48 protein-coding genes and 1 pseudogene (1 of these 49 cut by a window edge) are annotated in these 55,760 nt (G+C 74.0%); 26 read left to right on the plus strand and 23 right to left on the minus strand.

Annotated elements, in window-relative coordinates; genetic code table 11:
• Nucleotides 1–405 precede the first annotated feature (405 nt).
• Together ACFYYN_RS28320 and ACFYYN_RS28325 are read right to left on the minus strand one after the other, a co-directional pair.
• Nucleotides 406–648, minus strand: a complete 243-nt coding sequence (locus ACFYYN_RS28320; RefSeq protein ID WP_500548014.1) for a hypothetical protein — start codon at nt 646–648, stop codon at nt 406–408.
• Nucleotides 649–825: 177 nt separating this feature from the next.
• Nucleotides 826–1,596, minus strand: a complete 771-nt coding sequence (locus ACFYYN_RS28325; protein WP_500548015.1) for a DUF8842 C-terminal domain-containing protein — start codon at nt 1,594–1,596, stop codon at nt 826–828.
• Between the two features lie 537 nt (nt 1,597–2,133).
• Between ACFYYN_RS28325 and ACFYYN_RS28330 the strand changes: the two are divergent.
• The 3 genes and pseudogenes from ACFYYN_RS28330 (at nt 2,134) to ACFYYN_RS28340 (ending at nt 5,196) form a co-directional block, all read left to right on the plus strand.
• Nucleotides 2,134–2,758, plus strand: a pseudogene (locus ACFYYN_RS28330) (LysM peptidoglycan-binding domain-containing protein).
• Between the two features lie 114 nt (nt 2,759–2,872).
• Nucleotides 2,873–3,370 carry a transglycosylase family protein gene (locus ACFYYN_RS28335; RefSeq protein WP_500328533.1) on the plus strand — a complete coding sequence of 166 codons (498 nt, stop codon included), beginning with the start codon at nt 2,873–2,875 and terminating at the stop codon, nt 3,368–3,370.
• A 503-nt stretch (nt 3,371–3,873) separates the two neighbouring features.
• The gene (locus tag ACFYYN_RS28340; RefSeq protein WP_500548016.1) at nt 3,874–5,196 is read left to right on the plus strand and encodes a glycosyltransferase family 4 protein; all 1,323 of its coding nucleotides are present in this window, start codon (nt 3,874–3,876) and stop codon (nt 5,194–5,196) included.
• Nucleotides 5,197–5,243: 47 nt separating this feature from the next.
• Here the strand turns inward: ACFYYN_RS28340 and ctaD are convergent, their stop codons facing one another.
• Complete coding sequence (gene ctaD / locus ACFYYN_RS28345) at nt 5,244–6,950, minus strand: aa3-type cytochrome oxidase subunit I (protein ID WP_500548017.1); 1,707 nt, start codon at nt 6,948–6,950, stop codon at nt 5,244–5,246.
• Between the two features lie 203 nt (nt 6,951–7,153).
• On the opposite strand from ctaD, the gene ACFYYN_RS28350 reads away from it, so the two are divergent.
• From ACFYYN_RS28350 to ACFYYN_RS28360, 3 genes are all read left to right on the plus strand, one after another.
• Nucleotides 7,154–8,062: a bifunctional DNA primase/polymerase gene (locus ACFYYN_RS28350; protein WP_500548018.1), complete on the plus strand. Its 909-nt coding sequence runs from the start codon at nt 7,154–7,156 to the stop codon at nt 8,060–8,062.
• 4 nt (nt 8,063–8,066) lie between these two features.
• On the plus strand, nt 8,067–8,456 hold the full coding sequence (locus tag ACFYYN_RS28355; RefSeq protein WP_499511059.1) for a DUF779 domain-containing protein: 390 nt from the start codon (nt 8,067–8,069) through the stop codon (nt 8,454–8,456).
• A 219-nt stretch (nt 8,457–8,675) separates the two neighbouring features.
• Nucleotides 8,676–8,891: an I78 family peptidase inhibitor gene (locus tag ACFYYN_RS28360; protein ID WP_499511058.1), complete on the plus strand. Its 216-nt coding sequence runs from the start codon at nt 8,676–8,678 to the stop codon at nt 8,889–8,891.
• 120 nt (nt 8,892–9,011) lie between these two features.
• Here the strand turns inward: ACFYYN_RS28360 and ACFYYN_RS28365 are convergent, their stop codons facing one another.
• Complete coding sequence (locus tag ACFYYN_RS28365; RefSeq protein WP_500328524.1) at nt 9,012–10,016, minus strand: phosphatase PAP2 family protein; 1,005 nt, start codon at nt 10,014–10,016, stop codon at nt 9,012–9,014.
• 678 nt (nt 10,017–10,694) lie between these two features.
• On the opposite strand from ACFYYN_RS28365, the gene ACFYYN_RS28370 reads away from it, so the two are divergent.
• Together ACFYYN_RS28370 and ACFYYN_RS28375 are read left to right on the plus strand one after the other, a co-directional pair.
• Complete coding sequence (locus ACFYYN_RS28370; protein ID WP_500548019.1) at nt 10,695–12,326, plus strand: MFS transporter; 1,632 nt, start codon at nt 10,695–10,697, stop codon at nt 12,324–12,326.
• 82 nt (nt 12,327–12,408) lie between these two features.
• Entirely contained in the window at nt 12,409–13,593 is a 1,185-nt protein-coding gene (locus tag ACFYYN_RS28375) for an acyl-CoA dehydrogenase family protein (RefSeq protein WP_500328520.1), read from the plus strand.
• A 243-nt stretch (nt 13,594–13,836) separates the two neighbouring features.
• Here the strand turns inward: ACFYYN_RS28375 and ACFYYN_RS28380 are convergent, their stop codons facing one another.
• Nucleotides 13,837–14,286: a cell division protein SepF gene (locus tag ACFYYN_RS28380; protein WP_499511054.1), complete on the minus strand. Its 450-nt coding sequence runs from the start codon at nt 14,284–14,286 to the stop codon at nt 13,837–13,839.
• Between the two features lie 292 nt (nt 14,287–14,578).
• Between ACFYYN_RS28380 and ACFYYN_RS28385 the strand changes: the two genes are divergently transcribed.
• From ACFYYN_RS28385 to ACFYYN_RS28395, 3 genes are all read left to right on the plus strand, one after another.
• Nucleotides 14,579–15,721: a DUF5685 family protein gene (locus tag ACFYYN_RS28385; RefSeq protein WP_500548020.1), complete on the plus strand. Its 1,143-nt coding sequence runs from the start codon at nt 14,579–14,581 to the stop codon at nt 15,719–15,721.
• A gap of 390 nt (nt 15,722–16,111) precedes the next feature.
• Nucleotides 16,112–17,173: a S1 family peptidase gene (locus tag ACFYYN_RS28390; RefSeq protein WP_500548021.1), complete on the plus strand. Its 1,062-nt coding sequence runs from the start codon at nt 16,112–16,114 to the stop codon at nt 17,171–17,173.
• A gap of 149 nt (nt 17,174–17,322) precedes the next feature.
• Complete coding sequence (locus ACFYYN_RS28395) at nt 17,323–18,222, plus strand: S1 family peptidase (protein ID WP_500548022.1); 900 nt, start codon at nt 17,323–17,325, stop codon at nt 18,220–18,222.
• A 34-nt stretch (nt 18,223–18,256) separates the two neighbouring features.
• Here ACFYYN_RS28395 and ACFYYN_RS28400 read toward each other — a convergent pair whose 3' ends face one another.
• Nucleotides 18,257–19,378: a winged helix DNA-binding domain-containing protein gene (locus tag ACFYYN_RS28400; protein ID WP_500548023.1), complete on the minus strand. Its 1,122-nt coding sequence runs from the start codon at nt 19,376–19,378 to the stop codon at nt 18,257–18,259.
• A gap of 62 nt (nt 19,379–19,440) precedes the next feature.
• Here ACFYYN_RS28400 and ACFYYN_RS28405 point away from each other — a divergent pair, with 62 nt between their 5' ends.
• Nucleotides 19,441–20,397, plus strand: coding sequence for a helix-turn-helix transcriptional regulator (locus tag ACFYYN_RS28405; protein WP_500328509.1), 957 nt, complete (start codon nt 19,441–19,443; stop codon nt 20,395–20,397).
• Between the two features lie 101 nt (nt 20,398–20,498).
• Nucleotides 20,499–21,500, plus strand: a complete 1,002-nt coding sequence (locus ACFYYN_RS28410; RefSeq protein WP_500548024.1) for a slipin family protein — start codon at nt 20,499–20,501, stop codon at nt 21,498–21,500.
• On the opposite strand, the gene ACFYYN_RS28415 is transcribed toward ACFYYN_RS28410, so the two are convergent.
• On the minus strand, nt 21,493–22,335 hold the full coding sequence (locus ACFYYN_RS28415) for a GNAT family N-acetyltransferase (RefSeq protein ID WP_500548025.1): 843 nt from the start codon (nt 22,333–22,335) through the stop codon (nt 21,493–21,495). The two genes, ACFYYN_RS28410 and ACFYYN_RS28415, sit on opposite strands and share 8 nt — an antisense overlap.
• A gap of 149 nt (nt 22,336–22,484) precedes the next feature.
• On the opposite strand from ACFYYN_RS28415, the gene ACFYYN_RS28420 reads away from it, so the two are divergent.
• Nucleotides 22,485–23,600: a S1 family peptidase gene (locus ACFYYN_RS28420; protein ID WP_500548026.1), complete on the plus strand. Its 1,116-nt coding sequence runs from the start codon at nt 22,485–22,487 to the stop codon at nt 23,598–23,600.
• A 54-nt stretch (nt 23,601–23,654) separates the two neighbouring features.
• Here ACFYYN_RS28420 and ACFYYN_RS28425 read toward each other — a convergent pair whose 3' ends face one another.
• Nucleotides 23,655–23,945 (minus strand): hypothetical protein, encoded by a 291-nt coding sequence (locus ACFYYN_RS28425; RefSeq protein WP_500548027.1) that lies wholly within the window; start codon nt 23,943–23,945, stop codon nt 23,655–23,657.
• 173 nt (nt 23,946–24,118) lie between these two features.
• Entirely contained in the window at nt 24,119–24,943 is an 825-nt protein-coding gene (locus ACFYYN_RS28430) for a TIGR04222 domain-containing membrane protein (RefSeq protein WP_500548028.1), read from the minus strand.
• A 93-nt stretch (nt 24,944–25,036) separates the two neighbouring features.
• On the opposite strand from ACFYYN_RS28430, the gene ACFYYN_RS28435 reads away from it, so the two are divergent.
• Nucleotides 25,037–26,254, plus strand: a complete 1,218-nt coding sequence (locus ACFYYN_RS28435) for an amidase (RefSeq protein ID WP_500548029.1) — start codon at nt 25,037–25,039, stop codon at nt 26,252–26,254.
• On the opposite strand, the gene ACFYYN_RS28440 is transcribed toward ACFYYN_RS28435, so the two are convergent.
• Nucleotides 26,241–27,122 carry a nuclease gene (locus ACFYYN_RS28440; protein ID WP_500548030.1) on the minus strand — a complete coding sequence of 294 codons (882 nt, stop codon included), beginning with the start codon at nt 27,120–27,122 and terminating at the stop codon, nt 26,241–26,243. The genes ACFYYN_RS28435 and ACFYYN_RS28440 overlap by 14 nt on opposite strands.
• A 170-nt stretch (nt 27,123–27,292) precedes the next feature.
• Between ACFYYN_RS28440 and ACFYYN_RS28445 the strand changes: the two genes are divergently transcribed.
• The 3 genes from ACFYYN_RS28445 to ACFYYN_RS28455 all read left to right on the plus strand — a co-directional run bounded on the left by ACFYYN_RS28445 (nt 27,293) and on the right by ACFYYN_RS28455 (nt 32,854).
• Nucleotides 27,293–30,763, plus strand: coding sequence for a DNA polymerase III subunit alpha (locus ACFYYN_RS28445; RefSeq protein ID WP_500548031.1), 3,471 nt, complete (start codon nt 27,293–27,295; stop codon nt 30,761–30,763).
• Nucleotides 30,760–31,743, plus strand: a complete 984-nt coding sequence (locus tag ACFYYN_RS28450) for a DNA polymerase Y family protein (protein WP_500548032.1) — start codon at nt 30,760–30,762, stop codon at nt 31,741–31,743. Before ACFYYN_RS28445 ends, ACFYYN_RS28450 begins: the two co-directional genes overlap by 4 nt.
• Before the next feature lie 169 nt (nt 31,744–31,912).
• A complete protein-coding gene (locus tag ACFYYN_RS28455; protein WP_500548033.1) occupies nt 31,913–32,854 on the plus strand; it encodes an esterase/lipase family protein in 942 nt (313 codons plus the stop codon).
• Nucleotides 32,855–32,863: 9 nt separating this feature from the next.
• On the opposite strand, the gene ACFYYN_RS28460 is transcribed toward ACFYYN_RS28455, so the two are convergent.
• From ACFYYN_RS28460 to ACFYYN_RS28475, 4 genes are all read right to left on the minus strand, one after another.
• Entirely contained in the window at nt 32,864–33,868 is a 1,005-nt protein-coding gene (locus tag ACFYYN_RS28460) for a lytic polysaccharide monooxygenase auxiliary activity family 9 protein (protein ID WP_500548034.1), read from the minus strand.
• A 264-nt stretch (nt 33,869–34,132) separates the two neighbouring features.
• Entirely contained in the window at nt 34,133–34,357 is a 225-nt protein-coding gene (locus ACFYYN_RS28465) for a hypothetical protein (RefSeq protein ID WP_499511037.1), read from the minus strand.
• Between the two features lie 109 nt (nt 34,358–34,466).
• Entirely contained in the window at nt 34,467–35,228 is a 762-nt protein-coding gene (locus tag ACFYYN_RS28470; protein WP_500548035.1) for a DUF2637 domain-containing protein, read from the minus strand.
• A 54-nt stretch (nt 35,229–35,282) separates the two neighbouring features.
• Nucleotides 35,283–35,597, minus strand: coding sequence for a hypothetical protein (locus ACFYYN_RS28475; RefSeq protein ID WP_500328482.1), 315 nt, complete (start codon nt 35,595–35,597; stop codon nt 35,283–35,285).
• 118 nt (nt 35,598–35,715) lie between these two features.
• Between ACFYYN_RS28475 and ACFYYN_RS28480 the strand changes: the two genes are divergently transcribed.
• The 3 genes from ACFYYN_RS28480 to ACFYYN_RS28490 all read left to right on the plus strand — a co-directional run bounded on the left by ACFYYN_RS28480 (nt 35,716) and on the right by ACFYYN_RS28490 (nt 39,186).
• Nucleotides 35,716–37,245 carry a carboxyl transferase domain-containing protein gene (locus ACFYYN_RS28480; RefSeq protein WP_500548036.1) on the plus strand — a complete coding sequence of 510 codons (1,530 nt, stop codon included), beginning with the start codon at nt 35,716–35,718 and terminating at the stop codon, nt 37,243–37,245.
• A gap of 403 nt (nt 37,246–37,648) precedes the next feature.
• The gene (locus ACFYYN_RS28485) at nt 37,649–38,815 is read left to right on the plus strand and encodes a methyltransferase domain-containing protein (RefSeq protein WP_500548037.1); all 1,167 of its coding nucleotides are present in this window, start codon (nt 37,649–37,651) and stop codon (nt 38,813–38,815) included.
• Nucleotides 38,812–39,186: a GntR family transcriptional regulator gene (locus ACFYYN_RS28490; protein ID WP_500328477.1), complete on the plus strand. Its 375-nt coding sequence runs from the start codon at nt 38,812–38,814 to the stop codon at nt 39,184–39,186. Before ACFYYN_RS28485 ends, ACFYYN_RS28490 begins: the two co-directional genes overlap by 4 nt.
• A gap of 10 nt (nt 39,187–39,196) precedes the next feature.
• Here ACFYYN_RS28490 and ACFYYN_RS28495 read toward each other — a convergent pair whose 3' ends face one another.
• Complete coding sequence (locus ACFYYN_RS28495; protein WP_500548038.1) at nt 39,197–39,733, minus strand: TrmH family RNA methyltransferase; 537 nt, start codon at nt 39,731–39,733, stop codon at nt 39,197–39,199.
• On the minus strand, nt 39,733–40,848 hold the full coding sequence (locus tag ACFYYN_RS28500; protein WP_500548039.1) for a DUF5925 domain-containing protein: 1,116 nt from the start codon (nt 40,846–40,848) through the stop codon (nt 39,733–39,735). The genes ACFYYN_RS28495 and ACFYYN_RS28500 overlap by 1 nt, the downstream gene beginning before the upstream one ends.
• A 367-nt stretch (nt 40,849–41,215) precedes the next feature.
• Here ACFYYN_RS28500 and ACFYYN_RS28505 point away from each other — a divergent pair, with 367 nt between their 5' ends.
• Nucleotides 41,216–42,007 (plus strand): SGNH/GDSL hydrolase family protein, encoded by a 792-nt coding sequence (locus ACFYYN_RS28505; protein WP_500548040.1) that lies wholly within the window; start codon nt 41,216–41,218, stop codon nt 42,005–42,007.
• A 91-nt stretch (nt 42,008–42,098) separates the two neighbouring features.
• Here the strand turns inward: ACFYYN_RS28505 and ACFYYN_RS28510 are convergent, their stop codons facing one another.
• The 4 genes from ACFYYN_RS28510 to ACFYYN_RS28525 all read right to left on the minus strand — a co-directional run bounded on the left by ACFYYN_RS28510 (nt 42,099) and on the right by ACFYYN_RS28525 (nt 48,499).
• Complete coding sequence (locus tag ACFYYN_RS28510) at nt 42,099–43,742, minus strand: serine/threonine-protein kinase (protein WP_500548041.1); 1,644 nt, start codon at nt 43,740–43,742, stop codon at nt 42,099–42,101.
• 82 nt (nt 43,743–43,824) lie between these two features.
• Complete coding sequence (locus ACFYYN_RS28515; protein WP_500548042.1) at nt 43,825–45,462, minus strand: nickel transporter; 1,638 nt, start codon at nt 45,460–45,462, stop codon at nt 43,825–43,827.
• Complete coding sequence (locus tag ACFYYN_RS28520) at nt 45,459–46,814, minus strand: tetratricopeptide repeat protein (protein ID WP_500548043.1); 1,356 nt, start codon at nt 46,812–46,814, stop codon at nt 45,459–45,461. The genes ACFYYN_RS28515 and ACFYYN_RS28520 overlap by 4 nt, the downstream gene beginning before the upstream one ends.
• Nucleotides 46,815–46,930: 116 nt before the next feature.
• Nucleotides 46,931–48,499, minus strand: coding sequence for a DUF4331 domain-containing protein (locus ACFYYN_RS28525; protein WP_500548044.1), 1,569 nt, complete (start codon nt 48,497–48,499; stop codon nt 46,931–46,933).
• Between the two features lie 175 nt (nt 48,500–48,674).
• Here ACFYYN_RS28525 and ACFYYN_RS28530 point away from each other — a divergent pair, with 175 nt between their 5' ends.
• Both ACFYYN_RS28530 and ACFYYN_RS28535 read left to right on the plus strand, forming a co-directional pair.
• Nucleotides 48,675–49,487: an anti-sigma factor gene (locus tag ACFYYN_RS28530; protein WP_500548045.1), complete on the plus strand. Its 813-nt coding sequence runs from the start codon at nt 48,675–48,677 to the stop codon at nt 49,485–49,487.
• Nucleotides 49,488–49,603: 116 nt separating this feature from the next.
• Nucleotides 49,604–49,867 (plus strand): hypothetical protein, encoded by a 264-nt coding sequence (locus ACFYYN_RS28535; RefSeq protein ID WP_499511025.1) that lies wholly within the window; start codon nt 49,604–49,606, stop codon nt 49,865–49,867.
• A 127-nt stretch (nt 49,868–49,994) separates the two neighbouring features.
• Here ACFYYN_RS28535 and ACFYYN_RS28540 read toward each other — a convergent pair whose 3' ends face one another.
• From ACFYYN_RS28540 to hmgA, 3 genes are read right to left on the minus strand one after another with little or no spacing between them, the layout of a single operon-like run.
• The gene (locus ACFYYN_RS28540) at nt 49,995–51,236 is read right to left on the minus strand and encodes a type ISP restriction/modification enzyme (RefSeq protein WP_500548046.1); all 1,242 of its coding nucleotides are present in this window, start codon (nt 51,234–51,236) and stop codon (nt 49,995–49,997) included.
• A 14-nt stretch (nt 51,237–51,250) separates the two neighbouring features.
• Complete coding sequence (locus ACFYYN_RS28545; RefSeq protein ID WP_500548047.1) at nt 51,251–52,012, minus strand: GntR family transcriptional regulator; 762 nt, start codon at nt 52,010–52,012, stop codon at nt 51,251–51,253.
• Complete coding sequence (gene hmgA / locus ACFYYN_RS28550; RefSeq protein WP_500548048.1) at nt 52,009–53,337, minus strand: homogentisate 1,2-dioxygenase; 1,329 nt, start codon at nt 53,335–53,337, stop codon at nt 52,009–52,011. The genes ACFYYN_RS28545 and hmgA overlap by 4 nt, the downstream gene beginning before the upstream one ends.
• Nucleotides 53,338–53,403: 66 nt before the next feature.
• On the opposite strand from hmgA, the gene ACFYYN_RS28555 reads away from it, so the two are divergent.
• Nucleotides 53,404–54,099 carry a TetR/AcrR family transcriptional regulator gene (locus ACFYYN_RS28555; protein WP_500548049.1) on the plus strand — a complete coding sequence of 232 codons (696 nt, stop codon included), beginning with the start codon at nt 53,404–53,406 and terminating at the stop codon, nt 54,097–54,099.
• Between the two features lie 81 nt (nt 54,100–54,180).
• Nucleotides 54,181–55,760, plus strand: partial view of a molybdopterin oxidoreductase family protein gene (locus ACFYYN_RS28560; protein ID WP_500548050.1) — the 5' portion only. Its footprint extends 655 nt past the window's final position; only the first 1,580 of its 2,235 coding nucleotides appear in the window; it begins with the start codon at nt 54,181–54,183; the stop codon falls past the right edge of the window.

Here is a 55,760-nt window from a genome sequence, read left to right on the forward strand (position 1 = left end):
GCGGTCGCAAGAAGTAGCCCCTGTGGGGGTGGGCGTGGTGCCGCCTGTCTGGTCGTTCCTGTGGGGGTGATCGGGCGGGCGGTTCTTCGTGGGGGTCCGGGGGGGTCGCTCCCCGGGATGTCGCAGTATCGAGCGGCGGCTGCGTGAGGAGTTCGGGTTCGTGGGGACGCCGATCCAGGTGTCGGTGCGGGTGCGGGAGAAGCGCGGTCGCAAGAAGTAGCCCCTGTGGGGGTGGGCGTGGTGCCGCCTGTCTGGTCGTTCCTGTGGGGGTGATCGGGCGGGCGGTTCTTCGTGGGGGTCTGCAGCCGCAAGAAGTAGCCCTGCCGGGGCCGGACATGGTGCCGCCCGCCGGGTCGCCTCCCCAGGGGGGGGCGATCGGGCGGGCGGTTCGCCGTGCGGGGTGGGTCAGAGGCCGCCGTGCATGCGGTTCTCCGCGAGGCCCGGGGGGAGGGCCGGAAGGTCGCCGCGGTGGCGGCCGGAGCGGTAGGGGGAGCCGGCGCCACCGCGGTCGGCGAAGCCGTTGAACTGCAGGTCCTCCTCGCCGGTGCGGTCGCCGGGGAGGGTGCGGAAGAGCCTGCGGTACTCGGAGTAGAGCGCGTCGTAGATCGGCGTGCCCTCGCTCACGGACGCCTCCTGCGCGGTGCGCATGGGGGGGATGGGGCTGCGGAACTGGGCTCGTGAGGAAGCGTCAAAGGTGTGCACGTCGTGGCAACGAGCGGCTCATCTGCGGGGATGCGGGTCGTACGGATGAATCACGCATATGCACTGCCATAGGCCAAAGGCGCGTACGGGCAGCCGTACGCGCCTTTGGCGGAGCCGGGGGGATCAGGTGCCGGAGAGCGGCATCGTCGCCGCGACGAGGAGTCCGCGCCCGCAGGCGCGTTCCAGGGCGTCGCGCAGCAGGTCCTCGCGGGGCTGCTGGCCGATGGTGCCGTGCGGGGCGGCGTACACGTACACCTCGTTGGACCGGTTGACCGCCTGGCGCCAGCCCTCGCTCACCGCGAGCGGCTGGTGCGCCTGCCACCACGCGCCGGCGGAGCCGGGTTGCAGGATGGCGTGCAGCTGCCCCATGGCCAGGAGCACGGACCAGCCGGGCAGCGGGGAGGGCGGTGTGGACAGGTCGTTCACGGGGAGGAAGCCCTGCTCGATGAGGATCGGCAGGAAGTCGTCACCGGGGCCGCTGTCGCCGGGGCGGGCGATCGGGCCGGTGGGCTCGATGACCAGGGCCGGGCACACCTCCTCCTTGATGAGGACGAGGCCGCAGGTGATGCCGAGCACCGCCTGGCGCGGAGCGGCCGCCGCCGCGGCGCCGGACGGCTCCTCACCGGCGATGCTCTGCACCGCTCCCTGCAGTTGCTCCTCCGAGACGGGCACGACCTGGGAGGGGATGCAGGTCGCGTGGGCGAAGGCGAGCACGGCGGTCTCCTCGCCGACGAAGAGCACCGTGCTGGTGCGCTCCGTGGCGGTGTCCCCCGGGGTACGGCAGGAGGTGCAGTCGTACGTGCCGGGCGCGCTGTCGCCCGCCAGCAGGCGTGCCGCCTCCTCATCGCCGATCTCGGCTCGTACCTCGTCGCTGACGTCGAGCATGGGCGGCACTGAAGCCTCCTTGAAATGTACGGCTACGGGCTCCTTTGCCGGGCCTCGCCCGGCACATAGTGACAACGGCCGATCTGTGGCGGGAGTCACGGCCTTCTTGGCGCGTGCTCGTGCGTCCGCGTGCGGAGGGTGAGCGGCGGTGCGGAGCCGGTCACTCCAAGTCCCACCTTTCACCCCGGGAAGCCTCCGTGCCTATGAGTCGGGTCACACGGCGCATATGCGCTGTGCGGATATGCCGCAAAAAACACCATCAATCCGGTGTCCTCAATAGGTCGTTACTACCAGTAACCCTCAAGTGGCCTGCGACGTAAGGGGTTTGTTTGGCGACGGAACGCGACCCTGCCTAGATTTGCCCGCCGTGTGCAGAGAGCACCACCCGGGAGGGCTCGCACGGAGGGTGACCGTGGATCCGAAATCCATCGGTCGGCGAGCGAAGGGGACGGGGGCCGCGCCGGATGCGTGGGGACCCCGTCCGTCGGGTGCCGTACCGGAGGTACGGCGCCATGGGGGAACCCCGGGTCCGTGGAGAGGGATTCCATGGCCGTATCAGCCAAGTACCGTCAGTCCGCAGTCGTAGCCGGCGTCACCGTGCTGACCCCGCTGGCCCTCATGGCCGTCGCGGGGCCCGCGAAGGCCGCCGACGGCGGGGTCTGGGACCGCATCGCGAGCTGCGAGAGCGGCGGGAACTGGCACATCAACACCGGCAACGGGTACTACGGAGGACTCCAGTTCTCGGCCGACCTGGCGCGCCTACGGCGGCACCGCGTACGCGGCGACCGCCGACCGGGCGAGCCGTGAGCAGCAGATCGCCGTCGCCGCCAAGGTGCAGCGGGCGCAGGGCTGGGGCGCCTGGCCCACCTGCTCCGCCCGCGCCGGCGCCTACGGGAGCGCACCCGCCCGCGGGACCGCCCCGGCCGCGCCGAAGGCGAAGCGGCACACCGCCCCGGCGCCCGCGCAGCAGTCGCGCGGCAGCGGCGGTCACGCCGACCGCGGCCAGAGCCGGGCGAAGGGGCACGGCAACTACAGCGTCCGCGGCGGCGACACCCTGAGCGGCATCGCGGCCGCCCACGGGACGACCTGGAAGAAGCTGTACGCCGTCAACCGGTCCGTGATCGGCACCGACCCCAACCTGATCTACCCGGGACAGCGGCTGTCGGTCTGACCTCCCGCGCACTCCCGGCCCACCCGGCGGGGCGTGCTCCGACCGGGTGGGCCGGGGGGCGCGCACGGCGCGGCGGGCGACGGCGCCCGCCGCACCGTGCCTAGCCTGGCCCGCATGTCCCGTCCCCGCCGTCTCGCGGTGACCGCTTTCGCTCTGCTCGCCACGTGGGCGGCCCTGGCTCCCGGAGCGCGGGCCGACGGGCACGCCCCCGTCTGGCTGGAACTGGCGACCTGCGAGAGCAGCAACCGCTGGAAGACCAACACCGGCAACGGCTTCTACGGTGGGCTGCAGATCTTCCAGCCCACCTGGGTCGAGCACGGCGGTCTCGACCTGGCCGCCAGGCCCGACCGCGCGACCCCCGACCAGCAGATGACCGTCGCCGAGGAGATCCTCCGCGACCAGGGCTGGGAGGCCTGGCCGACCTGCGCGCAGCGCCTGCGGCTGGCCGGCCGGGCGCACGCGGTCCAGCCCGGCGAGACCCTGGAGGGAGTCGCCCGGCGCTTCAACGTCAGCGGCGGCGCGGCCGAGCTGTACCGGCTCAACCAGGACGTCATCGGCTCCGACCCGACCCGGCAGCTCACGCCCGGGACACTGCTGCGCCTGCCGCGCTGAGCCCGCTGGACCCTGGCCGGGTGCGGCGGGTCCTGGCGGGTCCTGGTCATGACGTGCCTGAATTCGTGTCATCTTATGGCCATGTCAACCGATTAGTGGAAATACGTCGTGTGCGGCAATACCCTGAACGGTCCGTCCGCCCAAAGCCGCGATGTGTGCGGCCCGCCGCTCCCGCCGCGCTCTCAGGTGCTCGCCGAACCGTCCGTCACCTCTCGGGCCCGCCCGTCCGTAGCCCGGTGGAGTGACGCGGCGAGCGGCCGCCGGGGCGGCTGGGTGACGGAGGGGGGCGGCATCGAGCGCAATTGCTTCGACGTGCCGCAGCTGGGCCACCGTGCCTGACGGGCGCGATCCGGAAGGATACCGACCGGTCACGGGGACATCACAGTGCGTATACGGCGAGGGGCAGGGAAGGTGAAGGAACGCAACCTAAGGGCCGGGGCGATCGTCTTGCCTGCACGAAGTGCGGGCGGGAGTCCGCGGGGAGCGGGAGAGCACGGGGACGCATGCGCATTTCCATACTGATTCACAACGCCTACGGGGTCGGTGGCACCATCCGCACGACCTACAACCTGGCCGGCGCCCTGGCCGAGCGCCACGAGGTCGAGATCGTCTCCGTGTACCGCCACCGCGACGAACCTTCCTTCGCCCTCGACCCGCAGGTCCGGCTGCGGCACCTGGTGGACCTGCGCAGGAGCAGCGACACGTGCGACCTCGACGACCCGCTGTACCACCGGCCGGCGAAGGTCTTCCCCTCCGGTGAGAACCGCTACGAGCAGTACAGCGCCCTCACCGACCAGCGGATCGCCGCCCACCTCGCGGCGCTCGACGCCGACGTCGTCATCGGCACCCGCCCCGGGCTGAACGTCCACATCGCCCTGCAGGCGCCGCGTCACGTGGTCCGGATCGCACAGGAGCACCTGACGCTCGACACCCACTCGCTGGCGCTGGTCCTCAGGCTGCGCCGGCTCTACCCCCGGCTGGACGCGGTCACCACCACGACCGAGGCCGACGCCGTCTGCTACCGCCGCAGACTGTGGCTGCCCGGCGTACGGGTGCTCGCCCTGCCGAACAGCGTCCCCGACCCGGGTGTCGTGCCCAGCGCCCTGGACGCCAAGTACGTGGTCGCGGCGGGCCGGCTGGCCCCCGTGAAGCGTTACGGCGACCTCATCAGGGCCTTCGCCAAGGTCTCGGTCGAACACCCGGACTGGGGCCTGCGGTTATACGGCACCGGTGGGCAGAAGGAGAAGCTGGAACAGCTCATCGAGCGCCTGGAACTCGGCGACCGGGTGACGATGATGGGGACGGTGACGCCGATCGAGCCGGAGATGGCCAAGGGCTCCATGCTGGCGGTCTCCTCCAGCATGGAGTCGTTCGGCATGACGATCGTCGAGGCGATGCGCGTGGGGCTGCCGGTGGTCAGCACCGACTGCCCGCTCGGTCCCGGCGAGATCATCAGCGACGGGGTCGACGGCCTGCTGGTGCCCCCGCGTGACGTCGACGCCCTTGCCGCCGCGATGCTCCGGCTGATCAACGACGACGAGCTGCGCCGCCGCATGGGCCGGGCGGCCCTGGACAAGGGCGCCAGCTACGACCCCGCGGAGATCGCCAGGAGCTGCGAACGCCTGCTGGAGGAGCTGCTGGCCCGCCGGACGGGCCCCTCGGGGCGGCTGCGCGCGGCCTGGCGCCACGTCGGCGGCCTGGGGATGGGCGTGCTGTATGCGTGCAAGGACCTCGCCCGTGCGGCGAAGCGGCGGGCCCGCAGGCTGCGCAAGAAGCTGCGGGCCGCGGCGCGCAGGCGGCTCGGCGGGCGGACGCGGAGGGGCTGAACCCCGGGCGGGTGACGGCGCTGCCGGTGCCGCGACCGGCCGCGCCGTCACTCCTGGCCGCCGGCACCGGGCTCGACGGCGTCGCGGCGGCCGGTGGAGCGTGCCTGGTCGAGGGCGGCGACCTCCGGGTGGTGCAGGTCGAAGGCGGGGGACTCGGAACGGATCTGCGGCAGCGTCGAGAAGTTGTGCCGTGGTGGCGGGCAGGAGGTCGCCCATTCCAGCGAACGGCCGAAGCCCCAGGGGTCGTCGACCTCCACGCGCCGGCCGTACTTGGCGGTCCGCCACACGTTGTAGAGGAACGGCAGGGTGGACAGGCCCAGCAGGAACGCCCCGATCGTCGAGATCGTGTTGAGCACGGTGAAGCCGTCCGCCGCCAGGTAGTCGGCGTACCGCCGGGGCATGCCCTCCACGCCCAGCCAGTGCTGGACGAGGAAGGTGGTGTGGAAGCCGACGAACAGCGTCCAGAACTGGATCCTCCCCAGCCGCTCGTCGAGCATCTTCCCGGTGAACTTCGGCCACCAGAAGAAGAAGCCGGCGAACATCGCGAAGACCACCGTCCCGAAGACCACGTAGTGGAAGTGGGCCACGACGAAGTACGAGTCGCTGACCTGGAAGTCCAGCGGGGGCGAGGCGAGGATGACCCCGGTGAGGCCGCCGAACAGGAAACTCACCAGGAAGCCGACGGCCCACAGCATCGGTGTCTCGAAGGACAGCGAGCCGTGCAGCATCGTGCCGATCCAGTTGAAGAACTTCACCCCGGTCGGCACGGCGATCAGGAACGACAGCAGCGAGAAGAACGGCAGCAGCACGGCGCCGGTGACGAACATGTGGTGCGCCCACACCACCATCGACAGCCCGGTGATGGCCGTCGTCGCGCCCACCAGCGTCGCGTAGCCGAACACCGGCTTGCGCGAGAACACCGGGATGACCTCGGTGATGATGCCGAAGAACGGCAGCGCGATGATGTACACCTCCGGGTGGCCGAAGAACCAGAACAGGTGCTGCCACAGCAGCGCCCCGCCGTTGCCCGGCTCGAAGACCAGCGAGCCGAAGCGCCGGTCCGCCTCCAGCACCAGCAGCGTCGCCGCCAGCACGGGGAAGGCCATCAGCACCAGCACGGAGGTGAAGAGCACGTTCCAGGTGAAGATCGGCATCCGGAACATGGTCATGCCCGGCGCGCGCATCCCCACGATCGTCGCGACGAAGTTGACCGCGCCCAGGATGGTGCCGAAGCCCGACAGCGCCAGCCCCATGATCCACATGTCGGCGCCGATCCCGGGCGAGCGGGTGAGGCTGTTCAGCGGCGCGTAGGCGAACCAGCCGAAGGAGGCGCTCCCGGTGGGCGTCAGGAAGCTCCCGAGCACGATCAGGCCGCCGAAGAGGAACAGCCAGTACGACAGCATGTTCAGCCGGGGGAAGGCGACGTCGGGCGAGCCGATCTGCAGCGGCATGATCTCGTTGGCGAAGCCCGCGAAGGTCGGGGTGGCGAAGAGCAGCAGCATGACCGTGCCGTGGATCGTGAACAGCTGGTTGTAGCCGTCGTTCGACATCAGCTGCAGGCCGGGGCGGGCGAGCTCGGCGCGCATCAGCAGCGCCATGAGTCCCGCGGCGAGGAAGAAGCCGAACGACGTGATCAGGTAGAGGTGCCCGATCTTCTTGTGGTCGGTGGTGGTCAGCCAGTCCACCATCAGCCGTCCCGGCCGCCGGGGCGCCGCCGCCCGGTCGGTCGCGGTCTGCGTTGCGTTCGTCCCCATCGGCGCGTTCCCTCGCGGTAGGAGATCCTGCCGGCACTCGGTCTTCCGTACTCGCATCTTCCGTACAGTCTCGGGCAGACGACCCGTCATGTGACGGACCGGGACGGACGGCCGTGCCGCGCGCCGTCGGTGCGCCATTGAGTGGAGGGTCGAACGAAAGTACGATAAAGGGGCCATGCCGTAGCGCACCGAGGGGGCACCCCGTGACGCATCCGGACCACGACCGCGCGCTGCAGTGCGCGCTCGCCGCCGCGCGGCGCGGCTTCCCCGTCATCCCGCTGTCGCGGACCAAGCTCCCCGCGGTCCGTTCGCCGCACCGGGGGGAGACCGGGCGCGGGATGTGCCGCGGCCAGTGCGGACGGCTCGGCCACGGCGTGCACGACGCCGCCACCGAGCCCGCCCGGATAACCGAGATGTTCGCGGCGGCCCCCTGGGCCAGCGGGTACGGGATCGCGTGCGGACGCTCACCGCACTACCTGATCGGCCTCGACCTGGACCGCAAGGACGGCGTCGACGGCGTGACCGACCTGGTGGACCTGGCCGCCCGGTGGGGCTTCGCCGTGCCGTGGACGCGCACGGTCATCACCCCGAGCGGCGGCCGGCACCTGTGGCTGCGCGGCCCGGCCGAGGCGATCGTGCCCAACTCCGTGCGCCGGCTCGGCAACGGGATCGACGTGCGCGGCAGCGGCGGCTACCTCGTGGGACCCGGCTCGGTGACCACCGCCGGGCTCTACCGCTGGGACCCGCCGACGGCCTCGATGCCGCCGGCCGCCGTGCCCAAGCGGCTGCTGCGGCTGCTGCTGACGACCCCCCAGCGCCGTGCCGCGCGTGCCGCGGCGGGCGCGACGGCGGGTGCCGGGTCGGGCGGGGGCACGGCCGAGCCGCTGATCCGCTTCGTGCTGGGCTCGTCGGTGGGGGAGCGCAACGAGCGGCTGTTCTGGGCCGCCTGCCGCGCGTTCGAGAACGGCCACGGCGACCGGGTCGCCGCGGAGATGGTCGGGGCGGCCGTCAGCACCGGCCTGTCGGAGCGCGAGGCGGAGTCGACGGTGGGTTCCGCCCGCCGGCATGTCCTGCGGGGGTCTGGCGGGCGGCGCTCGGCGGGAGCACTCTGACCCCATGACCTCTATCGCACCGAGGGCCGGCCGGGTCGCCGTCACCGAGGAGGCCGCGGGGCTGCTGCGGCGTCTCGCCGACCAGCACGGCCCGTTGATGTTCCACCAGTCCGGCGGCTGCTGCGACGGCAGCTCGCCCATGTGCTATCCGCGGGGGGAGTTCCTCACCGGGGACTCCGACGTGCACCTCGGCGACCTCGACGTCCTGGGCATCGACCCGGTGGCGGTGTGGATGTCGCGCGACCAGTTCGCCTACTGGAGCCACACGCATCTGACGATCGACGTGGTGCCGGGGCGCGGCAGCGGCTTCTCGCTGGAGGCGCCGACGGGCAACCGGTTCCTCATTCGGTCCCGGTTGCTGACGGATGAAGAGCTGTCGACGCTGGGGATGTGATGTGAGGGAAGTGTGTGGACCGTTTCCCGGAATTCCGTGGCGGCCGGCCCGGACGCTTTTCGGCGGCCGGGTCCGCGAATTCGGCGGGTGATTGGAAAAGTCGCCCCCAAAGAGTGAACGGTGCACGCCAAACGCTGCCCTGGATTCTGTGACAGAAGTGTGACGATCAAGTCGGCCGCCGCCTTCCGTCACGGCTCGTGTGCGCCTACGGTTGCTCTCATGGCAACCGATCCGAGTGCCGCACGGCAACCGCAGGACGAACCGGACACCTACGTCGGCCTCGGCGCCGACGAGGCCGAGCGCCGGGCCACCGAGCGTGGCTGGAGCATGGTGCGTGCCCTGCCGCCGGGCGCCGTCATCACCATGGAGTACCGGGTGGGCCGGCTCAACTTCACCGTCGAGGGCGGCCGGGTGACCCGCTGCTGGAGCGGCTGAAGGCCCCTCTTCCCGCGTCCCCGCACGACGAAGGCCCCGGCCGCCCCTCTTCGGGGGCGGCCGGGGCCTTCGTACGGGCGCGGGCGGGGCGGGAGGTGTGCGTACCTGCCCCGCGGGCCGTCAGCCGGTGGCGCCGCGGCCGCGGGCCACGCCGGCCTGGCCGACCGGTGCCGGGCGGCCGGGCCGGTCCGCGGGCGGGCGGCGGCTGCCGGCCGGGGTGACCGGGGTGCGTTCGTGGCGGGTGGTGTGCGGACGTGCCGGGTGGTGCGGTACGCCGGACGCGGGTGTCGTCGCGCGGCCGCTGAGAACGACGGGCTCGAGTACGCCGTCCGGGTTGTCGGAGAGCTGCACGGAGGCCGGCGCCGTGTTCGCGGCCGGAGCCGTGGCGGGCGCCGTGCGGGTGCCGCGACGGCGCGCCCAGGCGGCCGTGATCCGCTGCTCGGCCGAGGCCATCAGCGGCTCGAACCAGGGCAGTGCCAGCAGGATCAGCAGGCCGGCCGCCCAGCCGAGCAGGACGTCGCTGACCCAGTGGGTGCCGAGGTAGATGGTGGTCATGCCGACGCCCAGCGCCAGCAGCGCCGCGATCACGGAGGTGACCCGGCGGACCCACGGGGTGGTGGCCAGATAGGCCAGGACCCCCCAGGTCACCACGGCGTTCGCGGTGTGACCGGAGGGAAATATATCGCCGCCGGCGAAGAGCTCGGCCGATCCGGCGCTGGTCGCGTAGTGCGGGCCGAGCCTGCCGAGGCCGTACTTCACCGAACCCACGGTGACGTTCAGCAGGAGCAGCGACGTGCCCAGCACCAGCAGTGGGTGCAGGGTGCGGTGGCGCCAGGCGCGCCAGCCCAGCCAGGAGGCGACGATCACGGCCGTCGGGCCGCGCTGGCCCAGGACCACGAAGTAGTCCAGGAACGCGTGGATCTGCGGCCACTGCTTGTAGGGCCGCCACATCATGACCTGCCAGTCCAGGGTCACGAGCTTGGACGTGGTCAGGACGGCTACGACGATGGCCACATAGGCCACGAGCGTCGATCCGAACAGCAGCACGCGTGTCCGGCTCATGCCCGGTGGCGCCTGGGCTGTCTCGGGCTCCTCCATGAGGCGAAGCTTGTCATCGGTACGCACTCAATCGACGTTACAGCGTGTGATGGCGGAGTTCGGCCGGAAGGCCGGGTTCGTAATGACGATGTGATGTGGACTGCGTCTCACTCCACCCATTGGCCGTAGTGCGGACGTGCACATTGAGCCGAATGCGGGAACTCCTTGATTTTATGTTTCGAAGTGCATGCGGAGGATCTTGGGAAATCGCGCGTTCGATTTCCGCATGCCCTGTTTATCTTTGATTACCCGTCACTTCTCCTGGAGTTCGCCTGCCATTCCGGTGGGGCGGTCGGGTTCCCTGCGCGCCGTCCGTCGCGGCCCCGGATCGCAGCCGTGACCTGGGAGATTCCCGATCGGCGGGCGCGTGAACGCGCGCGGCGGGCGTACGCGTTGAACCGCGCGCCCCGCGCTCGGGGTGCATACGACCGGAACGGGCGGGTACACGCCACCGAGTCGGCGGGCGGGGCGGTTCCGTCCCGGCGGGAGGCCCGGTGCCGCGCGGTACCGGAAATGTCCGGCAGGTCTCCGGCGGATGGCCGTCACGTGACGACGGCCACGTCGGAACGTGACCCGCGCCACCCACCATCGGCGCGGACTCGCGTAGTCTGACGACTTCACTCGCCCTCGTCGCTGGGTTCCCCCGGGACCGTCCCCCTCGTCCTGCCCAGGGACACCGCGAGCGCACCGCTGGGAGGTACGTACATGACAGGGACGTCCTCGGCCGGCATTCCCGGGCCGGCCGCCGTCCCACGGCACACTCGGCCGGTCAACCGCTGGACCGTGCTGATCGTCCTCTGCGTCAGCCTGCTGCTCGTCGCCCTCGACGCGACCGTGCTGCACGTCGCCGTTCCCGCGGTGAGCGAGGACCTGCGCCCCGGCGCGATAGAGCTGCTGTGGATCGTCGACGCCTATCCGCTCGTCGCCGCGTCCCTGCTCATCCTCTTCGGCACCCTCGGCGACCGCGTCGGAAGACGCCGGATCCTGCTGCTCGGCTGCACGATCTTCGCGGCGGCCTCGGCGGTGGCCGCCTTCGCGCCCGACCCGCGCGTCCTCATCGCGGCCCGGGCCCTGCTCGGCGTCGGCGGCGCGATGATCATGCCGGCCACGCTGTCGATCCTCCGGCAGGTCTTCCCCGACCGCCGTGAGCGGGCCGTGGCCATCGGCGTGTGGAGCGCCGTCGCGGCCGTCGGCGCCGCCGTCGGGCCGGTCCTCGGCGGTTTCCTCGTCGAGAACTTCTGGTGGGGCTCGGTCTTCCTGGTCAACATCCCCCTGATGGCCGTCATCCTTCCGGTGGCCCGCTGGCTGCTGCCGGAGTCCCGCGGCGAGCTGGACGGCCCCTGGGACGTGCTGGGCGCGGTCATGGCCGCGCTGGGCATCCTCGGCGCCATCCTCGGCGTCAAGAGGGTCGGCGGCGGCGCGGCCCCGTACGAGCCCTCCGCGCTCGTCCCGCTGCTCGTGGGCCTGACCCTGCTGGTGCTGTTCGTGCGCCGGCAGCGCAGGCGCGAGCACCCGCTCATCGACATACGCATGTTCGTCAGGCCCGCCTTCGGCACCTCCGTGGGCTGCATCGTGCTGGCGCTGCTCGCCCTCGTCGGCCTGGAACTGATCGCCGTCCAGTACCTGCAGCTGGTCCTCGGCCTGAGCCCCCTGCAGACGGGGCTGCGGCTGCTGCCGCTGACCCTCGCGGCCATGGGCGCCGGCCTCCTGGGCTCCCGGATGCTCGGCCGCTTCGGGCCGCGCGTCATGGTGAGCTCCGGTTTCGTCCTCACCGCCTGCGCGGTGCTCGTGCTGACCCTCATGGGCCAGCACGACCGGCCGGGCGTGCTGACCACGGGCTTCGTCCTGCTCGGCTTCGGGCTGGAGACCACGCTCTTCGGCGCGTACGAGTCCATGCTCAGCGACGCCCCCGCCGAGCAGGCGGGCGGCGCCGCCGCGATCGGCGAGACCTCCTACCAACTGGGCGCCGGCATCGGCATCGCGCTGCTGGGCAGCGTCATGAACGCCGCCTACGCCCCCGGCGTCGCCCGGGTCCCCGGAGTGCCGGCGGACGCCCGCGTCTCGGCCGGGAAGTCGCTCGGCGAGGCCTACGAGGTCTCCGACCACCTCGGCGGTACCGCCGGAGCCTCCCTGCGGCACGCCGCACGGCACGCCTTCGTCCACGGGATGCACATCACCCTGGTGGTCAGCGCCGGTCTGCTGCTGCTCGGCGCGGTCGCCGCGCTGCGGCTGCCCCGCCGCATGGAGTGCGGCACGGAGGCGTCCGAGCGGTCCGCCGCCCCCGGGATCCCGGCACCGCGCGAGCACGCCCTGGCCGGGGCCGACGTGTCGCGCTGAGCACACCGTCGGGGGCTTTACCCGCCCCCGCCACGGAAGTAGCTTCGTCCGCGAAGCGCAGTGATCACCGGAGAGGACGACGATGTCCGCTGGAAAGCCGCAGTTCGACCCGTACGACCCGCTCGGCATCGACGACCTGCTCGACGACGAGGACCGCGCCGTGCGGGACACCGTGCGCGGCTGGGCCGCCGACCGCGTGCTGCCGCACGTGGCGGACTGGTACGAGCGCGGCGAGCTGCCCGGGATCCGCGAGCTGGCCCGCGAGCTCGGCTCGATCGGCGCGCTGGGCATGTCGCTGACCGGCTACGGCTGCGCGGGCGCCACCGCCGTCCAGTACGGCCTCGCCTGCCTGGAGCTGGAGGCCGCCGACTCCGGCATCCGCTCGCTCGTCTCCGTGCAGGGTTCGCTGGCGATGTACGCCGTCCACCGGTACGGCTCCGAGGAGCACAAGCAGCGCTGGCTGCCCCGGATGGCCGCCGGCGAGGTCATCGGCTGCTTCGGGCTCACCGAGCCCGACCACGGCTCCGACCCGGCGGGCATGCGCACCCACGCCAAGCGGGACGGTTCCGACTGGGTCCTGAACGGCCGCAAGATGTGGATCACCAACGGCTCGGTCGCCGGCGTCGCCGTGGTGTGGGCCCGCACCGACGAGGGCATCCGCGGATTCGTCGTGCCCACCGACACCCCCGGGTTCTCCGCACCCGAGATCAAGCACAAGTGGTCGCTGCGCGCCTCCGTCACCAGCGAGCTGGTCATGGACGACGTGCGCCTGCCCGCCGACGCCGTGCTCCCCGAGGTCACCGGCCTGCGCGGCCCGCTCAGCTGCCTGAACCACGCGCGCTACGGCATCGTCTGGGGTGCCATGGGCGCCGCACGCAGCAGTTTCGAGGCCGCCCTGGAGTACTCCCGCACCCGTGAGCAGTTCGGCCGGCCCATCGGCGGCTTCCAGCTGACCCAGGCCAAGCTCGCCGACATGGCGCTCGAACTGCACAAGGGCGTCCTCCTCGCCCACCACCTCGGGCGGCGCATGGACGCGGGCACGCTCCGTCCCGAGCAGGTCAGCTTCGGCAAGCTCAACAACGTGCGCGAGGCGATCGAGATCTGCCGCAACTCCCGGACGATCCTGGGCGCGAACGGCATCTCCCTGGAGTACCCCGTCATGCGGCACGCCACCAACCTGGAGTCCGTGCTCACCTACGAGGGCACCGTCGAGATGCACCAGCTCGTGCTCGGCAAGGCGCTCACCGGCCTCGACGCCTTCCGGTAGGCGGGCGGGCGGGCGGGCGGCCGTGGGGGGGGGGGGGGGGGGGGGGGGGGGCCCCCCCCCGCCGCGGGGGGGGGGGGGGGGGGCGGGGGGGGGGGGGGGGGGCGGCCGCGGGGGGGGGGGGGGGGGGGGGGGGGCCCGCGCGGGGGCGCCCCCCCCCCCCCCCCGGGGGCGGTGGGGGGGGGGGGGGGGGGGGGGGGGGGGGGGGGGGGGGGGGGCGGGGGCGCCCCCCCCCCCCGCCACGGGTCAGTTCTGGTTGAAGAAGCCGTCGCCGCCGCGCTTGCTGTCGGCGTTGACGACCAGGTAGTCGGGCGGGGTCAGCAGGAACACCCGGTTGGCCACGCGGTCGATCGAACCGCGCAGGCCGAAGGTGAGGCCGGCCGCGAAGTCGACGACACGCTTGGCGTCGGCGGGGTCCATCGCCGTCAGGTTGACGATCACCGGGACGCCTTCCCGGAACAGTTCGCCGATGCCGCGGGCGTCCCGGAAGCCGTCCGGGGTGACCGTGGCGATCCGGCGGCCCTGTTCCTCCGCCGAATCGGAGGCCACGCGCACGCGGGGGTCGGTGACCCAGGAGTCGGGGGAGGACGTCTCGGCGCCGTCGCCGTAATCGGCGTAGTCCTCGTCGTAGTACTCCTCGGCGCTGTTGTCGTCGACGAGTCCCAGCCAGGCGCTCGCCCGTCGTACCGATCCCATGGACGCCTCCTCTCGCACGCGGTCAGTTTGCCGTCCGCACCCCTATGGTCGTCCATGATGCGGATGATGCGCCAAGCGGATACCCACCGTGGGGTGGATTCGTGACAGACCTGGTGCATAAATCGCACTAGTGGCCCCCAGGTACCCCGTGGAATATGGCTCCTGACGGATCATCGGAAAGGGTTCCGCTCGGTAGGGTGATGGCTCACCGCCGGACAGCCGAACGGGCGGCGTACAGAACGACCAGCCGATGACGTGTTCCATTGCTGCGAATGACGTACGGGGGATTGTGATGTTCGGAATCGTCAGACCATGCCGGCACCGTCTGCCGGAGAAGCTGGCCATAGCGTGGACGGCCCATCTGTGCGGGCTCTGCCTCGCCCTGAGGGACGACCACGGTCAACTGGCCAGGGTCGCCACGAATTACGACGGGCTCATCGTCTCGGTGCTGGTGGAGGCCCAGTCGGGGCGGACGGAGGACGGACGCCGTACCGCCGGGCCGTGCCCGCTGCGCGCGATGCGGACCGCGCCGGTGGCCAAGGGGGAGGGCGCGCGGCTGGCCGCGGCGGTCTCGCTGGTGCTGGCCTCGGCGAAGATGCGCGACCACATGGCGGACGGCGACGGTCTGCTGGCGCGCCGTCCGGTCGCCGCGGCGGCGCGCACGGTCGCCCGGCGCTGGGACCGGGCGGGGGCCGTGACCGGTTCCGGGCTCGGCTTCGACACCGCGGTGCTGGTGGACGCCGTGGGCCGGCAGACCGCCGTCGAGGCGGCCGCCGGGCCCGGTACCTCCCTGCTGACCGTCACCGAGCCCACCGAGACCGCCACCGCCGCCGCGTTCGGCCACACGGCGGTGCTGGCCGGACGCCCCGGCAACCGTGCCCCGCTGGAGGAGGCGGGCCGGCTCTTCGGCCGCCTCGCCCACCTGCTGGACGCGGTGGAGGACCTGGACGCCGACGCGGCGGCGGGCGCGTGGAACCCGCTGACCGCCACCGGGACGAGCGTGGACGAGGCACGGCGGCTGTGCGACGACGCGGTGCACGGGGTCCGGCTGGCCCTGCGTGACGTGGAGTTCACCGACGGCGCGCTCGCCCACGTCCTGCTCGCCCACGAACTGCGCCGTTCCGTGGACCGCGCGTTCGGGGCCTCGTGCGCCCACCACCCGGGCCCTGGCGGCCCCGGCGGGCCGGTGCAGTCGCCCTGGCTGACCCCCGGCCCCCCGCACCAGCCGGGCCCCCGCCGCGGGCTGCTCATGGGCTGCGCGGTGTTCGCGGGGCTCTGCTGCACGTGCCAGATCTGCTGCCGGGACCACTACGACGACCCCTGGACCGGCAAGCGGCGCGAAGGCTGGTGCTCCAACTGCGACTGCTCCGGCTGCGACTGCGGCTGCGGTGACGGCTGCTGCTGCGACTGCGACTGCTGCGGCTGCGACTGCTGACGGGGACACGCCGGCCCTCCCCGCGACGGCGGTGACCGGTGCGGGCGTTCGACGTGCCGGGCCCGGCGGGCGGGGTGCGGGCCGCGGCGCAGCCGCCCGTTCGCGCCAAACCGGGGGTGGTGCGCGGGGGTGGCCGGCGGGTGGCGGGGGCGGTGGGCCCACCAGGTGATACACCGTCACAGCGGTTGACCCGGGGGAGCCGCCGGGGCGTTTCGGGTACGTGACGCGGCCGAAACCCGCCCTTGTGCGCTTGTGCGTGACTCTGAATACTCCCGTGTGCGCAGCACTTGTCAGGGGCACGCCACCCCCACAGTACGGCGGCGCCCTCGCTGCGCCTCACCGGCCCGCGCTACGCGGGTCAACTTCCGTTCCCCCACAGGAGGAAAACGCGTGAGGATCAAGCGCACCACCCACACCCCCGTCCCGAGACGTGCACGGCTGATCGCCCTGGCGTCCGGTCTGCTGGCGGCCACCGCGCTCACCCTGCCCGCCGCCCAGGCCGCTCCCGCGCCCAAGGCCTCCCCCGAGGCCGCGGCCGCGCTCACCACGTCCCTCGGCACCGCCTCCACCGCCGGTTCGTACTACGACGCCAAGGCCAAGACCATGGTCGTCAACGTCACGAACGACAAGGCGGCCCAGGCCGTCAGCGCGGCCGGCGCGGTCCCGAAGTTCGTGGCGCACAGCACCGCCCAGCTGGAGAAGGCCGGGAAGGCCACCCTCGCCGCGGACATCGCGGGCACCTCGTGGGTCGTCGACCCGAAGTCCAACCGCCTGGAGGTCACCGCCGACAGCACGGTCACCGGAGCCGAACTCGCCACGCTGCAGAAGGCCACCGCCTCCTACGGCGACGCGGTCACCTTCCGCCGCACGGCCGGCACCTTCAAGCGGCTGATCGCCGGCGGCGACGCCATCTACGGCGGCGGTTACCGCTGCTCGCTCGGCTTCAACGTGCGCAGCGGCAGCACCAACTACTTCCTGACCGCCGGGCACTGCGGTGAGGTCGCGTCCACCTGGTACTCCAACTCCAGCCAGTCCACCGTGCTGGGCTCGAACGTCAGCTACAGCTTCCCGACCAACGACTACGCGCTGGTCCGGTACAGCAACACCTCCGTGACCAAGAGCGGCACGGCCGGCAACACCGACATCACCAGCGCCGGCAACGCCTTCGTGGGCCAGGCCGTCCTGCGTGACGGCTCCACCACCGGCATCCACAGCGGTTCGGTCACCGGCCTCAACGCCACCGTCAACTACGGCGGCGGCGACGTGGTCTACCAGATGATCCGCACCAACGTGTGCGCCGAAGGCGGCGACTCCGGTGGCGCGCTGTACACCTCCGGCGGCATCGCGCTGGGTCTGACCTCCGGTGGCAGCGGCAACTGCAGCGTCGGCGGGACGACCTTCTTCCAGCCTGTGACGGAGGCGCTCAGCGTCTACGGCGTCAGCGTCTTCTGACCCTCCGGGAGGTCCACGCCCTCCCCTTCCGTCACGGACGTGCCCGGCGGCCCCACGGCCGCCGGGCACGTCCCGTATGGCCCTCTTGTCCGCCGGTCCGATCGTCGCAATACTCCGCGAGGCACCGCATAACCTCGCAGGGGGAACATATGAGGAACAAGCGCACCACTCCGTGGGGCGGCCTCGTCCGAGGCGCAGCGCTGCGCGGAGCGGCGCTCCTCGGTCTGGTGGCCGCGACCGCGGTCGCCGTGCCGGACGCACGGGCCGCCACCGGCAGCGGGACCTCGGCCGCGCACCTGGCGGCGGCGGGCCTGGCGGCCGAGTCGGCGGACGTCGAGGGCAGTGCCTGGGCGGTCGACCCCAAGAGCGGCGCGCTGGTCATCGCCACCGACGGCACCGTCCCGCGCAGCGGGCTCACCGCGTTGAAACGGGCCGCCGGACGGTACGGCGGCACGGTCCGCTTCGAGCGCGTCGGCGGCTCCTTCGCACGGATGGCCGCCGGTGGCGACGCCGTCCATGGCGGCGGCTTCCGCTGCTCGGTCGGCTTCAACGTCCGCGCCGCGGGCACCTACTACTTCCTGACCGCCGGTCACTGCGGGCGCGCCGCCACGACCTGGTACAGCGATCCCGCCCGGACCAGGACGCTGGGCACCACCACCGGCTTCAGCTTCCCGTACGACGACTACGCCCTGGTCCGCTACACCGGTTCCGTCGCGTGGCCCGGCAAGGTCGGACGGCAGGACATCACGAAGGCCGCGCGGGCCCGCGTCGGGGAGGCGGTGAAGCGGGACGGCTCCACCACGGGCGTCCGCAGCGGCACGGTCACCGGGCTCGGCTACACCGTCAACTACGGCGGCGGCGACATCGTCCGCGGCCTGATCCGTACCGACCTCTGCGCCGAGCCCGGCGACTCCGGCGGCCCGTTGTACGACGGGACGAAGGCCCTCGGGCTGCTGTCCGGAGGCAGCGGTGACTGCACCGAGGGGGGCACCACCTTCTTCCAGCCGCTGCCCGCGGTCCTCACCGCGTACGGGGTCGGCGTGTACTGAGCCGTTCCCGGCCGCCCCCGGTACGCGCGCCCGGTCACCCCGCGAAGCGCACCTCCCGGGCGGCGGCCTCCGGCACCGCGAACGCCAGCAGCCGTGCGCCCTCGGCGGCGACCGCCTCCCGCGCCCCGGCGTCCAGCGGCGCGTACGGCTGGACGTGGAGCACGGCCGCGCCGCGGGTGGCCCGGATCCGCCACAGGCCGTGGACGAAGCCGTCGTGGAGGAAGAAGCCGCGGTTGCTGCCGCTGCCGGGGAGCGGCAGCTCGGCGTAGGGGTTGCGCAGCATGATCCGCGTCCGGTCGGCGTGCGACAGGGCGATGTTGTCGTACTGCGGGAGGAACCGGGGCGGCGCCTTCGTCCCGGGGTCGGGGAAGGGCGCGTCCGGCACGTCGTACAACGCGGTGCCCTTCTCGTCGCGGTAGACCCGCAGCCCCGGGCGGAGCCGGCCCATGACCGCGCGGAGCCCGGTCAGCCCCGACCATACGGCGACGTCCCCGGCCGACGCGGGGCCGAATGCGGCGAGGTAGCGCAGGACGGCCGCGTCCGGCGCGGAGCCGGCCGCGAAGTCGAAGTCCCGGCCGAGCCACCGGTCGGCCGGGGTCTGCAGGGCCGCGCCCGAGGTGCGCCACAGGCCGCGCGGCGGCGGCTGCACGGTCGGCACCCGGGCCGTGACGGCCAGGCTGAGCGGCAGCCGCTCGCGGTCCGGCCAGCGTTCCCGCAGGGCGTCCCCAAGCCTGCTCGGGGACAGCGGGCCGTCCTCGAGGAGCGCCCGGCCGGCCCCGGCCACCTCCGCCAGGTCCAGCCCCGCCAGCTGGCGCCGGAACTGCCCGCGCAGGCGCCGTTCGAGCACGTCCTGCACCACAGGGCGCAGTGCCATGCAGTCCCGTGCCGTCACCAGGTGTACCGTCCACCGCAGCAGTGACATCCGCACCGCCCGCCGGTCCGCGAGCATCCCGGACAGCTCCTCCGGCGCGAAGTCCTCGATCCGGGACCACAGGGCGACGTACGGGTCCTGCGGCTCCTGCGCCTGCAGTCCCACCAGGGCCTCGACCATCTCCTCGGCACCGGTGCGCACCCGCCCCAGCAGCGACTGCCGGGCCAGGAGGGAACGGTTGAGCGTCCGGCGGTCCAGGACGGTGCCTTCGGGGATGGTCTCCATGGGCGCCACGGTAGGGCGGAATGCGGTCAGGAACCGTCCGCGACGGCTGCCAGACTGGTGCCGTGCTGGAAACCTCCGCCCGACTGCTGCGCCTGTTGTCCCTGCTCCAGTCCCGGCGCGACTGGACCGGGCCCGAACTCGCCGGACGCCTCGAGGTCACCGCCCGGACGGTGCGCCGCGACGTGGAGCGCCTGCGGGCCCTGGGCTACCCCGTGCACGCCACCCCCGGCACCGCCGGGGGCTACCGGCTCGGCGCGGGCGCCGCGCTGCCCCCGCTGCTGCTCGACGACGAGGAGGCGATCGCGGTCGCGCTCTGCCTGCGCACCGGCGCCGGGGGCAGCGTCGAGGGCATCGAGGAGACCTCGCTGCGCGCCCTGGCCAAACTGGAACAGGTGCTGCCCTCCAGGCTGCGCCGCCGGGCGCAGGCCATGGAGGCCGTCGCGGTCGCCCGGCCCGCGACCGTGCCGGGCGCCGTCGCCCAGGACGTGCTGACCGCGATCGGTGCCGCGTGCCGCGACCACGAACGGCTGCGCTTCGACTACCGGGCGCACGGCGGCACCGCCAGCCGCCGCACGGTGGAGCCGCACGGCCTGGTCCACCACGGCCGCCGCTGGTACCTGCTCGCCTGGGACACCGACCGGCAGGACTGGCGCACCTTCCGCGTGGACCGGATGGACCCCAAGTCCCCGGCCGGCCCCCGCTTCACGCCCCGGCGGCCTCCGGCGGACGCCGCGTCGTACGTCGCCCGCGGCGTCACCTCGCGGGCCTACCGCCACCAGGCCGTCGTGGTCGTGCACGCCCCCGCCGAGGCCGTGGCCGAGTACGCCGGTTACGCGACCGTGGAGTCCACCGGACCGGACAGCTGCGTGCTGCGCACCGGTTCCGAGTCCCTCGACGCGCTCGCCGTCTACATCGGCATGCTCGGCGTCGACTTCGAGGTGCGGGAGCCCCCTGAGCTGGCCGAACGGCTGCGGGTCGTCGCGGACCGCCTCGCCCGGGCGGCGGGTGCGCCGCGGTAGGCCGGTACCGGGCCCGTAACCGGGGCATCCCGGCCCGTATCCGGCGGGTTACCCGCGAGGTACCGTGGAAGTACTGCGATTCCGGACCCCAGGGGGCCGTGATGGTCGTCGAGTTGATTGCCGCCGTGCTCTCGGCAGGAGCGTTGTACTTCGTGGCCGGGGCCCGTGTGGTGCAGCAGTTCGAGCGGGGCGTGGTGTTCCGGCTCGGCCGGGTCAGGGGCGGGGTGCGGAACCCGGGATTCACCATGATCGTCCCGATCGTCGACCGGATGCGGAAGGTGAACCTGCAGATCGTGACGATGCCGGTGCCCGCCCAGGAGGGCATCACGCGCGACAACGTCACGGTCAAGGTGGACGCGGTGGTCTACTTCAAGGTCGTCCACGCGGCCGACGCGATCATCAACGTCGAGGACTACCGCTTCGCCGTCTCGCAGATGGCGCAGACCTCGCTGCGCTCGATTATCGGCAAGAGCGACCTGGACGACCTGCTCTCCAACCGCGAGAAGCTCAACCAGGGGCTGGAGCTGATGATCGACAGCCCGGCCATCGGCTGGGGCGTGCAGATCGACCGCGTCGAGATCAAGGACGTCTCGCTGCCGGAGACGATGAAGCGCTCGATGGCCCGCCAGGCCGAGTCCGAGCGGGAGCGCCGGGCGCGGATCATCAACGCGGACGCCGAGTTCCAGGCCTCCAAGAAGCTCGCCGACGCCGCGGCGGTCATGAGCGACACCCCCGCCGCGCTCCAGCTCCGCCTGCTGCAGACGGTCGTCGCCGTCGCCGCGGAGAAGAACTCCACCCTGGTCCTGCCCTTCCCGGTGGAGCTGCTGCGCTTCCTCGAGCGCGCCCAGCCGGCGCCCTACCCGGCCGTCGGACAGCAGCCGGCCCCCGGACCCCCGGTGGCGGCCGCTCCTCCCCCCGGACCCCCGGTGGCGGCCGCACCTCCCCCCGGGCCCGCACCGCGGGCCGCCGCGGCCGAGGCGCCGGCCGCCGGTGCGCCGCTGGTGGAGCCCGCCGAGGAGCTCCCCGCCGACCTGCGCGAGGCCCTCTCGGCGGACCCGCTGCTGGACACCGTCCGGCCGCAGCGGCCCTCCGACGTCAGCTGAGCCCGCCCTCCGCCTGCGGCACGTCCGGCCGCCACACGTACGGAACGGTCACCGCCACCGGCAGCAGCCCCAGCCGGGCCAGGATCGGCGCGCTGTCCGGGGAGGCGTCGACCTGCACGAAGCGGTGCCCCGCCGCGACCGCCAGCCGGGCCCGGTGCGCCACCGTCGCCCGGTAGGCGCCCCGCCCCCGCCACTGCGGCAGGGTGGAGCCGCCCCACAGCGACACGAAGTCGGTGCCCTCGTGGAAACGGGCCCAGCCCGCGCAGACCACCGTGCCGTCGGCGGTCTCGGCGACGACCACCGCGCAGGGGTCGCCGGGCCCCGACACCTCGCTCTCCAGCATCCCCGGCAGCCAGTCGTGGGGCACGCCCCAGACCGTCTCCTCCATCTCCCGGATGCGCTCGAAGTCCGCCCGTGAGCCGACCTCCCGCAGCGCGAGGCCCTCCGGCAGCACCGGGGCGGCTGTCAGCGCCTGCGCCTCGCCGACCAGCACCGTCTCCGGTTCCTCCGGCACGAAGCCGGCCGCGACCAGCCGGTCCGGCAGTCCCACGGGCAGGTCGTGCGCGTGGTACTTCCACTCCACCGGCACGCCCAGCGCGGCGTAGTGGTCCCGCTGCCGGGCGATCAGGGCGTCCAGCCCGGGCCCGTCCAGCCCGCCGAGGTCGCGGTAGTCGAGGAACCCCGCCTCCCCGTGCCGGTAGGTCTTGCGCAGCAGCGGGCCGTCGCGTTCCACCGACTCGTACCGCGAGAGGTCGGCGGGCACACGGGCGCGCAACTGCCGGTCGTAGGCGGCGCGGTACTCCAGCGCCACGAGGGAGGGGTCGAAAGTGCTCATCGGGCGGATTCCACCACAACCGCGACCCCGGGCGCGAGCGGATGGGCCGTGGTGAACGCGGCGGGGCGGGGCTGCGTATGTCAGACGGAACGACGCTTCCCCCTTGCGCCCGACGATCCGGCCTGTATCCCCCCACAGGAGGTCACGAGTTGAAGCACAAACAGATAGCCAAGCGGAAGATCGTGTTCGTTGCGGCCGGTGCCGCCGCCATCGCGGCAGCGGCCGTACTGCTGCCCAACGCCAACGCGTCGCAGTCCGCCGCGCAGGGCCCGCAGGCCCCCTCGCCGAAGCGGCTCACCGCCGCGGCCGCCGCGGAACTCGCCGCGCGGCTCGGCTCGCAGTTCGGTCCGTCCATCGCGGGGGCGTACTACGACGCGGCGAGCAGGCAGCTCGTGGTGAACGTGGTCGCCGGGGACGGCGACGACGTGGCCGCGCAGGCCGGGAAGGCCGGCGCCGCGACCCGGACGGTCGAGAACAGCGCCGCCGAACTGAGCGCCGCCGCACGGACCTTGAAGCAGCGCGCCACGATCCCCGGCACCGCCTGGGCCGTCGACCCCCGGACCAACCGGATCCTGGTCACCGCGGACCGCACCGTCACCGGCGGCAAGTGGGACACCCTGGAGTCCACCGTGCGGTCCCTGGGCGGCGGCATGGCCCGGATCCACAAGTCCGCGGGCGAGTTCAAGCCCCTGGTGGCCGGCGGGGACGCCATCTTCGCCGACGGGGCGCGCTGTTCGCTGGGCTTCAACGTCGTCAAGGACGGCGCCCCGGCCTTCCTCACCGCGGGCCACTGCGGGGTCGCGTTCGCGAACTGGTCGGACAGCCAGGGCGGGACGCCCATCGCGACCGTACGGCAGGCGACCTTCCCGGGTGACGGAGACTTCGCCCTCGTGACGTACGACGACCCGGACACCCAGGCGCCCAGCCAGGTGAACCTCGGCGACGGCCGTGCCCTGGCGATCAACGGGGCGGCCGAGGCGGCCGTGGGCCAGGAGGTGTTCCGGATGGGCAGCACCACCGGGCTGCACGGGGGCACGGTCCTCGGGCTCGACGCGACGGTCAACTACCCGGAGGGCACCGTCACCGGGCTGATCCAGACCGACGTCTGCGCCGAGCCGGGCGACAGCGGCGGCGCGCTGTTCAGCCGCGACGGGAGTGCGATCGGCCTCACCTCCGGCGGCAGCGGGGACTGCCAGGCGGGCGGGGAGACCTTCTTCCAGCCGGTGACCACGGCGCTGGCCGCGGTCGGGGCGGAACTCGGCTGACGTCCACGTGGTGCGGGCGGGCCGCCGGATCCAGCGGATCCGGCGGCCGGGGGGTCAGCTGAACCGGCGGTGCAGCGGGAAGGCCGTCACCGTCGCGCCGACGTGCACGGCCCGATGGGCCGGGCGGGGTGCCTGGGCATCCTCGTGCAGGCCGACCAGCAGGGCCGCCAGCCGGTGCCGGAAGTCGTCCCAGACCTCGGCGTCCTCGTCCTGCGGGTCCCGCAGGGGCCGTGCGCCGCACGGCGGCTCCACCAGACCGGCGGCCGCGAGGCGGCGCAGGTGGCTCATCATGCGCAGCCGGCCGGGGTGCGCCACGGGTCTGGAGGTGGTGTCGGTCGCCGTCATGGCGGTCAGTAAATCGTGCCGTCCCCTTGGCTTCGCAACCCCTGAGAAGCCACCGGGGTGACGCGCGCGTGACACGGGTTGACGCGCGGGACGTGGGAGCACCCATGTGACATCGGGACGTGACGAATCTCGCACCGATGCGGTGTTTGGGCCGTCCGGGAGGACGCGTACCCTCACACCCCTCCCGAGCCGCAGCCGCCCGCCCCCGAGCTCGCGCACGAGGTGGGCGTGCCGCCGCCGCCGCTGTGCCAGTGGTTGACGCCGTAGAGGCTCTCGGCCTTGTCGTGGTGGGCGAGCAGCCCGGCCTCCCCGGCGAAGTGCGGGACGGCCAGCCGCAGCGCCGGCCCGCCGTGCAGGGCGACCGCCAGGAGGACCGACTCGGGTGAGGCCCTGCGGGTGCGCGGGCGCGGGAAACGCTCCTGGGCCCGCCGCAGGACCCGGCGGCCGGCCCGGGTGCGCCGCGGCACCCTCCACAGGGCGAGGGCGGCGGCCACCGTGAGGGCGGGGACGGCCGTCCGGAACGGGGGGTCCCAGGCCGTCAGGGCGCCGGACACCAGCTCCGCGGCCGCGGTCGGCACGGCCGCGCACAGCAGCACCCGGGCCGTACGCCGACGCCGGTCGCCCCGGATCAGCCCCGCGCCGGCCAGTCGCCCGCGCAGTACGTCCAGTTCGCGCCGCACCGGCCGCGACGTGGCGACGGTGTTCACCCCCGCCGGCCGGTACAGGGCCTGGTAGACGGCCAGTTGCAGCGGCTGCGAGAGCCCGTGCAGCGGTCCGGAGATGCGCGCGGTGCGGTGCGCGCCGGCGTCCACCGTGCCGCGCAGATGCAGCGCGACCAGCGCGACGACCACCGTGCCGCGGCGCCCGTCGCGCAGGTAGGCCGCCTCGTGGGGGTCCGTCAGCTCGTAGGCCGCGACGCGCGGTGCGCGCAGCAGCACCCCCGCCGTGACGAGCAGTGCCACCTCGGCCACCGGATATGTCCATGCGAGCCATGACATGTCGCACCACCCCCTGTGGTCGGTGTGCCCGTGGGCGCGGCGATGACGCGCTGTTTGAGGAAGGCCGGAGCTTTTCGGCGTAGCGTGGCCGCCGTGACGGATCTGGTGGCACGGACTTGTGACCGCATCGACCGGCTCGACGCCCGGATCAAGGCGTTCGTACGGGAACCGGACCGGCGGGGCCGGCTGGCGGCGGAGGCGGCCGCGGCACCGCCGGGCGTGCTGTCCGGGGTGATGGTGGGCGTCAAGGACATCGTCCGGATCGACGGGATGGACACCAGGGCCGGGTCCGCGGTACCGGCGGAGGTGCTGGCCGGGCCGCAGGCACCGCTGGTGGACCGGCTGCGGGCGGCAGGGGCGCTGGTCGCGGGGAAGACGGTGACGGCCGAGTTCGCGGTGACCGCGCCGGGGCCGACCCGCAATCCGCACAACACCGCCCACACGCCCGGTGGTTCGAGCAGCGGATCGGCGGCCGCGGTGGCGGCGGGCATGGTGCCGCTGGCGGTCGGGACGCAGACCGTCGGCTCGGTGGTCCGGCCCGCGGCCTACTGCGGGGTGGTGGGCTTCAAGCCGACCTTCGGGCGCGTCCCGGTGGACGGGGTGATCGCCAACGCCCCGAGCTTCGACACGGTCGGGGTGCTCGCCGCGGACGTCGCGACGGCGACGCGCGGCGCGTCCGTCCTGTGCGACGACTGGCGGGAGCCGGCGGCCGGCGACGGCCGGCCGGTGCTCGGCGTCCCCGTCGGCCCGTACCTGGACCGCGCGGGGACGGAGGCGCGGGAGGCCTTCGCGGCGCGGGCCAAGCGGCTGGAGGCGGCGGGCTGGACCGTGCGCGAGGTGCCGCTGATGCCGGGCCCGGGTGAGTTCGAGGCGGTCGTACGGCAGTTGTACGTCATGAACCGCTACGAGGTGGCCCGTACGCACGCCGACTGGTTCCCCCGGCACGGCCGGCTGTACCGCGAGCAGACGGTCGCCGCCATCCGCGAGGGCCACGCCGTCGGCCGCGACGACTACGAGCGGGCCGTGGGCGAGCGCCGGGTCTTCCGCGAGCGGCTGCTGGCGGCCATGGGGGAGGTCGACGTCTGGCTGGCGCCGTCCGCCACCGGCCCCGCCCCGTTCGGCCTGGGCAGCACCGGCGACTCGGTGATGTGCCTGCCGTGGAGCAACGCGGGCTTCCCCGCGGTGAGTCTGCCCGCCGGGTACGCCACGAACGGCCTGCCGCTCGGTCTGCAGGTCGTCGGGCGCCCCGGCGAGGACGAGGAACTGCTGCGGTGGGCTGCGGAGTTCGCCCCGGTCGTCATGCCTCGGTGAAGACCAGGTCCTCGACCGGGACGGTCATCCGCACGGTGTGGTCGCCGGTCACCTCGACGACGTGGTGCAGTCCCCGCACCTGCGCGCGCGGGGTGTCCGAGGACAGGATCCGGTAGGTGTCGGCCGCCCCGGCCAGGTAGGCGCGGAAGGCGGCGAGGGAGGGCTCGCCGAGCGCGAGGTAGTCGAAGAGCCGCCGGAAGAGCTTGGGGACGAGCACCACGTCGTCGGTGAGCGAGGAGAGCCCGGTGACCTTCGCGCCGCTGGTGCTCACGTCGCCGGGCCACAGCCCCCTGCCCGTCTCGCGGGCCTGCCGGGCGACGTCGGTCAGCTCCCGGCGCAGGTCCTCGTGGAGGTTGCTGTAGAAGGTCGGGTAGGCCAGGCCCTCGGCGACCAGGTGGTGGTTGACGGTGGCGCGCAGCAGCGGCACGCCGACCGTGACCTCCTGGCCGCTCTTCGTGCCCTCCGGCAGCGCGCCCCGGCCGGCCAGGGCGACGCAGCGGCCGTGCACGTCGACCCCGCCGGTGAGGATCCAGCCGGGGACGCTCTCGGGACTGGCGGCGACGACCCGCTCGCCGTCGGGCCCGCGCTCCACGGCGGTGAAGCCGAGCCACCGCAGCAGCTCGTCCCGGGCCGCGTGGGCGAAGGGCAGCGGCTGGTGGGCCGGGGCGGAGGTGGGCCCGTAGTGGGTCTCCAGCGCGTCGACGGCGTCCAGGCGCAGCTTGCCCCGGCAGGAGTGGGTGAGGTCGAGCCCGAGCCCGCCCCTGACGCGGTTCCAGTCGGGGTGACGGGTGGGGGTGAAGCCCACGGTGTCCCCGTCCGGTTCGGTGTTCTTTATCTGGAAAGAGCCCTTGACCAGCAGCATCGGCATGGCGACTCCCCATCGGGGTGTGAGCGTCGGTGACGTCGTGTGCAGGAAACCACGCGGAGGGTGGCGGAGGACAGGGATCCGGCGTGTCTTCGTACACGTGTTCGACAAGTGGTCTATGGTGGGTGGCGGAGGGTCCGGAAGGGGGGAGACGTGAGCGGTCGGAGGTGCGTATGCCGGGATTCACGCACCTGCACACCGTCTCCGGCTTCTCGCTGCGGTACGGGGCCTCGCACCCCGAGCGGCTCGCCGAGCGCGCCGCCGAACGGGGGATGGACGCGCTGGCGCTGACCGACCGGGACACGGTGGCCGGCGTGGTGCGCTTCGCCAAGGCGTGCGCGCGGGCCGGGGTGCGGCCGCTGTTCGGCGCCTCCCTGGCGGTGCCGGCGGCGTACGCGGGGGAGGGCGCCGCCCCTCAGGCCGGTCCGCCGGCCGCCCGCCGGCGCACCCCGGTGCGCGGTGGGGCCTTCGTGCCGGAGGCGACCGACCGGGCGGTCTTCCTCGCCCGGGACCGCCGCGGCTGGGGCGCGCTGTGCCGGCTGGTCAGCGCCGCCCACACCGACGGCGGCATCGGCTGGGAGGACCTGGGGCGGGAAGGGGTGTACGTGCTGCTCGGCGCGGACTCCGAGGTCGGCCGCGCCCTGGCGGCCGGACGCCCCGACCGGGCCGCCAGGCTGCTGCGCCCCTGGCGCGAGGTGTACGGGGACGCGCTGCGCCTGGAGGCCGTGCACCACGGCCGCACCGGCACCGGGTCCGGCTCGCTGCGGCTCGCCGCCCGCACCGTCGGCTTCGCCGTCGAGCAGGGTGTCGTCCCGGTGCTGACCAACGCCGTCCGCTACGCCGACCCCGGCCAGGGGGAGGTGGCCGACGTCCTGGACTCGGCGCGCCGGCTGGTGCCGATCGACGTGCGTGACGCGGGGAGCCTGGACAGCGGGGAGCGCTGGCTGAAGGACGCCGGGGACATGGCGCGCACCGCCGAGCGGGTCATGGAGGCGGCCGGGTTCGCCCGCGGCGACGCCCACCGGCTGCTGCGGGCCACCGAGGAGACCGCCGCGGGCTGCGCCGTCGACCCGGAGGAGGACCTGGGGCTCGGGCAGGTGCACTTCCCCGAGCCGCAGCTCGTCGGCGCGGGCGCCCGCACCGCCGACCGCGTGCTGCGTTCGCGCTGCGCGGCCGGGATGGTCCGCGAGGGCCACGACCGGGAGCCGGAGTACTGGGCGCGGCTCGACCACGAGCTGCGGATCATCGAGGGGCTCGGCTTCGCCTCGTACTTCCTCACCGTCGGCCAGGTGGTCGCCGACGTGCGGGAGATGGGCATCCGGGTCGCCGCGCGCGGCTCGGGCGCCGGATCGCTCGTCAACCACCTGCTGGGCATCGCGGCCGCCGACCCCGTCGAGCACGACCTGCTCATGGAACGCTTCCTGTCCGGGCGGCGGGCCTCGCTGCCCGACATCGACATCGACGTGGAGTCGGCCCGCCGGCTGGAGGTCTACCGGCGGATCCTGGACCGCTTCGGCGGCGAGCGGGTCGCCACCGTCGCCATGCCCGAGACCTACCGCGTCCGGCACGCCGTGCGCGACGTGGGCACCGCCCTCGGGATGGACCCGGAGCGGACCGACCGGCTGGCCAAGGCCTTCCCGCACATCCGGGCCCGCGACGCGCGGGCCGCGCTCGCCGAGCTGCCCGAGCTGCGGCAGGTGGCGGGGGAGGACCACGGCCGGCTGTGGGAGCTGGTCGAGGCGCTGGACGCGCTGCCGCGCGGGGTCGCCATGCACCCCTGCGGGGTGCTGCTGTCGGACGCCGGGCTGCTGGAGCGCACACCGGTCGTGCCGACCAGCGGCGAGGGCTTCCCCATGGCGCAGTTCGACAAGGACGACGTCGAGGACCTCGGGCTGCTCAAGCTCGACGTGCTCGGGGTGCGCATGCAGTCCGCGATGGCGCACACCCTGGACGAGGTGGAACGCACCGGCGGCGGCCGGATCGACCTGGACCGCATCCCGCAGGGCGACCCCGCGACGTACGAACTGGTGCAGTCCGCCGAGACGCTGGGCTGCTTCCAGATCGAGTCCCCGGGCCAGCGCGACCTGGTGGGGCGGCTGCAGCCGGCCACCTTCCACGACCTGGTCGTGGACATCTCCCTGTTCCGTCCCGGGCCGGTCGCCGCCGACATGGTGCGGCCCTTCATCGACGCCCGGCACGGCCGCAGGCCCGTCCACTACCCGCACCCCGACCTGGAGCCCGTGCTGCGCGAGACCCACGGGGTGGTCGTCTTCCACGAGCAGCTCATCGACATCATGAGCGTCATGACCGGCTGCGACCGGGGGTTCGCCGACGAGGCGCGGCGCGCGCTGTCGGACGAGGCCCGGCAGGGACGGCTGCGGGCCTGGTTCGCGGACGCGGCCCGGGGGCGCGGCTACTCCCGCGAGGTCATCCGGCGCACCTGGGAGATCGTCTCGGCCTTCGGCGCGTACGGCTTCTGCAAGGCGCACGCCGTCGCCTTCGCCGTGCCGACCTACCAGTCCGCCTGGCTCAAGGCGCACCATCCGGCGGCCTTCTACGCCGGGGTGCTCACCCATGACCCCGGGATGTACCCCAAGCGGCTGCTGCTCGCGGACGCGCGGCGGCGCGGGGTGCCGGTGCTGCCGTTGGACGTCAACCGGTCGGGCGCGGCCTATCGAATCGAACTGGTGTCCGGTGAGGGGGGTGGTGAGGTGGGCGAGGAGGTGTGGGGGCTGCGGCTCGCGCTCTCCGAGGTGCACGGCATCAGCGAGGCCGAGGTCGCCCGGATCACCGCCGGACAGCCCTACTCCTCCCTCCAGGACCTCTGGGAGCGCGCCCGCCCCGGCCGTGCCGCCGCCGAACGTCTGGTCCAGGTCGGTGCGCTGGACCCCTTCGGGGGCAACCGCCGCGACATGCTGCTCCAGGTCGCCGAAGTGCACCGGCAGGGCCGGGCCTCCGCCTACGACGGCCAGCTCACCCTGACCGGAGGGGAGGGCGAGCCGGCGTTCGCGCCGGCCGGCCTGCCCGACATGGACGACGGCGAGCGGCTCGGCGCCGAACTCGGCGTCCTCGGCATGGACGCCTCCCGCCACCTGATGGACGACCACCTCGCCTTCCTGGAGGAGCTGGGCGCGATCCCGGCGAACCGGCTGCGCGAGGTGCGGCACGGCGAGACCGTGCTGGTCGCCGGGGCCAAGGCGGCCACGCAGACCCCGCCCATCCGCTCCGGGCGCCGGGTCATCTTCACCACCCTCGACGACGGCACCGGCCTGGTCGACCTCGCCTTCTTCGACGACAGCCACGAGACCTGCGCCCACACCGTCTTCCACTCCTGGCTGCTGCTGGTCCGCGGGGTGGTCCAGCGCCGCGGACCGCAGAGCCTGTCCGTCGTCGGCGCCGCCGCCTGGAACCTGGCCGAACTGGTCGAACTGCGCAGGGAGGGCGGCCTGGAGGCGGTTGCGGCCCGCCTGGCCGAGACCCCGGGCGAGCCCCCTGGCCTCCCCGCACCCCCGCCCGGGGGCCGCCGGGTCCGGATGTCCACCGGGTACGAGATGCACCCCTGGGCCGATCTGCGGCCCGCGGGCGAGGGCGTTCCCACCGGCCGCAAGCTGTGGCACTCCAGTCCGGGGAGCGCGGGGCGATGACGGACGACCTGCACGTGCTGTACGTGCACTTCCACGCCGCCGAGGCGCTGTACGAGCAACTCCTCGGGCTGCTCGGCGGCTTCACCCCCGTCGTCCAGGCGCTCCCGCCCGACGCCGCGCTCGCCGACGTCCGCGGGGCGCTGCGCTACTTCGGGCGCGACGCCGCGGAACTGGCCACGCTGCTGCGGGTGCGGCTGCTCGCCCTCCACGGTGTGGACTGCACGATCGGCGTCGGCCCGAACCCGCTGCTCGCCCGGATGGCGGCGCAGGGCGGACCGGAGGGCGCGGTGCGCGCCGCCCCCACCGACCCCGCGGCCGTGGCGGCCTTCCTCGCCGACCGCCCGGTGGCGGCGCTGCACGGCGTCGGCCCGGCGACGGCACGGCAGTTGGGCACGTACGGCCTGGACACCGTCGGGCGCGTCGCGGCCGCGCCCCTGAGCACCCTGCAGCGGATCCTGGGCGCCGCGGCGGGCCGCAGGACGCACGAACGGGCCCGCGGCATCGACCCGGCCCCGGTCGTCCCGAACGCCCCCGCCCGTTCGGCCGGCGCCGAGCGCCGCTTCGGCCACGACGAACTGGACCCGGTGCGGCACCGCCGCGCCCTGCTGTCGCTCACCGAGGAACTGGGCTCCTCGCTGCGCGTGTCGGGCCGGGTCGCGCGCTCACTGACCCTCACCGTCCGCTACGCCGACCGCTCCACGACCACCCGCACCCGCGCGCTGCCCGAGCCCACCGGCCACGGCACCGCCCTCGCCGAGGCCGCGTACCGGCTCTACGAGGGGCTGGGGCTGCAGCGTGCCCGGGTGCGCGGCCTCGCGTTGCGTGCGGAGGGGCTGACGGACGCCGGTCTCGCGACGCTGCAGCTCAGCCTGGACCCGGGGGACGAGAAGGCGCGCCGGATCGAGGCGGTCGCGGACCGGGCGCGGACCCGCTTCGGTCCGCGGGCGCTGATGCCCGCGGCACTGTCGGGTGCGGCCTGACGGTCCATTATCACATCGACGTGAAGCCGGCGTGATGAATTCTTTACCCACCGGTAGCTGGCGACGTTTGTTACTCCTCCGTAAATTGACGGAAGCTCAGCACTCTGGTGATCCGGATCACAGGCTGCACGGGAGCCAGTCATTCCCCCACCTGCGAGGAGATCGCTCGATGCTGCCCATCAGACCGCGATCAGCGCTCCGGCTCCTCTCCGCGCTGACTCTCACCGCCGCCCTCTTCGCCACCCCCGTCCTGGTGGACAGCACGACCACCGCACTGGCGAAGACCCCCACGTCCGACACCCACGCCACCACGACCGTCGCCGCCGCGACCACCGCCGGCGCCACCGCGAGCAGCGGCTGGAACAACTGGTCCTGCAAGCCGCCCGCCGCCCACCCGCGGCCCGTCGTCCTCGTCCACGGCACCCTCGGCAACTCCATCGACAACTGGCTCGGCCTCGCGCCCTACCTGGTCAAGCGGGGCTACTGCGTCTACTCCCTGGACTACGGCCAGCTGCCCGGCGTGCCCCTCTTCTACGGGCTCGGCTCCATCACCGCGTCCTCCCAGCAGCTCGCCGACTACGTCGACCGGGTCCTCACGGCCACCGGCGCGGGCAAGGTCGACATCGTCGGGCACTCCCAGGGCGGCATGATGCCGCGCTACTACATGAAGTTCCTGGGCGGTGCCCCCAAGGTGAACGCGCTCGTCGGCATCGCGCCCAGCAACCACGGGACCGACCTGGGCGGGCTGCTCAGGCTGCTGCCGTACTACCCCGGGGCGGCCGAGGCCATCGAGCACCTCAGCCCGCAGGGGCTGACGGACCAGATGGCCGGATCGGCCTTCCTCACCAAGCTGAACGCCGGCGGCGGCACCCTCCCCGGCGTCCACTACACGGTGATCGCGACCAAGTACGACGAGGTCGTCACGCCGTACACCTCGCAGTTCCTGTCCGGCCCCGACGTCCGCAACGTGGTGCTGCAGGACCTGTGCCCGCTCGACCTGTCCGAGCACGTCTTCGTCGGGCTGACCGACCGCATCGTGTTCCACGAGGCGGCCAACGCCCTCGACCCGGCGCACGCCACCGCGACCGACTGCGGGGACGTCTTCAGCTGACGTCCCCCGTCAGCCGACCCGCGTCCGGCGCCTGCGGGCGACGAGCAGCAGCACCGACGCACCGAGCGAGACGGCGGCGGCCCCCGCCGCCATCAGCGAGGTCGTGCCGGTGCTGCTGCTTCCGGTCTCCGCCAGGTCCGCGCCGGAAAGGGACGTGTCCGCCGTCGCGGACGGCTCCGCGAGCGGGCTCGCCGAGCCGTCCGCGGCGGTGTGCGCGTGGTGGTGGCGCACCGTCGACCGGTCCGCCCCGGCGGCGATCCGCGCGTCGTCCGGTACGGAGGCGGTGGGCGCGGGGGCGGTCGTGGCCGCGGCGGGGCTCCCGGTCCCGGCCGGGGCCGAGGTCGCGGGCGCGGCGGGCGCCCCGGGGGTCTTCCCGGCGTCCGCGCCGAAGACCACGTCGGAGCAGGAGTAGAAGGCCTCCGGGCTGTCCGAGCGCTGCCAGATCGCGTAGACCAGCTGACGTCCCGACCTGGCGGGCACGTCCACCGGCAGGACGTAACTGCCGTCCCGCACCTGGGGGTCGGTCACCTTCGCGAACGGCTGCGCCTCCAGGTCCGACCACGTCAGCGGCCGCGACGGGTCGTACCCCGCCTTCGTCATGTACAGCTCGAACGAGCCCTTGTGGCGGGCCGTCACCCGGTACGCCAGGTCCTGCCGTCCCGGCGTCATCCTCGTCGCCGGCCAGTCGGCCCGCGCCAGGTCCAGCGCCTTGAACTCCTCGTTGCCCGCGCTGCACAGCTTGCCGTCCGGTATCACCTGCCGGTGGCGTCCGGCCGCGTCGCCGATGCGCACCCCGTTCCAGTCGTAGAAGGCCTGCGTGCCGCCCGCCGCGACCGCCGCCCTGCACGCGGCCGACGCCGGGTTCTCGGGGTTCTCCGCGTAGCAGCTCAGCACCCGGCTGACCGGGCCGCCCATGGTGCCGTGCGCGCTCGCCGGCCCCGCGGCCAGGCCGGTCAGTGCGAGCGGTCCGATCCCGAGGACGGTGGCCAGGGCGGCCCTGCGGCGTGCGGTCATGGTGGGGTTCTCCTTCGGCGGTGGCCCGGTGCGCGGTGCCGACGGGCGCCGGCGAACCAGCACGCTAGCCGCGCCGCACGGGCGGAACCCCTGTTCGGAGGACCTGCGGGCGATCTTTATGGCGGCGTTAAGGCATCGCTAAGCGGGGGCTGAGGATGCCGGTCGCCGGTGCGGCCCGGGTCCCCCCGGCACGACGGCGGCGCCGGACAGGAGTCCTGTCCGGCGCCGCCCGCCCGCCTGTTCCCGGGTGCGGTCCGCCGGCCCTCAGCCGAGCCAGAGCGTCAGGAGGTAGCCCGGGCTGTCCCACGTGCACGTGTACTGGTAGGCCTGGCCGGAGTCGACGAACTTCTGGCCGGCCGTCTTGCAGGCCGCGCTCGTCGAGTACACCTTGTACGGCACGCTCGCGTTCGCCGGGGCGGCGAGCGCCAGCATCCCGGTGAGCGTCGCGGCCACGGCCACGGCGACCGAGGCGCCCCTGCGCTTGTTCATGTCCCCTCCAGGAAGAGCTCGTTGCACGACCGGATCACCGGCATCCTCACATCGTCGCAATGGACACGTCAATGATGCGGATCATGGGCGGTGTCGCCGCGTGGCCCCCTCAGGAGGAGTGCCGGCTGCGGGGGGTGCGCCGCGGGGGGTGGGTGAGGGTGATCTGCCGTACGAGCTGGTGGAAGCAGGACAGCGCCGCGATGGCGGGGAGGCTGGCGACGGTCCAGTCGGTGATCGTCCGGGGGGCGGAGGCGACGCAGAACAGGATCGCGAAGGCCGAGAAGAGCAGCACGACCGCCCAGGAGTGCGGGGCCCGGCGCTGGTGCAGCGCGGCCCGCAGGATCGACAACGAGGCCACCATCCAGGGGCCGTAGACCAGCAGCGGCCACCAGCCCGCCAGCCCCGACGCCCCGTTGGTGGTGGCGATGTGGCGCAACGGGTCGTGGGCGACCATCCCCCCGAGCACGCTCACCATGGCCACGATGGTGGCCGCGACCGCCGCGACGACGAAGCTGAGCGTCTGGGTCCTGGCCGCCTTCTGCCGCAGCGCCGCCCGGCGGATCCTGCGGTGCCGGTGCCGGGTGAGCGGCAGCTCGTGGGTCGCGGACTCCGGGGAGGGCGCGGCGAAGACGTCGTCGTCCTCCTCCTCGTAGTCGTCCACCTCCTCCGCCAGAGGGGGTTCGAGGAGCTGGGCCAATTCCTCCTCGGACGTCCACGCCCCGTTCAGGACGTCGTAGTCCGGGGCGGAGAAGAACCCGTTCCCCGAAGTGTCGTCCGGGGCCTGGCGGGGACTGTAAATGGTGTGGCCGCTGAGGTGGTCCTCGTACGGCATGTCGTTCTCGAAGCGGAAACGGTCCTGCAAAGGCGGCATGAAGGAATTCCTGTCGGGGCCGGGCGTGGGCGGGGGATACGGTGAATGCACGCCCTAATACCGCGCATCCAGATCGATGCCGGAGCAGCGGCGGATGAAATCCCCCTCGATGCCGACCATTTCGTTGGTGAACTGTTCCAGTTCCGAAGAGCAGTACACGAGCGGAATGCGCTCCTCGCCACGCTCGATGTAGGCGTCCGGACTCCGGCCGAAGAATCCCGCCGTCCCCGGGACGAAGACCCATTCCCCGAGGGGGACGCCCTCCCTCGGGCGGTACGGACGGCTGCGGCGGATGGGCGCCGGAACCGTCCGGGGGACCTCGTTCCCGGCCGGCGCACCCGGTGCGTTCTGGGAATCGACTGTGACCACATCCCCACAACGACCCCCGCCCCGTGATGGAGTTGCGCCGTACGAGTGACCTCCGCCCCGTGTTCCGTGAGGTGTTGGCCCTGGCCACAGGCCCCGGCAGGCACCCTAGGGTGACGCCATGACCGAACCGACGCGCCGCCGCGCGGCCGCCCTGGAGCTCATCGACGCCGTCGCCGACCCCGGCACCTGGCACGGCTGGGACGAGCCCGTGACCGCACTGCCCGGCTACCTCGACGACGCCGGGTACCGCGCCGACCTCGCCCGGGCACGGGAGCGCACCGGGCTCGACGAGTCGGTCGTCACCGGCGAGGGCAGGATCCGCGGCCGCCGGGTCGCCGTCGTCGCGGGCGAGTTCCGCTTCCTGGGCGGCTCGATCGGCGTCGCCGCGGGCGAACGCCTCGTACGGGCCGTCGAACGGGCCACCCGTGAGCGGCTGCCCCTGCTGGCCTCGCCCGCCTCGGGCGGGACGCGGATGCAGGAGGGCACCATCGCGTTCCTGCAGATGGTCAAGGTCGCGGCGGCCATCACCGACCACAAGGCCGCGGGCCTGCCGTACCTGGTCCACCTGCGGCACCCGACCACGGGCGGGGTCTTCGCGTCCTGGGGCTCCCTCGGGCACGTCACCGCCGCCGAACCCGGCGCGCTCATCGGCTTCCTCGGCCCGCGGGTCCACGAGGCCCTGTACGGCGAGGAGTTCCCGCCCGGCGTCCAGGTCGCGGAGAACCTGCTGGCCAACGGCATCGTGGACGCCGTGCTGCCCTCCGCGGAACTCGCGGACGTCGCGGCACGCGTCCTCGGGGTGCTGTGCGGCGACACGGCGGGCGCCCCGGACACCGGCGGGGCCGGGCCCGAGCCCGCGCCGGGCGCCCCCGCTCCTCCGGCCGCGGAGTCCATCCGGCGCTCACGGCGGCCCGAACGGCCGGGGCTGCGCGCCCTGCTGGCGGCGGCCGCCCGGGACGTGACGCCGCTCAGCGGCACCGGCGCGGGGGAACGGGACCCCGGACTCCTGCTCGCGCTCGCCCGGATCGGCGGCACGCCCTGCGTCGTCCTCGGCCACGACCGGCGGGAGACCGGCGACGGGCGGCCGTCCGCGCTCGGCCCCGCCGGCCTGCGGGTCGCCCGCCGCGGCATGGGCATCGCGGCGGAACTGGACCTGCCGCTGCTGTCCGTGGTCGACACCGCGGGTGCGGCGCTGTCCCGGGAGGCCGAGGAGGGCGGCCTGGCGGGCGAGATCGCCCGCTCCCTCGCCGACCTGATGACCGTGCCCGCGCCCACGCTGTGCCTGCTGCTCGGACAGGGCGCCGGCGGGGGCGCGCTCGCGCTGCTGCCCGCGGACCGGGTGGTGGCCGCGCGGCACGCGTGGCTCTCCCCGCTGCCGCCGGAGGGGGCCTCGGCGATCCTGTACCGGACGACGGAACGGGCGTACGAGGTGGCCGGGCGCCAGGGGGTGCGGTCGGCGGACCTGGCCGCGCACGGGATCGTCGACCGGGTGGTGGAGGAGACGCCCGACGCGGCGGACGAGCCCGAGGCGTTCCTGGCCCGCCTCGGCGCGGTCCTGGGTGCCGAACTCGCGGCCCTGCGCGCCCACCCCCGCGCCGTCCGCCTCGCCGCCCGCCGCACCCGCTACCGGAACCTGGGCCTGAGCTGACGCCCCTTCCGGCGGGAGGCGTTCCGCGGCGGCGGGCGGGGATCCGGGCCGGGAAAAGCCGGTCGCGGGTGGTTGGGGGGCCGGCCCGGCTCTGCCGGGGGCTTCCCTGCGGCCCTCCGGAACGGGGGGAGCCGGTGGCGGCCGCGTGGGGCCGGCCCCGTGCGGCCGGGGCAGGGGCGGCGTCCTCGGCCGCGGCACCGGATGCGGGGCCGCGCGCACCTGGTCCCGCGCGGGAGTCGTCCGCGTCCGCGGGCGGTTGGGGGCGGTCGTGGTCAGGCCTCGGCGGGATCCGTCTGCCGCCCCTTCCTCGGGGGATCGCCACGTGGGGGGTCGTCCGGCCGGACCCGGCGGTCCCGCGGGGAAGCACGGGGGCGTTGTCAGTGGGGGGTGGAAGGATCACGGGGTGGGCGAACTCAGCAGTGACACGTACTGGGACACCGTGGCCGACCGCTTCGACGAGGAGCCCGACCACGGCTTGCGGGAGCCGGCCGTGCGGGAGGCGTGGGCGGCGCGGCTGCGGGCGTGGCTGCCCGGCACCCCGGCGGACGTGCTCGACCTCGGGTGCGGCACGGGCAGCCTCGCGCGGCTCGCCGCCGAGCAGGGGCACCGGGTGACCGCCGTCGACCGCTCCGCGCGCATGGCCGCGTTGGCCCGGGCGAAGCTGGCCGGCACCGGGGCCCGCGTCCTGCTCGGGGACGCGGCCGAACCGCCCGTCGCACAGGGCCGGTTCGACGTGGTGCTCGTCCGGCACATGCTGTGGGCGCTGCCCGACCCCGTGGCCGCGTTGCGCCGCTGGGCCCGGCTGCTGCGCCGCGGCGGACGCCTCGTGCTGGTCGAGGGGTGCTGGGGAGAAGCCGAGCCGGTGGGCATCCGCGCCGCCGAACTGGCCGCGATGGTACGGCCGCTCGCCGAGCACACCGAGGTGGAGCAGCTCGCCCACGACACCGCGCTGTGGGGCGGCCCGGTCCACGACGAGCGCTACGCCGCGGTCGTGCGGATCAAGCAGCCCCGCAGGCACACGGAGATCGTCGACGTCCACCTCGTCCTCCGCCGCGGCGACGAGGTCCTGCTCGGCCGCCGCGTCAACACCGGTTACGCCGACGGCCTGCTGCACGCCCCCTCCGGCCACGTCGAGGACGGCGAGGACGTCCTGACCGCCCTGGTCCGCGAGGCCCAGGAGGAGGTGGGCGTCGTGCTGCGCCCCGAGGACGTCGCCGTCGCCCTGGTCATGCAGCACCGCGCGCCCGGCGGAGGCGAGCGCATCGGCTGGTTCTTCGAGGCGGACGGCGGCGTCCACGAGCCGGTCAACCGCGAGCCGGAGAAGTGCTCGGAGCTCGCATGGTTCCCCCTGGACGCGCTGCCGGACGACATGGTGGCGTACTGCAGGGCGGGCCTGGAGGCGTACCGCGCGGGCGAGCGCTTCGTGCTGCACCTGCACGAGCCGGGGGACGCGATCGCCCACGACCCGGCGGTGCCCGGCCGCGCCGTCGTCCTCGCGGACGGTGCGTGCAGCACAATGGCCGCGACAAACAGCGCTGCCCCGTCCCGCCGGGAGGACGACACACCGTGAGCCTCAAGATCACCGTCAGGCCGGACGCGGCCGCCGCGCCCTACGAGCAACTGCGCGAGCAGATCGCGGACCAGGCCCGTTCCGGGGCCCTCCCGGTCGGCTACCGGCTGCCGACCGTCCGCGGGCTCGCGGACGACCTCGGCCTGGCGGCCAACACCGTGGCCAAGGCCTACCGCGCCCTGGAGTCGGACGGTGTGATCGAGACCCGCGGCCGCAACGGCACCTTCGTCGCGGCCGCGGGCGACGCCGCCACCCGTGAGGCGGCCGCCGCCGCGTCGGCCTACGCCCAGCGCGTGCGGCGCCTCGGCCTGGACCGCGCCGCCGCCGAGGACGCCGTGCGGGACGCGCTGCGCGCCGCGTACGAGGCGTAGCGCGCGCCGCTCACAGCAGTCCGGCGAGTTTGTACAGCGCCAGCGAACCCGCGACCGCGACGTTGAGGCTGGCGCCCATACCGACCATGGGGATCTCGACGGCGAGGTCGAGCAGGTCGAGCGCCTCCGGCGGGATGCCCTGCTGCTCGTGCCCCAGCACGACGACCGTGGTGCGCCGCGCGGCCGGCAGGTCCGCCAGCCGGACCGCCTCGTCGGCGAGTTCGACCCCGACGACGTGCGCTCCGCGGTCGCGCTGCCGCTGCAGCCAGCCCAGGGGATCGCCGGTCCAGTGCACGCAGGCGGGCCGCCGCAGGGTGTTGCCGCGGGCGAGCGCCTCCGGCACCCAGGGGAAGCGCGGGACGACCAGGCACGCGCCGACGGCGTCGCAGGTGCGCAGCAGCGTCCCGAGGTTGGCGCCGTGCAGCGGCCACAGCGGCGCCGCGTACAGGTGGTCCCAGCAGTTGTGCGACCGCGGGCGGCGACTGCGGCGCAGTTCCGCCGGGGTGCGGGTCCGTATCCTCCCCGTCGCGCCGCCGGGCGGGGCCATCAGAGGTAGAGGCCTCCGGAGGCGGAGGCCGGGGTCGTCTGGTGGGGGAGCGCGGTGCCGCCGGAGGAGGAGGCGCCGCGGCGCAGGGCGTAGAGCTCCGCGAGCGTGGCGCCGTCCCGGCCGATGCCCTCGGACGTGCCGAGCCAGCCGGTCGCCTCGGCGCGGGTCAGCGGGCCCACCTCGATCCGGGCAAGGCAGCGCCCGGGGCGGACCACCGCGGGGTGCAGCCGCTCCAGGTCCTCGTTGGTCGTGATGCCGACCAGGACGTTGCGGCCCTGGCCGAGCAGGCCGTCGGTGAGGTTGAGCAGACGGGACAGCGCCTGGCCGGTCTGGTGCTTGGCCTGGCCGCGGATGAGCTCGTCGCAGTCCTCCAGCAACAGCAGCCGCCAGCGGCCCGGCCCTTCGGTGTCGTCCTCGCCGATGGCGATCTCCATCAGGTAGCCGACGTCGTTGAAGAGCACCTCGGGGTCGAGGACGCAGTCCACCTGGCACCAGTCGCGCCAGGCGCGGGCCAGCGTGCGCAGCGCGGAGGTCTTGCCCGTGCCCGGCGGGCCGTGCAGGAGCAGCAGCCGGCCGCTGACGTCGGCGGCGGTGAGCTTCATCAGCCCGTCCATGGCCTCCGCCACCGGCGCGGTGTAGTTGCCCCGCACGTCGTCCCAGGGGGCGGCGCTGATCTGCCGCGTGATGCGGTGCGGCCCGCGGCGCGGGGCGACGTACCAGAAGCCCATGGTCACGTCGTCGGGCTGCGGTTCCGGCTGGTCCTCGGCGTCCTCGACGGCCTCGGCCAGGACGCGCTGCGCCAGCTCCTCGGTGACCGCGGTCACCGTCACGTCGGCACGGCGGTGCCAGCGCGACACGAGGATCGTCCAGCCGTCGCCCTCGGCGAGGGTCGCGCCGCGGTCCTTGTCCCGCGCGGAGCGCAGCACCGACCCGTCGCCCGGTACGAGTGTCAGCCCCGACTTGACCCGGTCCAGGGACGTGCCGCACGAGTAGGGCTGCTCGCCGGTGACGAAGCGGCTCAGGAACAGGGCGTCGATGGCGTCGGACGGCGAGTCGTCGTCGTTCATGCCGAGACGGATGGACAGGGCGCGATGCGGGGGCGTTGCGTCGGGCATGTCGCTCATGATCCGGCACGGGGTCCGCGTCCGCACCGGGTTTTCACGCAGTGGCGGAATCACCGGGAATCCCCGAACGCCCGGTGGAACCGGCCCGATCCGGGCACAGCGGGCGGTTCACGGGGTACCCGGGCGTCCGGCCGGGGATGGCGCGTCCGGGCGGTGCCGCCGCCGGCGCCCCTAAAGGGCCTCCCAACTACGGGAGTAGAGCCCGCCGGCCGAGACGGCGTCACTTCCGGTGCACGCAGCGGCGATCACGGACAGCTCACAGGAATGTCCATGTCAAGAAATCTTGGCATGGACACTTCCCGAACGTGTTACTGCGCGGTACGAAAGATGCGGCAGAGATCCTGCTAAGGGAGGTTCCATGAGACTGTCCCGTTTCGTGTCAGCCGCATCCACACTTCTCCTTACCGCCGCACTCACCCTGGTTGGTGCCGGTTCCGCCCGAGCCGCCGGCCCCGTCTACGTGGCCCTGGGCGACTCGTACTCCGCCGGAGTCGGGTCCGGCAGCTACGACGGCTCGAGCGGCAGCTGCTACCGCAGCAGCAAGGCGTTCCCCCGGCTGTGGGCGAACGCGCATAGCCCGTCCGGGTTCTCTTTCACCGCGTGTTCCGGAGCGACCACGACCGACGTGCTCAACAACCAGCTCGGTCCGCTCAACGCCTCGACGACCCTGGTCAGCATCAGCATCGGCGGCAACGACGCCGGCTTCGCCGACGTGATGACCACCTGCGTCCTCAGCTCCGACAGCACCTGCCTCAGCCGTATCAACCAGGCCAGGGACTTCGCCAACAACCAGCTGCCCGCACGGCTCGACTCCGTCTACAACGCCATCAGCTCCAGGTCCCCTTCGGCCCGGGTCGTCGTCCTCGGCTACCCGCGCTTCTACAAGCTGGGCACCACCTGCATCGGCCTCAGCGAGACCAAGCGCAGGGCCATAAACGACGCGGCCGACCTCCTCGACACCGTCACCGCGAAGCGCGCCGCCGACCACGGCTTCGCCTTCGCCGACGTCCGCGGCACCTTCACCGGGCACGAGCTCTGCTCGGGCTCGGCCTGGCTGCACAGCCTCACCCTCCCCGTCTACGAGTCCTACCACCCCACCGCTTCCGGCCAGTCCGGCGGCTACCTGCCGGTGTTCACCTCCGCCGCGTGACCCGCGGCACGGCAGCGCGGAGCACCCGGACGACGTGAGGTGAGGGGTGCCGGGCCACGGCCCGGCACCCCTCGTCCGTGCCGACGCTGCCTCAGGGGGTCGTCGCCGTCCCCTCGGAACCGCTCGGCGACGGGCTCGGCGCCCGGCACGTGACCGTGAACGGGACGTGCGCGGACTCCGTCCCCACCGGACTGCGCACCTCGACCGCCACCCAGCCCTCGATCGTGCCGTCCGGCTCGTAGGACGGCTCGGTGTGCTCGACCGTCCGGCTCTTCGGGCCGCCCGAGGGGAAGTCGAGGGTCTGCCAGCCATGGTCGGAACCGGCGCCGCTCGTCCTCCAGCGGTAGGTGACCGTCACCGGGGTGCGGTCGACCGTGACGACCGCCGAGAAGGACGGCGCCTGCTCCGCGGGCGGCGGACAGCCCCCGGTGTAGGTGTCGCGCACGGCCGACACCGTGACGTGGACGTTCACATGGGCCGGGGTGCTGGGCGGCGCCGAGGTGTGCGGGGACGCGGAGTCGCCGCCGCCGGCCGTCGCCTCGTAGCCGCTGGCGTCCGTGTCGTCGTCCTGCGAGCCGGTGGCGGACGGGGTCCCGTCGCCGCCCGGGGTGTTCCCGGTGGTCGTGCCGTGGCCGGAACCGCCGGGTGAGCCGTCGTCGAGCAGGGCGTAGGCCACGCCCCCGATGCCCAGGGCGAGGGCGAGCACGCCCGCGGCCATCGCCACCGCCGCGCGACGAGGCCGGGCCGGGAGGCCACCTGACGGGGGGCCGAATCCGGTGCCGACGGGCGTCGTCGGCCCGAGCGGTGTCGAGGAGACGGGAGTCGAGGAGACCGGCGTGGACCGGACCGGTGTGCCGTCCGGCCCCGGCGGCATCGGCACGGCGGCCTGGGTGGTGGCGTAGGCCGTTCCGCCGCCCGGCGGGGTGCGCCCGGCGGCGAGGGCGTCCAGCCGCCGCTGCACCTCGTCGCCCGGGATCCGGGCCGTCGGGTCCTTGTGCAGCAGCCCGGTGATCACCGGGACCAGCGGCCCCGCCCTGCGCGGCTCGGGCAGTTCCTCGTCCACCACCGCGCGCATGGTGCTCAGCGCGGTGTCGCGGCGGAACGGCGAACCGCCCTCCACCGCCACGTACAGCAGCACCCCGAGCGACCACAGGTCCGACTCCGGGCCGGGCCGGCGGCCGAGCGCCCGCTCGGGGGCCAGGAACTCCGGTGAGCCCACCAGTTCGCCGGTGCGGGTGATCGCCGAGGAGCCCTCGATCATGGCGATGCCGAAGTCGGTGAGCACGACCCGCCCGTCGTTGCCGATGAGCACGTTGCCCGGCTTCACGTCACGGTGCAGCACTCCGGCCGCATGGCCGGCGCGCAGCGCCGCCAGCACCTTGCCGCCGATCCCCGCGGCGCGCCGGGGGTCCATGGGGCCCTCCGCGTCGAGGACGTCGGCGAGCGTCACGCCCCGGACGAGCTCCATGACGATCCACGGGCTGCCCTCGGCCATGGCCACGTCGTACACCTTGATGACGTTGGGGTGTTCGACCCGCGCGGCCGCGATGCCCTCCTGCTGCAGCCGCGCGTACAGGCGCTCGACCTCCCCGTCCTCCAGGCCCGGCGGCGCCTTGACCTCCTTGACGGCCACCTCGCGGCCCAGCAGTTCGTCCCGGGCCAGCCACACCACACCCATGCCGCCCCGGCCCAGCTCGCTGATCAGCCGGTAGCGCCCCGCCACGAGCCGTGTCATCGGCGTGTCCCCCCTTCGTGCCGCCCGCAGCCCAGCATGACCGAACTTCCTCCCGAACGGACCCTTTCGGCGGAAAGCTCCCTCAAGCCGGCAGCGCCAACGCCGCCCTGAGCAGCAGACCGCAGCCCAGCACCAGCACCACGGACGCCGTGGCCAGCGGCGCGAGCCGCCGTGCCGCCGTGAACAGCCGGCCGCGGGCGCGCAGCGCCGACGCCTTCCCGGCCAGCCGCCCGAGGCGTACGACGGCGAAACCGGCGGCCGTGAGCGTGATCGCCAGACCCGCGCCGTACGCGAGCACCAGCAGGAAGCCGAACCAGGCCTGGCCCAGTGCCGCGGCACCCACCAGGACGACCACCGCGGAAGGACTGGGGACGAGACCGCCGGCGAAGCCGAGCAGGATCGTGCCCCGGAGCGTGGGCCGCGGCTCGTGCGGGTGTGTGTGCGGGTGGACGTGCACGTGGCGCTCGGGGGCGGGGCGTTCGGCGGTGAGGACGGCCGCGGGCGCGGTCTGCGCCGCCGTCCCGGGTGCGGGTGCAGGTGCGGGGCGGCGCGGGTGGACGTGGTGTTCGCCGTGGTGGTGATGGCCGTGCCCGTGGTGGCCGCCCCCATGGTCGTGGTCGTGGCCGTGGTCATGCCCGTGCCCGTGCCCGTGCCCATGTCCGTGGGGCTGACCCCGCAGCCGCCAGGCGCGGCGGAGCAGCGCCGCACCGGCGCAGGCGACCAGCACCCCGCTGGCGACGCCCAGCCAGCCGATGACCGAGGGCGCCGCGGCCGAACCGGTCGTCACCAGCAGGCCCAGCGCGAACACCCCCATGGTGTGGGTGACCGTCACCGACGCGCCCAGCGCGACCATGTCCCTGCGCGACCGCCGGCCGCCCGCGGCGGCCGCCGCGGCCATCAGCGTCTTGCCGTGCCCGGGCGCGAGCGCGTGCATCGCGCCCAGGGCCAGCGCCGTGAGCAGGGCCAGGGCGGCGAACCCCGGGGTGAGCGCGTGCCGTGACACCAGGTCGGTGAGGGCCTGGGTCCAGCGGTCCGCGCCGCGCGGCAGCACACCGGCGGCGGGGGCGTCGTCCTCCGCCGCCAGCGCGGGGCCGCCCGGGGTCACCCGGAAACCGGCCGCGCGCTCGTCGGCGGGCGAGGAGAGCAGGTCCTTCGGGTACGCGGTGAGCCGCCGCGACACCGACGTCCCCGGCACGTCGGCGTCGTGGAGCGTCATCCGGTCGCCGCGCGCGGTGATCTCCCGCCAGCCCGGCCCGGCACCGATGTCCGCCGGACGGTACGTCAGGGACGCGGACCTGCCGTCCGGCAGGCGCGCCGTCATCCGGCACTCGACGCGCAGTGTCGTCAGCCCCGCCTGCCCCGGCCGTACGGTCGCCGTGGCCCGGCGCACGGTGACCGGTTCGCGGCGACCGCCGGCGGACGCCCGTGCGCCCTCCGCGGCCGCGTCGCACCGTGCCCCCGCCCAGTCCGCCAACTCGGCGCGGCCCAGCGCCCGGTCGCCGTCCCGGTCGATCGCGGGGACGGCCTGGGCCGCGGGGATCTCGGCGAGGTCCTCGACGTGGTCGATCCGCAGCACACCGGGGGCGGCGACCAGGCCGTCGTAGCGGTTGACGGTGAAGTTGCCCAGCGGATGCGCCTGCGCCTGTCCCGCGGGCAGCAGCGCGAGGGCCGCTCCCGCCGCTGCCGCGGCCGCCGCGGCGGCCGTCCTGCGCCGGATCATGACGGGTCTCCTTCGATGCGTGCCAGCGCGCGGCGGGCGGCGGGGGCGGCGGTGGGGGAGAAGCCGGGGTTGAGGCGGAGCGCCGCGGCCAGCGACGTCCTGGCAGCCGCGCGCCTGCCGAGGGCCGCCTCGATGACGCCGCGGTGGTAGAGGAAGGCCGCGTTGCGGTAGCCCGGCGCGGAGGAGCGTCCGGCGTACGTCAGGGCCTCGCGGTCGCGGCCGTTGACGTGCAGGGCCCAGGCGAGCGCGTCGGCGGTGTGGACGGTCTGCCGGCGCGACCATTCGGCCCGGGCCGCGCGCAGCGCCTCGGCGGCGTCCCCGTGGTCGGCGGCGACCAGTGCCGCGTCGAGGTCGGTGGCGACGCCGTTCGCCCGGGCGAGGGCGATCCAGGTGCCGACCACCGCGTACTGCTGCTCCGCCCGCTCGTCCCGGCCCGTGGCCTCGTACAGTTCGCCCAGTTCGGCGAGTTGCGCGGGCAGCGGGTAGCGGTCGACGACCCGCCCCAGGTCGCGCAGGGCCTTCTCCCGGTCGCCGCGTGCCGCGTACGTACGGCCGCGGCCCTCGACCGCCGGCAGGTAGCCGGGGTCGGCGCGCAGCGCGGTGGCGAAGTGCCGCAGTGCGGCCGGGTACTGGCCCTGGCTCCAGGCGAGCTGGCCCAGCGCCGTGGCGACGTAGGCGGTGTCGCCCGGGGTCGCGGCGGAGTCCAGGGCGCGGCTCAGGATGCGGCGGGCACCGGCCGGGTCGCCGCGCAGTTCGTGGACGTAGGCGAGGCGGGTGAAGACCGGGATGCCGGGACGCACCGCGTCCGCGTGCTCGGCGGCGCGCAGCGCCTCGTCGTAGCGGCCGAGTTCGACCAGGGCGTCGACCCGGACGGCCAGGGCGCGCTCCCCGTACGGGTTCACCTTCAGCGCCCGGTCCGCCTCGGTGAGGGCGGTGCGGAAGTCGTGGCGGGCGGCGGCGAGCGCGGCCCGTCCGGCGAGTGCGGCGTCGTTGTCGCGGGGGGAGATCCGCAGCGAGCGGGTGAAGGCGGCCTGCGCCTGCGGGTAGCGGGTCGGGTCGCCGCTGGTCCTGGCCTGCTCGACGTAGGCGGCGCCGAGGGCGGCCCACCCCGGGGCATCGTCGGGCTGGGCCCGCAGGTGCGTCTGCAGGGCCGCGATGCCGCCCGCGAGGTCGCCCTCGGCGAGGCGGTCCAGCGGGGCGTCGGCGGCGGGTGCCGCGGTCCGCGCGGCGTCCCGCGGGGCGGGGGACCCGCCGAGGACCAGCGCGCCCGCGGTGAGCGCCAGCGCGAGGCCGAGCACCAGCGCCGCGTACAGGACGGCGGCGCGCAGTCGGCCCGGGGCCGGTACGTCCATGGCTGCTGCCTTTCGGGATGATGGGGTGGAGCCCGGCCGGGGCGCTCGCGGTGCGTCCCGGCCGGGTGCCGTGCGGTGTGCCTGCGCCGGGCCGTCGGGTCCGGCGCGGCGGTGCGTCAGGCCCGGCCGTGCGCCCGGCGGCCGGCGGGGCTGCGGCGCATCCGCCACCACAGCAGTGCGGCGCCGATCAGCAGCACGCCCGCGCCGCCGGAGGCCGCGGAGGCGATGAGCACGGTGTTGTCGTCACCGCCGCCCGTGAGCAGGCCGCCCCCGTTGAGCTGGGTGACCCCGTTGGTCTGCGCCGAGTTGGTGGCCGGCTTGGCCAGCGGGCCGTCCGAGCCGGAGTCCGGCAGGGCCACGTACGGGAAGCTGGCGCCGAAGGCCTGGTCGTTGGCGTTGACGGCGTCGCCCAGGTCGTTCTTCGACCCGACCAGTTCGCCTTCCACCACCTGGAGCGCGATGTCCACGACGTCGTCACCGAGCCGGCGGCCGTTGGGGAAGCCGGCGTTGTCGCCGTCCAGGACGCCGAGCCGCTTGGGCTTGGCGGTGGGCGGGACGGCCGTGTTGAGGCGCAGCATCTCCGACGGGCGGACGTGCGGCGGCTGGTTGAGCTTGGGCACACCCGTCAGGAACACCTGGACGAGGTCGTTGCGCGGCGTGGCCGGCGCCTTGATCTTGTAGATGCCCTCGATGAGCACGGGCAGTTCGGGGTGGGTCACGTTCTTGAGGAACTGGGCGTCGTTCCAGGGCGAGGACGCGTTGAACCGGTCCTTGTCCTTGAGCGGGTTGACCACCTCGTTGACCAGCGGCATGCCGAGGCGCGAGACCTGTGCCCAGTCGCCGTTCGCCGTGCGCCGCTGCGTGGTGGACCAGATGCCGACGACCGGCTGCTTGGCCGACTGGCGGATCGCGGCCGTCGGGACCTGCAGGGCGATGGTGTTTACGTTGTAGCCCTTGAGGGTGTCGTCGCCGACCTCGGAGAGGTTGCCCCCGTAGAGCAGGTCGAAGACCCGCAGGTCGAGGAAGAACGGGTCGTCGGACTGGCCGGCGAAGGCCGTGGTGCCGCGGCCCAGGTCCTTGACGGCCTGCTGGCGCAGCACGTTGTAGTCCGGCATCGAGGCCTTGCCGACGTTCGACGGCGCGACGGGCACGTCGTTCGCGACCTTGTAGCGGCCGGTGACCTGCTGGTCGTGCAGCCGGAACAGGTCGATGTCGTAGGTCTGGAAGAAGTTCAGGTCCGGGTCGTCGAGGCTGGTGACCGGGCCGGTGTTGTAGAGGAACGTCTTCTTGTTGCGGAGGTGGTCCCGGAACGTCCACCGGTAGAGGTAGTCGCCCTGGGCGTCCCCGTCGCTGTCGATGTGGATGTCGTACTGGGCGTCGTCGGCGAACTTGTAGAAGTTCGGGCCGCCGGCCGGGTCCTCGAACGGTATCCAGTTCGCCACCAGCGTGGTGGTGTCCGGGCGGTCGGGGCTGACGAACGCGTAGACGTCCGTGGTGTCGTACTGCGGCTGCCCCGAGATCAGCGGTGCCTCCCGGTGGCTGGACGCCTGTGCCGTCCCCGGCTCCAGTCCGGTGACGCCCACCGCGGCGAGTCCCCCCGCCGCCAGTGCGCCGGCGGCCAGCAGGGCGATCGTGCGCGATCGCCCGAACCGGGCCGTGAGCCTGTTCCTGCTGTGTGCGGTCATCGCGTCGGTCCTTCGCGAGTCTGGCCCCTCCCCCTTGGAAGAGGTCCTGCGTGGGTTGTTCGGGGCCGGTCGGACGGCGGATTGGCGGACCGGGGCGAATTTGTGTCACAGGGTTGTAACGTGATATAGGCCCGGCCGGACGGTGCGTGCACCGCGGAGGGAAGCGGGGCGACCCATGAGAGGTTCCGTGCACGAACTGGCCGCGGCGTACGCGCTGGACACCCTCGCGCCGCGGGAACTGCGCCGATTCGAGCGGCATCTGATGCGCTGCGACGCGTGCGCCGAGCGGGTGCGGGATCTGGCCGGGGACACCGTGCGGCTCGGCAACCGGGGTTCCGCCGCGCCGCCGCCCCCGATGGTGCCGCTGTTGGTGGACGAGGTGCCGGTGGACGGGGTGCCGGTGGACGGGGTGCGGGGGGATCAGGAAGCGCCGCAAGCCCTTGAACCCCTGGAACCCCTACGACCGGGCCGGTGGTGGGAGGCGTGGCGCCGGCCGTCCCCGGTGCGCCTGGCCGCGACGGGCGCCGGGGCGGCCCTCCTGGTCTGCGCGGTGCTGGGTGCCCTGCTGCTGCGGACCGCCATCCAACTGGACAGGGAACGGGGGAACGCGCGTGCGGTGAACGAGGTTCTGACGGCCGCCGACGCCCGCCCCGCCTTCGCGAGCGACGACCATGGACGGGGGGTGACCGCCGTCGTGTCACGGGACCTGCGCCGCGCCGTGGTGACGGTGCACGGGCTGCCGCGCCTGGAGGGACGGACCGTCTACCAGTTGTGGCTGGTGAGCGAGCGCCCTACGTCCTTCCGCTCCCTCGGCGTGCTGGGTGCCGATCCGGCGGCGGACGGCACGCCCGCGCCGATCGTGACCGACGGGCTGAACGAGCGGTCGTACGCGTTCACCGTGACGGTTGAGCCGACTGGCGGATCCGTGGTGCCGACCTCGGATCCCATGGTGCAACTTCCCCTGCTCGCGCTGGGGATCGGTTCGTGACCGTCAACCCCCTTGACGGGCAGGTGAATCCGGGAACGCGGATGCATAGGTGACGCCGCAGGACGATAGGGTTACCCTGCCCGGTGCCGGGTGCCCTCGAACGGGTGGGGAGTGTCATGGATCAGATAGCAATGCGGAGCAGGCCGCGAGTGCCTGCCGTCACGTGCGGGAGCAGCGCGTCCAGCGCGCGTCTCGACCGCCATCTCTCGGTGCTGGCCGGCCCCGCCGTGCCGCAACGGGAGGCGGAGGAGGCCACGCTGTTGATGCGCGAGCTGACCTCGCGCGACCACGTGCGCGCGAACGCCAACCGCGGGGCGCGTGTGTCGCTGTTCGCGCCGCTGCGGCGGCTGCGCCGTTCGCTCTTCGGCAGCCGCGGCTGACCGGAGGCGTTCTCGGCGTTCCTTATCAGCGGACAGGCTCGGGCGCAGTACACCGTCCCGGCACCGCGCTGCGTCATGCGGCGCGTCGGTGTACTCCGTCCGAGCCTGTTGTCGTGTCGACTTGTGGTCACAGCAGGGCGAACTGCCCGTCCGGCCCCTCTTCGTGGTGATCCAGCACGGAGGCCGGGCGGCGCGCGGAATCCGGCACCGGCAGGACGCGGGCCGCGCGCAGCTCGGCGGCACTGATCCGCGAGCCGTCCGCGACCCGGGCGGCGAGCGCGCGACGGGACGGCCGCAGCTCCGCCAGCATCGCCAGCACGCTGATCAGCTCCAGCAGTTCGGTCGTCCTGGCCCGCGGCCAGGCGGCGGGCCGGACCGCGTCGAGTCCCTCCGCCGCCCCGGTGGGGAGCCGCCGCTCGAACCAGGTCTCCAGCACCCGCGTCCCCCCGGCGTGGAACTCCCAGGCCGCCTGCGGCACCGGTGCCACCCGCCCGCTCCCCAGCACCAGCGCCTGCTCCTCCGGGTCGTACGACGGGGCCTCCCGCGGCACGTCGGGCAGCGGCGCCCGTACGTAGGGGCGCCGGCCGCCGGGCAGCCGGGGATGCCCCGCGGGGCGGTCCTCCGCCGGATCGGCGAAGCGTGCGCCCCGGGTGTGCAGCCACAGCAGACGGCGGCCCAGCGCGACGCCCTCCGCCCACAGCGCCGGATCGGCGGTGAGCGGGACCTCGACGGGCGAGCCGGTGGCGAGCGCGGCGACCCAGGCGAGCACGTCCTGTGCGCCGACCGGGGTGTCCAGCCGGCGGGCGAGCCGGTCCAGCAGACCCGGCGCGAGGTTCGGGTCCCGTCCGCCGGGGCGGCGGAACAACGGCCGGATCCGGCCGGGCCGGCCGGCGGGGGAGTGGCCGTCGGGGAGCAGCGCGGAGAAGGCCAGCGGCGGCCCCGGGACCTGCGGCAGGCGCGCGAGTTCCACCGCGTACAGTTGGTGGTCCTCGTCGGCGACCCGCCACAACTCGGGGCGGGCGGCGTCGATCAGGCGCTGGTCGGGGATGAGCCACTGCAGGTCGTGCGGGCCGTGGAGCACCCGCACCGGCTCCGCGCAGGGGCCCTCCTCGCGCTCCAGCCGGGTGGTGGACGCCGGGTGGCCCGGCAGCTGGGCGACGGCGGTGCGCGGGGTGCGCGCCCGGGTCGGATGGAACAGCCGCTCGCGCTCGGCGCCCCCGGCCTTCACCAGCCGGTCCCAGCGCGAGGTGAGGGTCGCCGCCTCGGGGGCCATGACCCAGCTCCGCCCCAGGCGCAGGGGCGGGACGGACCACGGCATCAGGTCGGCCAGCGTCGGCGCTTCATCGCTCACATCGCTCACCGTGGGCATGCTACTGACGCCCCTCAGGGTGCCTCCACGGTCACGGTGAAGGAGAAGCGGTCGCCCCGGTAGCGGATGCGCACCACGTCGACCGCGCGGCCCGTGTCGTCGTAGGTCACCCCCGTGTAGTGCAGGATCGGGCTGAGCAGGGGCACCTGCAGCAGCCGGGCGGTGTCCGGGTCGGCCAGCCGGGCCTCGACGGTGTCGGTGATGCGGCTGATCCGAACCCCGAGGGCGTCCCGGAGCACCTTCGTCATCGGCCAGCGCGCCAGGTCCGCGAGGTCGATCCGGGCGGCCAGCTCCGGCAGGACGAAGTTCTCCGCCCAGTTGGTGGGCTCACCCGACTCGTCGCAGCGCAGCCGGCGGTAGGCGACGGCCTCCGGCAGCCCGGGGAAGTGCTCGGCGTACTCCTGCGGCACGGGCGCAGGGCCGTGGCCGAGCACGCTGGTGCGGTCCCCGGACTGCTGCGCGACGATCGCGTCGACCGAGCCCAGCAGCCGCACCGGTGCCCCGCGCCGTGCGGCCGGTTCGATGAACGTGCCGCGCCGCCGGTGGCGGCTGATCAGCCCCTCCTCCTCCAGCTCCTTCAGCGCCTGCCGCATCGTGAGCACGCTGACGCCGTAGTGCCCCGCCAGCGCGTCCTCGGTCGGCAGCCGCAGCGGGGCGTCCGGACGACGGCCGAGTATCGAGGCGCGCAGGGACTGCGAGACCTGGTACCACAAGGGGAGTTTGCGGTTCAGGACCAGCGAGTCGGGGGCGAAGGTGCTGCTCGGGCTCGTCGTCATGGCCTGAAGTGTCGCTCAAGCCCCCGCCACACGCCGTCGTAGTCCCGCTGCAGGTGCTCCGCCCCCAGCGCTTCCGGGGTCGCCACCACCGGCCAGCGCGTCTCGAACATGAAGGCCAGCCCGTCGTCCACCTTCTGCGGGACCAGCTCGGCGGCGCTCGCCTTGTCGAAGGTGGTCCGGTCCGGGCCGTGCGCCGACATCATGTTGTGCAGCGACGCCCCGCCGGGGACGAAGCCCTCCGCCTTGGCGTCGTACGCGCCCTCGACGAGCCCCATGAACTCGCTCATCACGTTCCGGTGGAAGTACGGCGGGCGGAAGGTGTCCTCGCCGACCAGCCAGCGCGGCGCGAAGACCACGAAGTCGGCGTTGGCCAGGCCCGGGGTGTCGGAGGGCGAGGTCAGCACGGTGTAGATCGACGGATCGGGGTGGTCGTAGCTGACCGAGCCGAGCACGTTGAAGCGCCGCAGGTCGTAGACGTAGGGCACCAGGTTGCCGTGCCAGCCGACGACGTCGAGGGGGGAGTGGCCGTACTCGGCGGCCCACAGGTTGCCGCCGAACTTGTTCACCACCTCCACCGGTTCCTCGCGGTCCTCGTACGCCGCGACCGGCGCCATGAAGTCCCGCGCGTTGGCCAGGCCGTTGGCGCCGATCGGGCCGAGGTCGGGCAGCCGGAAGGACTGGCCGTAGTTCTCGCAGACGTAGCCGCGCGCCTCCCCGTCCGGCAGCTCGACGCGGAAGCGCACCCCGCGCGGCACCAGCGCCACGTGGCCCGGCCCGGCGGCCAGGACGCCCAGTTCGGTACGGATCAGCAGCCGGCCGCGCTCCGGCACGATCAGCAGCTCGCCGTCGGAGGAGGAGAACACCCGGTCGGCCATCGAGCGGTTGGCCGCGTACCAGTGGATGCCGATGCCCTCGCGGCGCAGCACGTCACCGTTGCCGCCGACGGTGACCAGGCCGTCCACGAAGTCGGCCGGCTCCTGCGGCAGCGGCAGCGGGCTCCAACGCAGCCGGTTGGGATCGGGCTCGGCCTGCGTGAAGGGCGCGCTGCGCAGCCGCCCGTTGGCGATGCGGCGGAACGGCGGATGGGCCGCCGAGGGGCGGATGCGGTACAGCCACGAGCGGCGGTTGTGATGCCGCGGCTCGGTGAAGGCGGTGCCGCTCAGCTGCTCCGCGTAGAGGCCGAGCGGGGCGCGCTGCGGTGAGTTGCGGCCGACCGGAACCGCTCCGGGGACCGCCTCGCTCATGTGCTCGTTGCCGAAGCCGGGGAGGTAGGCGAGGTCCCTGCCGGCCTGGATCTCTGTGCTGGCGATCTCTGTGCTGGTCACGATTCCTATGGTTGTCCATAGGAATCAACCCCGCAAGGGATCGGCCTGTCCCTGTGGAAAACCGGCATGATGGACCTCGTGCACAGCAGCGGCAACGGTCTCCGGCGCGTACCCGTCCAGCAGCGCAGCGCCGAACGCTTCGCCCGGATCCTCGACGCGGCCGCGGCGATCCTCGACGAGGGCGGCTACGAGGAGCTGAGCACGCGGGACGTGGCCGCCCGCGCGGGCGTGCCGATCGGCTCGGTCTACCGCTTCTTCTCCAACAAGCGCGCCATGGCGGACGCCCTCGCCCGCCGCAACCTCGACAAGTACCTCGCCGGGGTCACCGACCGCCTCGACGCCCTCGACGCCCTCGGCCCGGCCCCCGGCGGCGCGGCCCCGCGTGGCACGGCCCCCGGCGGCCCCGGGGACTGGCGCCGCCTGATCGACGTCGTCGTCGACCAGTACGTCGCCATGCGGCGCACCGTGCCCGGCTTCGCCCTCGTCAGCTTCGCCGGCCCGGCTCCCGGCCCCGCCGTGAACGACCTGGCCAACCACCTGGTCGCCGACCGGCTGCGGGCCCTGCTCATCGCCCCGCTCGGCGCCGCCGGCGTGGCCGTGACCGACGACCGGCGACTGCGGACCGCCTTCGTGGTGGGCGTGGAGGCCGCCGACGCCCTGCTCAAGATGGCCTTCCGCGCCGAGCCGCAGGGCGACGCCTCGCTCATCGCCGAGACGAAGGTGCTGCTCCGCGCGTACCTCGCAGGCGTTCTGGAGCCGTAGCGCCGCGAGTGCTATCCCGACATGCATACCGGTCGGTATGGTGACCGCACACGAGGAAGCGTCCTTGCCCCGGGAGGCCCGATGGCCAGCAGTCGTACCGCCCTGCGTATCTGTCCGCTGTGCGAGGCCACGTGCGGACTGACCCTGACCATCGACGCGGACCGGGTCACCGGCGCCCGCGGCGACCGCGACGACGTCTTCAGCGCGGGCTTCATCTGCCCCAAGGGCGCCTCCTTCGGCGAGGTCGACGGCGACCCCGACCGGCTGACCCGCCCGCTCGTACGCCGCGACGGCGTGCTCACCGAGGCCACCTGGGCCGAGGCGTACGCGGCCGTCGACGAGGGCTTCGCCCGCGTCCGCGCGACCCACGGCACCGCGGCGACCGGCGTCTACCTGGGCAACCCCAACGTGCACACCATCGCCGGCGGCCTCTACCCGCCGACGGTCATCCGTGCCCTCGGCACCCGGGCGCTGTTCTCCGCCAGCACCCTGGACCAGATGCCCAAGCAGGCCGCGTGCGGCCACCTCTACGGGGACGCGCTCGCCGTCCCCGTGCCCGACCTGGACCGCACCGACCACCTGGTCGTCATCGGCGGCAACCCCCTGGTGTCCAACGGCAGCCTCGCCACGGCCGCCGACTTCCCCGGCAAGCTCAAGGCGCTGCGCCGCCGCGGCGGCAGACTCACCGTCATCGACCCCAAGCGCACCCGCACCGCCGAACGCGCCGACCTCCACATCGCCCCGCGCCCCGGCACCGACGCCGCGCTTCTCTTCGCCGTCGTCCACGTGCTGTTCGAGGAGGGGCTCACCGGCCTCGGCCACCTCGAAGGCCACGTCACCGGTGTCGACGAGGTCCGCGCACTGGCCCGCGACTTCACCCCCGAGGCGGTCGCCCCGTACTGCGACGTCCCCGCCGAGCTCATCCGCAGCCTCGCCCGCGACCTGGCCGCCGCCCCCAGCGCCGCCGTCTACGGACGCCTGGGCAGCACCGCCGTACGCTTCGGCACCCTCGCCAGCTGGCTGATCGACGTCCTCAACATCCTGACCGGCAACCTCGACCGCCCCGGCGGTGCGATGTTCCCGCTGCCGGCCACGGCACGCGCCCCGCGCCCGGCCGGTCCCGGCCGCGGATTCACCACCGGCCGCTGGCACAGCCGGGTCTCCGGCCACCCGGAGGTCGCCTCCGAGCTGCCCGCCGCCGCGCTCGCCGAGGAGATCGACACCCCCGGCGACGGGCAACTGCGCGCCCTGGTCACCATCGCGGGCAACCCCGTGCTGTCCGCCCCCGACGGGGCGCGCCTCGACCGGGCCCTGGCGGGGCTGGACTTCATGGTCAGCGTCGACCCGTACCTCAACGAGACCACCCGCCACGCGGACGTCGTCCTGCCGCCGCCCCCGCCCTCGCGCAGCGCCCACTACGACTTCGCGTTCGGCAACTTCTCCGTGCGCAACAACGCCCGCTACAGCCCGCCCGCGATCCCCCTGGAGGACGGCAGGCCCGGGGAGCCGGAGATCCTCGCCCGGCTCGCCCTCCTCCTCGGCGGCTTCGGCCCGGAGGCCGACCCCGCGCTCGTCGACGAGCAGGCCGTCACCCACCGCCTGGCCAAGGAGACCGCCGACCCGCACTCCGCGGTCCACGGCCGCGACCCCGCCGAACTGGC

Source organism: Streptomyces sp. NPDC001902, from assembly GCF_042891295.1.
Classification (GTDB): Bacteria; Actinomycetota; Actinomycetes; order Streptomycetales; family Streptomycetaceae; genus Actinacidiphila.

What these genes read in the sequence shown, in the direction of transcription:
- ACFYYN_RS28450 (WP_500548032.1), top strand. Translation starts at nt 30,760, where the DNA reads ATGACGGACGACCTGCACGTGCTGTACGTGCACTTCCACGCCGCCGAG.
- ACFYYN_RS28470 (WP_500548035.1), bottom strand. Translation starts at nt 35,228, where the DNA reads ATGCCGCCTTTGCAGGACCGTTTCCGCTTCGAGAACGACATGCCGTAC.
- ACFYYN_RS28370 (WP_500548019.1), top strand. Translation starts at nt 10,695, where the DNA reads ATGACAGGGACGTCCTCGGCCGGCATTCCCGGGCCGGCCGCCGTCCCA.
- ACFYYN_RS28355 (WP_499511059.1), top strand. Translation starts at nt 8,067, where the DNA reads ATGACCTCTATCGCACCGAGGGCCGGCCGGGTCGCCGTCACCGAGGAG.
- ACFYYN_RS28520 (WP_500548043.1), bottom strand. Translation starts at nt 46,814, where the DNA reads ATGGACGTACCGGCCCCGGGCCGACTGCGCGCCGCCGTCCTGTACGCG.
- ACFYYN_RS28335 (WP_500328533.1), top strand. Translation starts at nt 2,873, where the DNA reads ATGTCCCGTCCCCGCCGTCTCGCGGTGACCGCTTTCGCTCTGCTCGCC.
- ACFYYN_RS28505 (WP_500548040.1), top strand. Translation starts at nt 41,216, where the DNA reads ATGAGACTGTCCCGTTTCGTGTCAGCCGCATCCACACTTCTCCTTACC.
- ACFYYN_RS28455 (WP_500548033.1), top strand. Translation starts at nt 31,913, where the DNA reads ATGCTGCCCATCAGACCGCGATCAGCGCTCCGGCTCCTCTCCGCGCTG.
- ACFYYN_RS28410 (WP_500548024.1), top strand. Translation starts at nt 20,499, where the DNA reads ATGGTCGTCGAGTTGATTGCCGCCGTGCTCTCGGCAGGAGCGTTGTAC.
- ACFYYN_RS28385 (WP_500548020.1), top strand. Translation starts at nt 14,579, where the DNA reads ATGTTCGGAATCGTCAGACCATGCCGGCACCGTCTGCCGGAGAAGCTG.
- ACFYYN_RS28515 (WP_500548042.1), bottom strand. Translation starts at nt 45,462, where the DNA reads ATGATCCGGCGCAGGACGGCCGCCGCGGCGGCCGCGGCAGCGGCGGGA.
- ACFYYN_RS28460 (WP_500548034.1), bottom strand. Translation starts at nt 33,868, where the DNA reads ATGACCGCACGCCGCAGGGCCGCCCTGGCCACCGTCCTCGGGATCGGA.
- ACFYYN_RS28495 (WP_500548038.1), bottom strand. Translation starts at nt 39,733, where the DNA reads ATGGCCCCGCCCGGCGGCGCGACGGGGAGGATACGGACCCGCACCCCG.
- ACFYYN_RS28395 (WP_500548022.1), top strand. Translation starts at nt 17,323, where the DNA reads ATGAGGAACAAGCGCACCACTCCGTGGGGCGGCCTCGTCCGAGGCGCA.
- ACFYYN_RS28555 (WP_500548049.1), top strand. Translation starts at nt 53,404, where the DNA reads ATGATGGACCTCGTGCACAGCAGCGGCAACGGTCTCCGGCGCGTACCC.
- ACFYYN_RS28340 (WP_500548016.1), top strand. Translation starts at nt 3,874, where the DNA reads ATGCGCATTTCCATACTGATTCACAACGCCTACGGGGTCGGTGGCACC.
- ACFYYN_RS28445 (WP_500548031.1), top strand. Translation starts at nt 27,293, where the DNA reads ATGCCGGGATTCACGCACCTGCACACCGTCTCCGGCTTCTCGCTGCGG.
- ACFYYN_RS28465 (WP_499511037.1), bottom strand. Translation starts at nt 34,357, where the DNA reads ATGAACAAGCGCAGGGGCGCCTCGGTCGCCGTGGCCGTGGCCGCGACG.
- ACFYYN_RS28510 (WP_500548041.1), bottom strand. Translation starts at nt 43,742, where the DNA reads ATGACACGGCTCGTGGCGGGGCGCTACCGGCTGATCAGCGAGCTGGGC.
- ACFYYN_RS28540 (WP_500548046.1), bottom strand. Translation starts at nt 51,236, where the DNA reads ATGCCCACGGTGAGCGATGTGAGCGATGAAGCGCCGACGCTGGCCGAC.
- ACFYYN_RS28425 (WP_500548027.1), bottom strand. Translation starts at nt 23,945, where the DNA reads ATGACGGCGACCGACACCACCTCCAGACCCGTGGCGCACCCCGGCCGG.
- ACFYYN_RS28440 (WP_500548030.1), bottom strand. Translation starts at nt 27,122, where the DNA reads ATGCCGATGCTGCTGGTCAAGGGCTCTTTCCAGATAAAGAACACCGAA.
- ACFYYN_RS28375 (WP_500328520.1), top strand. Translation starts at nt 12,409, where the DNA reads ATGTCCGCTGGAAAGCCGCAGTTCGACCCGTACGACCCGCTCGGCATC.
- ACFYYN_RS28400 (WP_500548023.1), bottom strand. Translation starts at nt 19,378, where the DNA reads ATGGAGACCATCCCCGAAGGCACCGTCCTGGACCGCCGGACGCTCAAC.
- ACFYYN_RS28530 (WP_500548045.1), top strand. Translation starts at nt 48,675, where the DNA reads ATGAGAGGTTCCGTGCACGAACTGGCCGCGGCGTACGCGCTGGACACC.
- ACFYYN_RS28415 (WP_500548025.1), bottom strand. Translation starts at nt 22,335, where the DNA reads ATGAGCACTTTCGACCCCTCCCTCGTGGCGCTGGAGTACCGCGCCGCC.
- ACFYYN_RS28360 (WP_499511058.1), top strand. Translation starts at nt 8,676, where the DNA reads ATGGCAACCGATCCGAGTGCCGCACGGCAACCGCAGGACGAACCGGAC.
- ACFYYN_RS28320 (WP_500548014.1), bottom strand. Translation starts at nt 648, where the DNA reads ATGCGCACCGCGCAGGAGGCGTCCGTGAGCGAGGGCACGCCGATCTAC.
- ACFYYN_RS28535 (WP_499511025.1), top strand. Translation starts at nt 49,604, where the DNA reads ATGGATCAGATAGCAATGCGGAGCAGGCCGCGAGTGCCTGCCGTCACG.
- ACFYYN_RS28380 (WP_499511054.1), bottom strand. Translation starts at nt 14,286, where the DNA reads ATGGGATCGGTACGACGGGCGAGCGCCTGGCTGGGACTCGTCGACGAC.
- ACFYYN_RS28430 (WP_500548028.1), bottom strand. Translation starts at nt 24,943, where the DNA reads ATGTCATGGCTCGCATGGACATATCCGGTGGCCGAGGTGGCACTGCTC.
- ACFYYN_RS28545 (WP_500548047.1), bottom strand. Translation starts at nt 52,012, where the DNA reads ATGACGACGAGCCCGAGCAGCACCTTCGCCCCCGACTCGCTGGTCCTG.
- ACFYYN_RS28525 (WP_500548044.1), bottom strand. Translation starts at nt 48,499, where the DNA reads ATGACCGCACACAGCAGGAACAGGCTCACGGCCCGGTTCGGGCGATCG.
- ACFYYN_RS28480 (WP_500548036.1), top strand. Translation starts at nt 35,716, where the DNA reads ATGACCGAACCGACGCGCCGCCGCGCGGCCGCCCTGGAGCTCATCGAC.
- ctaD (WP_500548017.1), bottom strand. Translation starts at nt 6,950, where the DNA reads ATGGGGACGAACGCAACGCAGACCGCGACCGACCGGGCGGCGGCGCCC.
- ACFYYN_RS28500 (WP_500548039.1), bottom strand. Translation starts at nt 40,848, where the DNA reads ATGCCCGACGCAACGCCCCCGCATCGCGCCCTGTCCATCCGTCTCGGC.